This is a genomic window from Wocania ichthyoenteri Th78, from assembly GCF_000789235.1.
GTDB lineage: Bacteria > Bacteroidota > Bacteroidia > Flavobacteriales > Flavobacteriaceae > Wocania_A > Wocania_A ichthyoenteri.
Genome location: NZ_KN525716.1, coordinates 1934512 through 1992182 on the forward strand (window position 1 = coordinate 1934512; position 57671 = coordinate 1992182).

At 32.5% G+C, this 57671-nt stretch carries 52 protein-coding genes, 1 tRNA gene and 1 riboswitch; of the genes, 13 read left to right on the top strand and 40 right to left on the bottom strand.

Translation table 11 applies throughout. The annotated features are described in order from the left end of the window. Positions 1-514: 514 nt before the first annotated feature. From rpiB to RG22_RS08440, 3 genes are all read left to right on the top strand, one after another. The gene (rpiB, locus tag RG22_RS08430) at positions 515-949 is read left to right on the top strand and encodes a ribose 5-phosphate isomerase B (protein ID WP_034042424.1); all 435 of its coding nucleotides are present in this window, start codon (positions 515-517) and stop codon (positions 947-949) included. Further along, complete coding sequence (locus tag RG22_RS08435; protein WP_034042426.1) at positions 950-1867, top strand: cation diffusion facilitator family transporter; 918 nt, start codon at positions 950-952, stop codon at positions 1865-1867. It begins immediately after the preceding gene. Between the two features lie 128 nt (positions 1868-1995). Beyond that, a complete protein-coding gene (locus RG22_RS08440; protein ID WP_034042428.1) occupies positions 1996-2439 on the top strand; it encodes a GNAT family N-acetyltransferase in 444 nt (147 codons plus the stop codon). On the opposite strand, the gene RG22_RS08445 is transcribed toward RG22_RS08440, so the two are convergent. The 16 genes from RG22_RS08445 to RG22_RS08520 all read right to left on the bottom strand — a co-directional run bounded on the left by RG22_RS08445 (position 2440) and on the right by RG22_RS08520 (position 21412). Further along, positions 2440-3906 (bottom strand): T9SS type B sorting domain-containing protein, encoded by a 1467-nt coding sequence (locus RG22_RS08445; protein WP_034042430.1) that lies wholly within the window; start codon positions 3904-3906, stop codon positions 2440-2442. It abuts the gene before it with no gap. A gap of 6 nt (positions 3907-3912) precedes the next feature. After that, positions 3913-4767 (bottom strand): OmpA family protein, encoded by an 855-nt coding sequence (locus tag RG22_RS08450; protein WP_034042432.1) that lies wholly within the window; start codon positions 4765-4767, stop codon positions 3913-3915. Between the two features lie 129 nt (positions 4768-4896). Continuing rightward, positions 4897-6531, bottom strand: coding sequence for a S41 family peptidase (locus RG22_RS08455; protein ID WP_034042434.1), 1635 nt, complete (start codon positions 6529-6531; stop codon positions 4897-4899). A gap of 14 nt (positions 6532-6545) precedes the next feature. After that, positions 6546-6920: a ribonuclease P protein component gene (gene rnpA, locus RG22_RS08460; protein ID WP_034042435.1), complete on the bottom strand. Its 375-nt coding sequence runs from the start codon at positions 6918-6920 to the stop codon at positions 6546-6548. A gap of 259 nt (positions 6921-7179) precedes the next feature. Next, the gene (thiH, locus tag RG22_RS08465; protein ID WP_034042436.1) at positions 7180-8289 is read right to left on the bottom strand and encodes a 2-iminoacetate synthase ThiH; all 1110 of its coding nucleotides are present in this window, start codon (positions 8287-8289) and stop codon (positions 7180-7182) included. 47 nt (positions 8290-8336) lie between these two features. Continuing rightward, on the bottom strand, positions 8337-9107 hold the full coding sequence (locus RG22_RS08470) for a thiazole synthase (protein ID WP_034042437.1): 771 nt from the start codon (positions 9105-9107) through the stop codon (positions 8337-8339). Positions 9108-9127: 20 nt separating this feature from the next. After that, a complete protein-coding gene (gene thiE, locus RG22_RS08475) occupies positions 9128-9772 on the bottom strand; it encodes a thiamine phosphate synthase (protein ID WP_034042438.1) in 645 nt (214 codons plus the stop codon). A gap of 3 nt (positions 9773-9775) precedes the next feature. Next, positions 9776-10546, bottom strand: a complete 771-nt coding sequence (locus tag RG22_RS08480) for a hydroxymethylpyrimidine/phosphomethylpyrimidine kinase (RefSeq protein WP_034042440.1) — start codon at positions 10544-10546, stop codon at positions 9776-9778. Positions 10547-10630: 84 nt separating this feature from the next. Continuing rightward, positions 10631-11233 carry a thiamine phosphate synthase gene (locus tag RG22_RS08485; protein WP_034042442.1) on the bottom strand — a complete coding sequence of 201 codons (603 nt, stop codon included), beginning with the start codon at positions 11231-11233 and terminating at the stop codon, positions 10631-10633. A gap of 113 nt (positions 11234-11346) precedes the next feature. After that, positions 11347-13206 (bottom strand): phosphomethylpyrimidine synthase ThiC, encoded by a 1860-nt coding sequence (gene thiC / locus RG22_RS08490; RefSeq protein ID WP_034042444.1) that lies wholly within the window; start codon positions 13204-13206, stop codon positions 11347-11349. Between the two features lie 42 nt (positions 13207-13248). Continuing rightward, a complete protein-coding gene (gene thiS / locus RG22_RS08495; protein WP_034042445.1) occupies positions 13249-13452 on the bottom strand; it encodes a sulfur carrier protein ThiS in 204 nt (67 codons plus the stop codon). Between the two features lie 107 nt (positions 13453-13559). Next, positions 13560-13658: riboswitch (TPP riboswitch) on the bottom strand. A 243-nt stretch (positions 13659-13901) separates the two neighbouring features. After that, positions 13902-15710 (bottom strand): M1 family metallopeptidase, encoded by a 1809-nt coding sequence (locus tag RG22_RS08500; RefSeq protein WP_034042446.1) that lies wholly within the window; start codon positions 15708-15710, stop codon positions 13902-13904. A 51-nt stretch (positions 15711-15761) separates the two neighbouring features. Continuing rightward, the gene (locus RG22_RS08505; protein WP_034042447.1) at positions 15762-17375 is read right to left on the bottom strand and encodes a S8 family peptidase; all 1614 of its coding nucleotides are present in this window, start codon (positions 17373-17375) and stop codon (positions 15762-15764) included. Between the two features lie 16 nt (positions 17376-17391). Further along, the gene (locus RG22_RS08510; RefSeq protein ID WP_034042449.1) at positions 17392-18252 is read right to left on the bottom strand and encodes an MBL fold metallo-hydrolase; all 861 of its coding nucleotides are present in this window, start codon (positions 18250-18252) and stop codon (positions 17392-17394) included. A gap of 113 nt (positions 18253-18365) precedes the next feature. Then, positions 18366-20567, bottom strand: coding sequence for a SulP family inorganic anion transporter (locus RG22_RS08515; protein ID WP_052143684.1), 2202 nt, complete (start codon positions 20565-20567; stop codon positions 18366-18368). Further along, positions 20564-21412 carry a universal stress protein gene (locus RG22_RS08520; protein ID WP_034042451.1) on the bottom strand — a complete coding sequence of 283 codons (849 nt, stop codon included), beginning with the start codon at positions 21410-21412 and terminating at the stop codon, positions 20564-20566. The genes RG22_RS08515 and RG22_RS08520 overlap by 4 nt, the downstream gene beginning before the upstream one ends. A 95-nt stretch (positions 21413-21507) precedes the next feature. Here RG22_RS08520 and RG22_RS08525 point away from each other — a divergent pair, with 95 nt between their 5' ends. Then, positions 21508-23343, top strand: a complete 1836-nt coding sequence (locus tag RG22_RS08525) for a cation:proton antiporter (protein WP_034042453.1) — start codon at positions 21508-21510, stop codon at positions 23341-23343. Between the two features lie 58 nt (positions 23344-23401). Here the strand turns inward: RG22_RS08525 and RG22_RS08530 are convergent, their stop codons facing one another. The 5 genes from RG22_RS08530 to lepA all read right to left on the bottom strand — a co-directional run bounded on the left by RG22_RS08530 (position 23402) and on the right by lepA (position 32523). Next, entirely contained in the window at positions 23402-25801 is a 2400-nt protein-coding gene (locus RG22_RS08530; RefSeq protein ID WP_034042455.1) for a glycoside hydrolase family 31 protein, read from the bottom strand. Positions 25802-25941: 140 nt separating this feature from the next. Beyond that, positions 25942-27849, bottom strand: a complete 1908-nt coding sequence (gene glgB, locus RG22_RS08535) for a 1,4-alpha-glucan branching protein GlgB (protein WP_034042457.1) — start codon at positions 27847-27849, stop codon at positions 25942-25944. Between the two features lie 3 nt (positions 27850-27852). Beyond that, on the bottom strand, positions 27853-29115 hold the full coding sequence (locus RG22_RS08540) for a glucose-1-phosphate adenylyltransferase (protein ID WP_034042460.1): 1263 nt from the start codon (positions 29113-29115) through the stop codon (positions 27853-27855). 6 nt (positions 29116-29121) lie between these two features. Beyond that, positions 29122-30528 carry a glycogen synthase gene (locus tag RG22_RS08545; RefSeq protein ID WP_034042462.1) on the bottom strand — a complete coding sequence of 469 codons (1407 nt, stop codon included), beginning with the start codon at positions 30526-30528 and terminating at the stop codon, positions 29122-29124. A 198-nt stretch (positions 30529-30726) separates the two neighbouring features. Beyond that, a complete protein-coding gene (lepA, locus tag RG22_RS08550; protein WP_034042465.1) occupies positions 30727-32523 on the bottom strand; it encodes a translation elongation factor 4 in 1797 nt (598 codons plus the stop codon). Between the two features lie 137 nt (positions 32524-32660). Here lepA and dusB point away from each other — a divergent pair, with 137 nt between their 5' ends. Further along, complete coding sequence (dusB, locus tag RG22_RS08555) at positions 32661-33656, top strand: tRNA dihydrouridine synthase DusB (protein WP_034042467.1); 996 nt, start codon at positions 32661-32663, stop codon at positions 33654-33656. 27 nt (positions 33657-33683) lie between these two features. On the opposite strand, the gene RG22_RS08560 is transcribed toward dusB, so the two are convergent. The 4 genes from RG22_RS08560 to rbfA form a co-directional block, all read right to left on the bottom strand. After that, positions 33684-34211, bottom strand: coding sequence for a DUF4411 family protein (locus RG22_RS08560; RefSeq protein ID WP_034042469.1), 528 nt, complete (start codon positions 34209-34211; stop codon positions 33684-33686). Further along, a complete protein-coding gene (locus RG22_RS08565) occupies positions 34212-35363 on the bottom strand; it encodes an ImmA/IrrE family metallo-endopeptidase (protein WP_034042471.1) in 1152 nt (383 codons plus the stop codon). Between the two features lie 204 nt (positions 35364-35567). Then, positions 35568-36770 carry an ABC transporter permease gene (locus tag RG22_RS08570; RefSeq protein ID WP_034042473.1) on the bottom strand — a complete coding sequence of 401 codons (1203 nt, stop codon included), beginning with the start codon at positions 36768-36770 and terminating at the stop codon, positions 35568-35570. Positions 36771-36832: 62 nt separating this feature from the next. Continuing rightward, positions 36833-37231, bottom strand: a complete 399-nt coding sequence (rbfA, locus tag RG22_RS08575) for a 30S ribosome-binding factor RbfA (protein WP_034042475.1) — start codon at positions 37229-37231, stop codon at positions 36833-36835. A gap of 196 nt (positions 37232-37427) precedes the next feature. Here rbfA and mce point away from each other — a divergent pair, with 196 nt between their 5' ends. Together mce and RG22_RS08585 are read left to right on the top strand one after the other, a co-directional pair. Then, the gene (mce, locus tag RG22_RS08580) at positions 37428-37838 is read left to right on the top strand and encodes a methylmalonyl-CoA epimerase (protein WP_034042476.1); all 411 of its coding nucleotides are present in this window, start codon (positions 37428-37430) and stop codon (positions 37836-37838) included. 204 nt (positions 37839-38042) lie between these two features. Continuing rightward, a tRNA-Ile gene (locus RG22_RS08585) sits at positions 38043-38116 on the top strand. Between the two features lie 50 nt (positions 38117-38166). Here RG22_RS08585 and RG22_RS08590 read toward each other — a convergent pair. Then, positions 38167-39123 (bottom strand): M28 family metallopeptidase, encoded by a 957-nt coding sequence (locus RG22_RS08590; protein WP_034042477.1) that lies wholly within the window; start codon positions 39121-39123, stop codon positions 38167-38169. Positions 39124-39302: 179 nt separating this feature from the next. Between RG22_RS08590 and RG22_RS08595 the strand changes: the two genes are divergently transcribed. Next, entirely contained in the window at positions 39303-41462 is a 2160-nt protein-coding gene (locus tag RG22_RS08595) for a prolyl oligopeptidase family serine peptidase (RefSeq protein WP_034042478.1), read from the top strand. Positions 41463-41561: 99 nt separating this feature from the next. Next, positions 41562-42473 carry an ABC transporter ATP-binding protein gene (locus RG22_RS08600; protein WP_034042479.1) on the top strand — a complete coding sequence of 304 codons (912 nt, stop codon included), beginning with the start codon at positions 41562-41564 and terminating at the stop codon, positions 42471-42473. Here the strand turns inward: RG22_RS08600 and RG22_RS08605 are convergent. The 9 genes from RG22_RS08605 to pdxA all read right to left on the bottom strand — a co-directional run bounded on the left by RG22_RS08605 (position 42468) and on the right by pdxA (position 50677). Continuing rightward, positions 42468-42917, bottom strand: coding sequence for a GreA/GreB family elongation factor (locus tag RG22_RS08605; RefSeq protein WP_034042481.1), 450 nt, complete (start codon positions 42915-42917; stop codon positions 42468-42470). The two genes, RG22_RS08600 and RG22_RS08605, sit on opposite strands and share 6 nt — an antisense overlap. A gap of 63 nt (positions 42918-42980) precedes the next feature. Further along, positions 42981-44093 (bottom strand): NAD(P)/FAD-dependent oxidoreductase, encoded by a 1113-nt coding sequence (locus tag RG22_RS08610; protein WP_034042482.1) that lies wholly within the window; start codon positions 44091-44093, stop codon positions 42981-42983. A gap of 4 nt (positions 44094-44097) precedes the next feature. After that, entirely contained in the window at positions 44098-45621 is a 1524-nt protein-coding gene (locus RG22_RS08615) for a sulfatase family protein (protein ID WP_081997697.1), read from the bottom strand. 67 nt (positions 45622-45688) lie between these two features. Continuing rightward, positions 45689-47041, bottom strand: coding sequence for an acetyl-CoA carboxylase biotin carboxylase subunit (gene accC / locus RG22_RS08620; protein WP_034042484.1), 1353 nt, complete (start codon positions 47039-47041; stop codon positions 45689-45691). 75 nt (positions 47042-47116) lie between these two features. Further along, the gene (gene accB, locus RG22_RS08625) at positions 47117-47599 is read right to left on the bottom strand and encodes an acetyl-CoA carboxylase biotin carboxyl carrier protein (RefSeq protein ID WP_034042485.1); all 483 of its coding nucleotides are present in this window, start codon (positions 47597-47599) and stop codon (positions 47117-47119) included. 28 nt (positions 47600-47627) lie between these two features. Continuing rightward, entirely contained in the window at positions 47628-48623 is a 996-nt protein-coding gene (locus RG22_RS08630) for a beta-ketoacyl-ACP synthase III (protein WP_034042487.1), read from the bottom strand. Between the two features lie 180 nt (positions 48624-48803). Continuing rightward, the gene (gene rpmF, locus RG22_RS08635; protein WP_034042489.1) at positions 48804-49007 is read right to left on the bottom strand and encodes a 50S ribosomal protein L32; all 204 of its coding nucleotides are present in this window, start codon (positions 49005-49007) and stop codon (positions 48804-48806) included. Between the two features lie 9 nt (positions 49008-49016). Next, positions 49017-49556, bottom strand: a complete 540-nt coding sequence (locus tag RG22_RS08640; protein WP_034042491.1) for a YceD family protein — start codon at positions 49554-49556, stop codon at positions 49017-49019. Positions 49557-49630: 74 nt separating this feature from the next. Then, positions 49631-50677 carry a 4-hydroxythreonine-4-phosphate dehydrogenase PdxA gene (pdxA, locus tag RG22_RS08645; RefSeq protein ID WP_034042493.1) on the bottom strand — a complete coding sequence of 349 codons (1047 nt, stop codon included), beginning with the start codon at positions 50675-50677 and terminating at the stop codon, positions 49631-49633. Between the two features lie 65 nt (positions 50678-50742). Here pdxA and RG22_RS08650 point away from each other — a divergent pair, with 65 nt between their 5' ends. Further along, positions 50743-51345, top strand: a complete 603-nt coding sequence (locus RG22_RS08650; RefSeq protein ID WP_034042495.1) for a riboflavin synthase — start codon at positions 50743-50745, stop codon at positions 51343-51345. A gap of 9 nt (positions 51346-51354) precedes the next feature. On the opposite strand, the gene RG22_RS08655 is transcribed toward RG22_RS08650, so the two are convergent. The 5 genes from RG22_RS08655 to RG22_RS08675 form a co-directional block, all read right to left on the bottom strand. Continuing rightward, positions 51355-51549 carry a hypothetical protein gene (locus RG22_RS08655; RefSeq protein ID WP_034042497.1) on the bottom strand — a complete coding sequence of 65 codons (195 nt, stop codon included), beginning with the start codon at positions 51547-51549 and terminating at the stop codon, positions 51355-51357. Between the two features lie 317 nt (positions 51550-51866). After that, complete coding sequence (locus RG22_RS08660) at positions 51867-52856, bottom strand: aspartate-semialdehyde dehydrogenase (RefSeq protein WP_034042499.1); 990 nt, start codon at positions 52854-52856, stop codon at positions 51867-51869. A gap of 148 nt (positions 52857-53004) precedes the next feature. After that, the gene (mscL, locus tag RG22_RS08665; protein ID WP_034042500.1) at positions 53005-53406 is read right to left on the bottom strand and encodes a large-conductance mechanosensitive channel protein MscL; all 402 of its coding nucleotides are present in this window, start codon (positions 53404-53406) and stop codon (positions 53005-53007) included. A gap of 71 nt (positions 53407-53477) precedes the next feature. Continuing rightward, positions 53478-54584 (bottom strand): alanine racemase, encoded by a 1107-nt coding sequence (gene alr, locus RG22_RS08670; protein WP_034042501.1) that lies wholly within the window; start codon positions 54582-54584, stop codon positions 53478-53480. Between the two features lies 1 nt (position 54585). Then, positions 54586-55227 (bottom strand): thymidine kinase, encoded by a 642-nt coding sequence (locus tag RG22_RS08675; protein ID WP_034042502.1) that lies wholly within the window; start codon positions 55225-55227, stop codon positions 54586-54588. Between the two features lie 107 nt (positions 55228-55334). Here RG22_RS08675 and RG22_RS08680 point away from each other — a divergent pair, with 107 nt between their 5' ends. The 3 genes from RG22_RS08680 to RG22_RS08690 all read left to right on the top strand — a co-directional run bounded on the left by RG22_RS08680 (position 55335) and on the right by RG22_RS08690 (position 57609). Next, positions 55335-56072, top strand: coding sequence for a hypothetical protein (locus RG22_RS08680; RefSeq protein ID WP_034042503.1), 738 nt, complete (start codon positions 55335-55337; stop codon positions 56070-56072). 184 nt (positions 56073-56256) lie between these two features. Further along, complete coding sequence (rsmI, locus tag RG22_RS08685) at positions 56257-56928, top strand: 16S rRNA (cytidine(1402)-2'-O)-methyltransferase (protein ID WP_034042505.1); 672 nt, start codon at positions 56257-56259, stop codon at positions 56926-56928. A gap of 99 nt (positions 56929-57027) precedes the next feature. Further along, complete coding sequence (locus RG22_RS08690) at positions 57028-57609, top strand: uracil-DNA glycosylase family protein (RefSeq protein ID WP_034045903.1); 582 nt, start codon at positions 57028-57030, stop codon at positions 57607-57609. The last annotated feature ends 62 nt before the right edge of the window (positions 57610-57671 follow it).

Sequence of the window (57671 nt, forward strand, 5' to 3'; positions counted from 1 at the left end):
TTTAAAATTTAAAAAAATAAATAGTGGTTATTATAGTGTGTTAATATGTGGTATAACTTTTTTAAGTTTTATTTTGATTACAATTATTTTACATTCTATTAATAGTTAATTAACAAGTTATATTATTTTAATAGGTTCATTTTTAACTATTTTATGTTTTATATAAACAGCTGTTAATAATTAAAAAAAGATATTAATTACTAATAAGTATTTTAATCATTGTGTTTATATCTATCATTTTTAATCTCATAACATTGCTAAAAAAAGTGAGTTAAAATTTTGGTTAATTGATATGGATTTTTGATTGGAAAAATAAATGAATAATCAATATTTTTCTTTTAAAAACTAATGAACAGTTATTAACAAGTAATGAATATATTAATGCACATTGTTTATAATTGAAAAAGAATTCCTTTAATAAAATTAAAGGTTTCCGTTGAAGTAGTCATTCTCGCCTTCACGAGAATATAACTCTTAATTTATTACCTTTGTTTAATAAAATAAAAATATAAAAATGACAATTTCTATAGGTAACGATCACGCAGGAACAGATTATAAATTTGCTATTAAAAAGCATTTAGAAACTAAAGGATATATAGTATCTAATTATGGAACCAATGCTAGTGATAGCGTAGATTATCCAGATTTTGTACATCCGGTCGCTAAAGATGTTGTTGCTAAAAAAGCTAATTTTGGAATACTAATATGTGGTAGTGCTAATGGTGTTGCCATGACTGCTAATAAATATCAGGATATTCGTGCTGGTTTGTGTTGGAATAAAGAAATTGTTAGTTTAATTAGGCAACACAATAATGCTAATATTTTATGTATTCCTGCACGTTTTACAGCTATTCATCAAGCTATAGAAATGGTTGATACATTTTTAAATACTGAATTTGAAGGCGGACGACACCAAAATAGAATTGATAAAATTCCATTGTCTTGCTAAATGGGACATAACCATTCTCATAATCATACTCATGATCATCCAGATTTAAAAGGAAGAAATCTTTTTATATCTATCTTATTAAATATTGGTATTACAGTAGCTCAAGTAATAGGTGGTTTAATGTCTGGTAGTTTAGCACTTTTAAGTGATGCGTTGCATAATTTTAGCGATGTTATTTCGCTTATTATAAGTTATGTTGCTGATAAAATTTCAAAACGTAAGGCATCATTTCAAAAAACTTTTGGGTATAAACGTGCCGAAATATTAGCGGCTTTTATAAATGCTGCTACTTTAATAATTGTTGCTGTTTTATTAATTATTGAAGCTGTCGAGCGTTTTCAAAATCCACAAGAAATAGAATCTAATTTAGTTATTTGGTTGTCTTTAGTAGCTATTTTAGGAAATGGTTTAAGTGTGCTTTTATTAAAAAAAGATGCTGAAGCTAATATGAATATGAAAAGTGCATACCTGCATTTATTAACCGATATGATGGCTAGTGTAGCGGTTTTAATTGGCGGTTTATTAATGAAATATTATCAGTTATATTGGGTTGATAGTGTGCTTACTTTTGTAATTGCTTTATATTTAATTTGGATGGGTTTTGATTTATTAAAAGATTCAACCAAAGTACTTATGTTGTTTACACCAGATTCTACTCCTATAAATAAAATAGTAGCTGAAATTAATACATTTGAAAGTGTTAAAAATGTACACCATGTACATATTTGGCAATTAAATGAAGAGGAAATTCATTTAGAAGCGCATATCGATTTTAATGAAGATATTAGCATATCTCAATTCGATATTATTTTACATAAAATTGAAGATTTTTTATTGCATAAATACGATATTAACCATGTTAATATTCAACCAGAATTTAGAAAAGATGATGCTAAAGATGTAATTGTTCAAGATTGATTTGAAACGTCATTCCGAGGAGGTACGACGTGGGAATCTGTTTATGTTTAAAAACAGTTAAATGATATATTATAAGTTCAATTAAAAAGATTGTTACGCCTTAAAAAAGGCTCACAATGACGAATTTTATGTTAGAAATAAAAGTTAAAACATTTCAAGAACTAACTATACAAGAACTTTACGATTCACTCCAATTACGTAGTGAAATTTTTGTAGTTGAACAAGACTGCGTTTACCAAGACCTTGATGGTAAAGACCAAAAATCACTTCATGTTTTAGGTTTTAAAAATAATAAAATAATAGCTTATACACGTATTTTTAAACCAGGTGATTATTTTGAAGAAGCTAGCATTGGTAGAGTAGTGGTTAAAAAAAATGAACGTCAATATAAATATGGTTATGATATTATGAAAGCTTCAATTGAAGCTATAAAAAATCATTTTAACGAAACAAAAATTAAAATTTCAGCTCAGATTTATTTAAAACAATTTTATAATAATTTAGGTTTTAAAGAAATAGGAGATTTGTATCTTGAAGATGATATTCCGCATATTACTATGACACGAGAGTAGTTAGCGTTTTAAAGTAAAATAACCTGTTAAAATGGCTTTATTATTTAAAACTATTTTATACCAATAACTATCAACAGGTAAAAGCTTTCCATTTAAAGTACCGTCCCAACCTTTCGATGTGGGGAGTAAAAATTTTAGTAATTTTCCGTATCGGTTATAAATAACAATATTATTCACACTGTTGTTATTGTCAATAACATTCCAATAGTCGTGCTTTCCATCGTTATTCGGGGTAAAATATTTAGGAATAAAATAATCTTCGTTAGTAATAGTTACCGTAAAATTGGTTTCGTTACTATCGCAAATCGTTTCGTTATAAATAAAAATAGTTTGGGAACTGGTAATAACATCTCCAGCTTTTAATCGAGTGCCATTTCCACCAGATTGCGTAAAATAGTTACCATTATTAAGTGCTGGTAACGTATAGCTTTTTCCTATAAAATTAGCTAAAGTATCAACAGGAACAAAATTGCTACAATCATCTAAATCACTAACAAAGCTTGAATAAGGGTGTGGTCTCCAATTAATGTAATCTATCGAAGCATCATCAACTACAACACAGCTTAAATTTGGGTTAAATTCAAAATCTACAACACTTTCAGTTGTGCTATTTTTTATATCTAACCAACACAAATTATTATCACTACAATCTAAATTTATTAATGTTTTATTATTTGACATGTCTAGTTGAGTAAGTTGATTGAATTCACAGCTTAAATCGCTCAGTAATATGTTTTTGGTAACATCTAAACTTGTTAATAGGTTATTAAAGCATAACAATACTCGTAAATTAAGATTATTTGAAACATCTAAACTTGATATTTGATTTAAACCTACATCAAAAAAAGTTATGTTTGGATTTTGAGTTACATCAATACTCGTTAATAAATTATTTCTAGCAATTAAGGTATTTAAATTTGAGTGTTGAGTAACATCTAAATTAGGTATTTGATTATTATCGCATACCAAAACAGTTAGTCCTAGGTTTTGAGAGATATCTAAACTGGTTAAAAGATTGTTACCACATGTTAAAGAAATTAAATTAGTGTTGTTAACAACGTTTATATTGGCAATTTGATTAAAGTCAAACCAAAGAATTTTTAAAGCGTCAAGCGCAGAAACATTAAGTGATGACAACATGTTATTATTACAATATAATTCTGTAAGATTTAAATTAGATGAAATATCTAAACTTAGAAGATTATTATCAGAACAATTTAGAATAGATAATACTGTAAAATCTTGAATACCAGTTAAATCGGTAATATTTAACTTAGAAACATCTAATTCAGGTACAATATTAATATTAGCAGTGGGTACAAAATCATCTAAAGGACCAGAATCGTAACCTAAATCAATTAAAGCTTGTTCAAAATTATCATCAGGAACAAAGGTGTTGTTTTGAGCAACACAATAATTACTTATTAAAAATAAAAATAAAGTAAAAAAGTTGATTTTATTAACCATAAACCCTTAATTCTCATTACCTACATAAGTAATTAAAATTTCTACACGTCTATCTAATTTTGGGTCGCCACCAAGTGGAAATTTTCTACGCATACCCATATAGCGCATCCGTTTTTTGTTAACACCTTTCTTTACAAAATAATTATATACATACTTTGCTCTAGCTTCTGATAGATTACGTTTTTTAGTTTTTCTATCTACAGCATCTCGAGAAAATTGAGTACAACATACATGCCCTTGAATAGTAAAATAAATATCGTCACGCTCTACTAATGATTTTGCAATTTCCTGAAGTATTCTTTTAGAATCTGGAGTTACCGTGGCATATCCAGTTTTAAATAAAATATTTTCAAAAATTATTTTATCACCAACTTTAAGCTTGCCTTTTATTTTATCGGGAACATCTTTCTTTTTAACAGCTTCAACAATTGGTTTTTCTTCTTCAATAACCTCCGGTTTAGGCTTTACTATAATTTCTACTTTTCGATTTAAACCTCTAATTTTTAATATATTTTTTTCATTAACTATTTTTAGTAAAACTTCACCTTTTCCATCAACATTTGTGATTAAAGATTCGCTTATTTCGTTGTTTGAAAAAATGGCTTTTATAGCGTCGGCACGTTGTTGAGATAGTTTCAAGTTATAATCTACTGCGCCAATATCATCACAAAAACCGTAAATAGAAATAGATTCAATATCAACATCTGTTAACGTTGAAATAAAGAGTAGTAACCTATTTTCTTCGGTAGGGATAACATTAAATTTATCTGTATCAAAATAAACATCGTGTGTGAGTTTGCTTTGAGAAGAAGCAATATTAAAGCAAAGTATAATTAGTATAAGTCTAAATAATTTATTCATTACAGGGGAATAGAATATGCTATAAAGATACTCTTTTTAATTAAAAAATAACTCCTCAACGCTTGTGCTAAGGTTTCTTAATAAACTGTGGTGTCCTTAAAAAAGGAAATCTAATGATTAAAATAAGTTTTATCTTAAGTAATTTGAATAAGCTGACGGACTATTTAGTATTTCTGTAGCTTTCTTTATTTTAGGGTCGTTAATTTTGTAATAGTCGTACAAACCTTCTCTGTAAACATATCTTTTAACTATTTCTTCGGTTAAAAGCATTAATAAATAATCTTTGTTTTCATCAATAGCTTTTGTTTTTGAAATATTTAAGTTAGAAATTAAAGTATTGTAATCATTATTAATATCATCACTCAAATCTTCTTTTTTAGCAGCCTCAAAAGCTTTTGCAAGGGCTTTTTCAGTATTAGTTTCAAAAGAAAAATTATTAGCTTTTAAGTAGTTTTTAAAGTTAGAAAAATCTTGGGTAGATAGTTTAAAATTAACAATGTCTGTAATTTGATTGTTATAATAATAATCGGTAGCAAAATTAAAAATTAAGTTATCGTTTGCTATGGCATTTATAACTGCGGAGTTTTTTGAAGCTCCTAAATTTTCATCAGGTAAAACGCCTCCACCATCAAAAACCTGTCGTCCGTTTTTAGTTTTATATTCATTATAATTTTCTTGTTTTACTTTAACCGCTTCTCCTTTTTCATTTCTATTCCAATAATCTAAAGATTGAATACATCTACCAGAAGGTGTGTAATATCTCGAAATAGTTATTTTTACCTGAGTACCATAGGTTAGTAATTTAGGACGTTGTACTAAGCCTTTGCCAAAGCTTCTAGAGCCTACAATTACGGCACGATCTAAATCTTGTAATGCACCAGAAACAATTTCGCTTGCCGATGCACTACCACCATCTATTAAAACCACTAATGGGATTTCGGTATCAATAGGTTCTTTTTGAGTGTAATACGTTCGGTTATATTTTTTTACTTTAGATTTTGTGGTCACTACCAATTGTCCTTTTGGCACAAACAAGTTTACAATTTTAATGGCCTCGTTTAAAAGTCCGCCGGGGTTTCCGCGTAAATCTAAAATAATACGCTTTGCACCTTGAGCTTTTAAATCTCTTAGCGCATAATTAGTTTGAGATGCTGCTTTATTATTAAACTGAGACAAAACAATATAACCTGTCTTATCATTAACCATTGAAAAATGTGGTACTGCATTAATCTCAACTTCAGCTCTTTTAATAGTGGTGGTTTTGGTTTGGTTTTGGCGTTTGTAAGTCACTTCAACCGAAGTTCCTGGAGCGCCTTTTAGTAAATTTCCAGCATCATCTTTATAGCTCTCAATACTAGTATTTCCAACTTTTATAATTTCATCTCCAGCTTTTAAACCTGCTTTATCTGCAGGATAATCTTTATAAGGCTCAACAATTACTAGCTTGTCTTTAAGCGTTCTAACCTTAGCGCCAATGCCTATATAATCGCCAGTATTGTTAATTCTAGCAGCTTCAACATCTTGTTCGTTTAAAAAGTTAGTGTACGGGTCTAAATCTGCTAACATACTTTTTATGGCGGTATCCATTAAATCACCCGGATTGGTTTCATCAACATAATTCATGTTGAGTTCTTTAAACAAGGTGGTAAATATTTCAATTTGTTTAGCAATTTCAAAAAAATCATTTTTAAAAGCAGAGCCAGTAAAAAGAATGGTAAGTGCTAAAACAGGAATTAGTATTTTCTTTTTTAGGAGATTTTTCATTTTGTGGGCTTTTTTTATTCAGAAATCTTATCCAAAAACTTTTCAAATAAGTGTTTCATTTTGGTTTCAACTTGGGCAAATTTGGGTTTATCTTTGCCAATGTACAAAATCATAAACGCATGTTGTGTTGTTAAATTGTTAAAAAAATCAGCTTTATTAAGTCTGTAAGATTCTCTTAATAAACGCTTTATACGATTTCTATCTACAGCAGTTTTAAAATTTCGTTTACTTACAGAAATTCCTGTTTTAATTAACACATCGTCATCAAAAGTGATTTGTAAATAAACTAAACGCAAAGGATAGGACGAAACCGAATGTCCATCGGTAAATAACTGATCGATTAGTTTTTTGCTTTTAAGCTTTTCTTTTTTATTGTAGGTGAATTTCAAGTGCCCGATTTAATGGTTTCAAAGGTAACAAAATAAGAAAAGCTCTTAGCCTTTAATTCCTTTTTGAACATTTAGGTTGTTTTTTTCAATATACAGCGAATCAATCGCTAGATTATTCTGAACATGCCATCTTTAATATTTAAGTGTTCTTGTTTGAAAGAATTATGGGTTAATAGGAGGGCACTGAAATGGTATAAGATAATAAAAGCTGTAAAATATAGAGTCAATCTTCATTTTTACTGCTTTTTCGTATATTGATTTACTGCCAGTTGTTGGTCCAATCTTTCCAAACAACTTCGTAACCTTGCGATTTAATCATTTGGTGTATTTCTTCAGTATTTCTTTCGTCCGCAATTTCAAACTGTTCTAATGATTTTGGATCCACAGCATAACCACCTGGGTTTGTTTTAGATTCGGCACTTATAGAGTTAATCCCTAATTTAATAATGTTATTTCTAAAGTTTTCACTTTCTCTAGTAGATATGGATAATTCTACATCTTCATCTAATAATCGATAAGCACAAATTAACTGTACCAAATCAAAATCGGTAATTTCAACTTTTGGCTGTACTTCTCCTTGGTGTGGACGAAGGCGAGGAAACGAAATTGAGAATTTCGTTTTCCAATAGGTTTTTTGTAAATATTTTAAATGAAGTGCTGTATAAAAACTATCTACGCGCCAGTCTTCTAAACCAAATAAAGCCCCAAGACCTATTTTATGAATTCCAGCTTTTCCTAGTCTATCAGGTGTATCTAAACGATAATCAAAATTTGATTTTTTACCTTTTGGATGGTGAATTTTATAAGTGGCTTTATGATAGGTTTCCTGATACACTAATACAGCGTATAAACCAGCATCTATAAGCTGTTTGTATTCATCTTGATCTAGTGGTTGCACCTCAATACTAATATTAGAAAAATGTTCTCGAATTAATGCAATAGCATGTTTTATATAAGCGACACCAACGGTTTTATTAGCTTCGCCAGTAACCAATAAAATATGATCGTAACCTTTGGTTTTTAAGAATTCAACTTCTTTTAAAATCTCGTTATCTTTTAATGTTCTACGTGGTATTTTATTGGTCATACTAAATCCACAATAGGTACAAATATTTTGACATTCGTTAGACAAATACATAGGAACATACATTTGTATGGTATTTCCAAACCTCTTTTTTGTTAGGGCATGACTACGCTGTGCCATTTCTTCAAGAAAGGGTTTTGCAGCAGGAGAAATTAAAGCTTTAAAATCTTCCAAACCAATTTTTTCTTTATCAAGAATTTGCTTTACATCGCTTGTTGTATAGCTATAAATTTCTTTTTCTAAGGTATCCCAATCGTAGGTCTCAAAAGTGTTTTTAAAAGACATGTTTTTTTGCTTTTAGCCTCTAGCGTTTCGCTTTTGGTATATAAATTCTAATTAAGAAAAGATGTTAGCGGGCTACTTGCATCCGCATGTTTTTTTACCGAAGCTAATTTTGCATTAAATGCCATCCGGCCAGCTATTACTGCCATTTTAAATGCTTTTGCCATGTCTATTGGGTTTTTAGATACTGCAATGGCTGTATTTACTAAAACCGCATCGGCACCTAGTTCCATAGCATAAGCAGCATGCGACGGACTTCCAATACCGGCATCTACAATAACTGGCACATTACTTTGTTCTATAATAATTTCTAAAAAATCTATGGTTTTAATGCCTTTATTGGTTCCTATTGGAGCGCCTAATGGCATAACACATTGTGCACCCACATCTTCAAGTCTTTTACATAAAACAGGGTCTGCATGAATATATGGCATGACTACAAAACCTAATTTTACAAGTTCTTCAGCAGCTTTAAGTGTTTCAATGGGATCTGGTAATAAATACTTCGGGTCTGGATGAATTTCTAATTTAATCCAATTGGTTTCTAATGCCTCACGTGCAAGTTGAGCTGCAAAAACCGCTTCTTTAGCATCTCTAACTCCAGAAGTATTTGGCAGTAGGTTTACGCTTGGACGTAAAATACTTTGTAGCATTTTATCCTCTTCATTACCAAGGTCTACACGCTTAAGAGCAACTGTAATTAATTCACTTTCTGATGCTATTAAAGCTTTGGACATTAAGTTATTCGAGCTAAATTTTCCTGTTCCAGTAAACAGTCTTGAACTAAACTCTTTATCTGCTATTTTTAAAATATCGTTCATAAATTAAGGCTAATAAATGTTTATTTAAATGTATGGCGTTGCTCTTGTGTTGAAGATGCATTTAGCAATTCGTTAAATGTTCTTATTCTGTTAAAATTATAAGTAATATCTCCAGATACAGCAATTCCAGAAATACCAGCTTCTAATAAGCCTGTAACATCATTTAAAGTTATGCCTCCAATACCAATTATAGGAACTTCGGTGTTTAAGGCTTCTATAATTGCTGTGTACCCTTCTAAGCCTAAAACTGGGCTTAAATTATCTTTGGTTGTTGTAAATCTAAAGGGTCCTAATCCAATATAGTCGACTTCTTTACCTATTAATGATTCGCAATCTTGCAAGGTATTTGCTGTTCCGCCAATCATTTGCCAGGTGTATATATGTTTTCTAGCAATGGTAGGGCAGGTGTCTTGTTTTCCTAAATGCACGCCGTCTGCCTTAACGGCTTTGGCTATTTTATAATAATCATTTATAATTAATCTGGTTTGAAAATGAGACGTAATTTCTCTAGCTTCCGTAGCTAGTTTTAAAATCTTCTTTTCCGATACATTTTTTAAACGCAATTGGACTAATTCTGCTCCAGAAGTGCATGCTTTTTGAATGTTTTCTAAATGTTTTTTTGGAGAAGCACCTTGCGATATATAATGTAATTTAGGTATAGTCATGTCTTAGTTCTTTATTATTGGGTATTTGTGGTTGCCAAGTAAACTTGTGTTTGAATTTAAAAACGCCTCGATGTAATTTTTTGTAAAAATACAAGCATCTTCTAGCGGAATATCATGCATTATATTACACGCTAAAGCAGCAGATAACACACAACCACTTCCATGTTTTTCTGAAATTTTTTCTGCTTTTGGAGGGATATTTACCATTACAATTTTACGGTAATATAATGCATCCCATCCCTTTTTGTCTGTTCTATGTCCGCCTTTTAAATAGATATTTGTTAAACGACTAATGTGTTCTATGGTATCCAGAACATCTAAATTTGGATGTAAAAGTTTTATTTCATCATAATTAGGTGTAATAAGGAAACATTGCGTCCAGATTTTATCCAATAGATTTTGATTTTCAGTGGCATGAAAATCAAAACCAGTTGTTGCCTTTATAATAGGATCTAATATGATTTTAACTTCGGAATTTAAGATGTGTAATTTATCCAATACCACCGCTAATACCTCCCAAGATTTTATTATACCAATTTTAACTACTGAAATTTTAAAACGTTCGAAAAGTATTTCTATTTGAGAAAGAATAACTTCGGGAGACATCCATTCGCAGTGTTTAAAATCAATATCGTTTTGAACAGTAACAGCAGTACAAACAGATAATCCATATAAATTATGCGCTTCAAATGTTTTAATATCCGAAGTTATACCAGCGCCTCCCGAAGGATCATGACCGGCAATGGTTAGTATGTACTTTTTATCGTTTTGCATTATTCAAATTTGTAATCTTTAGCTTGTTAGTTATTGTCACCTTGAGCGCAGTCGAAACCTATTTTTAATACCTTTCGACTGCGCTCAAGGTGACAATAAATTTTTAAAGTGACTTTTCATTTTTTTGAAAACGGCAATAGGTTCATTACTATTCCAAATACCTCCCAAAACACCAACGCCTTTAAACCCTAATTTATCGAATTCTAATAAGTTATCTGATGAAACGCCTCCCATGCCAACAATGGTTTTATCAATATGATTAACATCGAAACCACGACCGTTATAGCTTTGTTTTGATATAGATGAAAACACTGGGCTTAGTAGATGATAATCAAATTCGAAATAGCATTTTTCTATATCTTCGGGTTCGTGAAATGATGAACTTATGGTTTTACCAAACATATTAAGACCTTTAAAATATTGGCCTGGGTTGTTTATATGATCTATTCGTTTTTGCTCTTGAAAGTGGATCCCTTTTAAATTATACTCATTTATTAACTCATGAAAATAATGTACTACTATTTTGTTGTGATATTGTTTATCTATCTGATTTAAGTAATTACAATGCCCCTCATAATTTTTATGTGGTTTTCTAAAATGATAGTATTGTAATCCTTCTTGAAATAACTGATTTAGTATTTCAATTTCATTTGGAACATCATTCTCCGGGGTTATTATGACTATCATTTTTATTGAGTTAGGGATTGCAGTAAAAATCCTTTTGCTTTTTCACAAAAGATTGTAACGGAAAGCCCGCCGTTGCTTTTCTAAAAAAGCGGTGGAACTTTCTAATCTTTATTTTACAAATATACTTCTGATCCTTTATCTTTAAATTCTTTAGATTTTTCGTCCATGCCTTTTTGGATGACTTCATTATCTACAATATCGTTGGCCGTTGCAAAATCTCTTACTTCTTGAGATATTTTCATAGAACAGAATTTTGGTCCGCACATAGAGCAAAAGTGCGCAATTTTTGCACCTGCTGCTGGTAGGGTCTCATCATGGTATTCTCTAGCACGTTCTGGATCTAGCCCCAAATTAAATTGATCTTCCCAACGGAATTCGAAACGTGCCATACTCAGTGCATTGTCTCTATGTTGAGCACCTGGGTGACCTTTTGCTAAATCGGCAGCATGGGCAGCTAGTTTATAGGTAATTACGCCTACACGTACATCTTCTTTATTTGGCAAACCTAGGTGTTCTTTAGGTGTTACATAACATAGCATGGCGCAACCGTACCATCCAATCATAGCGGCACCAATACCCGAAGTTATGTGATCGTATCCTGGAGCAATATCAGTCGTTAATGGCCCTAATGTATAAAACGGAGCTTCATCACAAACCTCAATTTGTCTTTCCATGTTTTCCTTAATCATGTGCATTGGCACGTGACCTGGTCCTTCTATAAAACATTGTACTTCGTGCTTACGTGCTATTTGTGTTAATTCTCCTAGAGTTTCTAATTCTGAAAACTGTGCTTCATCGTTTGCATCGGCAACAGAACCTGGACGTAATCCATCGCCTAAAGAGAAGGCCACATCGTATTGTTTTAAGATGTCACAAATATCCTCAAAGTGCGTGTACAAGAAACTTTCTTTATGATGGGCTAAACACCATTTTGCCATAATGGATCCTCCACGAGATACGATACCCGTTACACGTTTGGCCGTCATAGGTACATACCGTAATAAAACCCCAGCATGGATAGTAAAATAATCTACGCCTTGTTCTGCTTGTTCTATTAAGGTATCGCGGAAAATTTCCCAAGTTAAATCTTCTGCAACGCCATTTACTTTTTCTAGTGCTTGATAAATTGGCACGGTTCCAATTGGCACTGGAGCGTTACGTATAATCCATTCGCGTGTTTCATGAATGTTTTGACCTGTAGATAAATCCATAATATTATCTGCTCCCCAACGGCAGGCCCATACTGCTTTTTCTACTTCTTCTTCAATAGACGATGTGGTGGCAGAGTTTCCAATATTTGCATTTATTTTCACCAAGAAGTTTCGTCCTAAAATCATAGGTTCTGCTTCAGGATGGTTTATGTTTGATGGAATTACAGCACGACCTCTTGCTACCTCTTCTCGTACAAATTCTGGTGTAATTTTATTTGGAATAGACGCACCAAAGTGTTCGCCTTTGTGTTGCTTTTTAATTTCGGTCATTTCGTCTATACGTTGGTTTTCACGAATAGCGATATACTCCATTTCTGGAGTTATGATACCTTTTTTAGCGTAATGTAACTGGGTTACGTTGTGTCCTTTTTTTGCACGTAAAGGTTTTTTTAAATCAGCAAAACGTATGTGGTCTAAACTAGAATCATTTAAACGCTCATTACAATATTCAGATGAAAAACCATCTAATTCTTCTACATCTTCACGGTCTAAAATCCACTGCGCTCTAATTCTTTCAATGCCGCTATGTACATTAATGTTTTTATTAGGATCTGTATAAGGTCCAGAAGTATCATAAACCGTTACGGGTTCATTAGGCTTCAATTTACCTGTTAATGAATCTTTTGTGTCGCTCAAAGAAATTTCACGCATTGCTACTTTAATTTGCGGATGAATTTTTCCGTTTACATAAATCTTTTTAGAATTAGGAAATGGCTGTCTTGTAATTTGGTCTTTTTTAGGTGCTGTGTCTTTACTTTTCATATTGTTTAGGCTATTGGCTTTTTACTAATAACAAGGCTACTATTATCCGCCCTGAGTAGCTTGAATAATTAAAATTTGATCTTGATTTACTAATCGTTGCGTTGCCCAATTAGCATTTGGAATAATGTTTTGATTTATGGCTACAGCTATACCTTTTAATGGTGAATTTAAGAATTGTAATAATTGTAAAATGTTGGTGTTTGGCTTAAGCTCTACTTCTTTTTCGTTTACATAAATAGTTATCATATACAGTATATTAAATATGCTGTAAATAGTAGAGGCAAAAAACTTTGAAAAGTTATATTATCGTGATTACGATATATAAAATAGAAATGCTGTAAACACATATTGCAATGCGTATTTCAACTTTTCCCTTCGTCGGTACTAACCGTATCAGGTTCAAAGGGTTTTTCTCAGTTCTGAAATAAATTAGAACACCCCTAAAGTTTACGCTGCGAATATATTAAAAAATAGGAGTTCGGTATAATTATTTCGTTAAAAAAACGAAAACGGGATTGCATATCAAGAACGAATCTTTAGGAAAAAAGGAGGGGTTGAGCGTGGTTTATTCATTATCTGAGTAATATCATCAACACTTTGATTATCATATGGTTGTTTCATATAAGTTTTAACAATCTTAGGTGCTTGAAATTAGCTTTGCCAGATTTTAAATTTTTGTAAAAAATAACAAGCAGTTACTTTTTATTATTCTCTTTATCAATATCTGCCATCATTTCTTTTGGGTCTATTTGAACAGATTGTATCGCTTTTGAAGTTTTAAAAGTATAAGTAGGATATGCCCAAGCCCAATCTTTTATTAGAGTTGCGTTAGTTGGTTTTTCGCCACGCATCATTTGTAGTGGAATGTAAAAATCCTCTGTACTACCATCAGTATATGTTACCGTTAAATCTATAGGCATTGGCATTAAGCCAATACGCTCTAAAGTAATAGTACTCTCTTCAATAGATTTAATGCTATAATCAATAGTATTTGTTGTTTGAGCAAAATCGATTAAATACCAATCGAGTTCTAAACCAGTTATTTTTTCAGCTGTTCTTATAATATCTAGCGGTTTAGGATGTTTAAAAGCAAAATCGTTAAAATATTTTTTTATGGTTTCTTTTAAGTTTTCTTCACCAATTACATAGCCTAATTGAGCCAAAAATACGGCACCTTTGCTATAAGCTAAAGTTCCGTATACGCTATTTAATTGATACCTATCTGCGTGTGTGGTAAGCGGTTGTTCTAAACCAGATTTAGCTAAGCGTATATAGCTTGTATAGGCGTTTTCGAGAGGTTTTTTTTTACCTTGATTTAAAATATAATCCATAGCATGGTTACTAATGTATGTGGTAAAGCCTTCGTCCATCCATTCATGCTTAGCTTCGTTTGTTGCTAACAAAAACTGAAACCAAGTGTGTGCTAGTTCGTGTGCTGTAACACCTACTAAACTACCAAAGCTTCTTTTTCCCGTTATTAAAGTACTCATAGCATACTCCATACCACCATCTCCACCTTGAATTACAGAGTATTGCTTGTAAGGATATTTGCCAATATGTTCGCTAAAGTATTGCATAAGCTCCACCGTTTTTGGTTGTAGCTTTTTCCAGTTTTCCTTTTGCTCAGCACTTAAAGTACTCTTGTAGTAAAAATTGAGTGTTGGACCATTAGGGACCTGCATGGTATCGTGAATATAATCAGGATCTGCTGCCCAAGCAAAATCATGTACGTTAGGTGCTTTAAAATGTAGCGTTTTCTTATTTCCCTTTATAACAGGTTGGTCTTGTTTATAACCCGTGCCACCAACCACATAATTTTTATCAATGGAAAGTTTTACATCAAAATTACCCCAAACACTATGAAACTCTCTTCCTATGTAAGGATCTGCATGCCAACCTTCAAAATCGTATTCGGCTAATTTTGGATACCATTGTACCATAGAAAGGGCTACACCTTCCTTATTATTTCTTCCAGAACGCCGAATTTGAACTGGCACTTGCGCGTCAAAAAGCATATCAAATGTTACACGCTCTCCTGGTTGAATAGGCTTTGCTAAATCTACTTCTAATACTGTACCAACAGTTTCATGTTTTATAGTAACACCATTTTGTTTTAAAGAATTGACTTTTATATAGCCAATTTCGTTAGGCTTTAATTTACTAATTCTATCACCAACTCTAGAATCTGGATCTGCAATAGTTCTAGACCTTACATCCATTTCGCTACCGGGTTGAAAGGCATTAAAATATAAATGATAATACACACGGTTTAATACATCGGGTGAATTATTAGTATATATCAGTTGTTGTGTTCCTTTATATTGATAGGTGTTTACATCCATATCTATTTCCATTTTGTAATCTACATGTTGTTGCCAATATCCAGATTTTTGTGTTGAAGGTGGAATTGGAGTTGCAGGTGCTTGAGCAACGACTATATCCTTTTGACTGTTACAAGATAAAATTAAGAATAAGCCGAAAATTGAAAGAAGAACTCTTTTCATTGTTTTACAATTTTTAATACAGAATTATAATGCCTTCTGATAATAATAAAGTTATTTAGATAATTGAGCTGCCATAATTAAAGCGTTGTAGGCATTAACTATTTTTGAAGATTTCACTAAATCTCCTAAAGGTTTTACATTATTAGTGTCGCCACCAACAATTACTTTAGTTTTAACGGCAAGACCAGAATCCATAAGAATTTGCTTTACCTGTGCCGCACTTAATTTTGGATAATAAGAACGAATTAAAGCCGCAACTCCTGCAACTCCTGGAGCAGCCATAGATGTTCCTCCTTTAGTGTCATATTCGTTTTCTGGTATGGTTGAGTATATTTTTGCTCCTGGTGCTAAAACATCAACATTTATTTTACCGTAGTTAGAAAATCCAGCAATCATTCCGGAACCATATTTAGGCTCTAAAGCACCAACAGTTATAAAAGTATCTGAAACTTCTGGACCTACACCAACAGCATCATTAGGGTATACATTTTTGTTATCTAAATTTAGACCTTCATTTCCAGCCGCATTAACAAATAACACATCTTTTTTTCCTGCATAAACAATAGCATCACGTACCCAATCGCTATGTGGAGAATAGTATTTACCAAAGCTTCCATTAATTATCGATGCTCCATTATCAACAGCATAACGAATTGCTAAAGCAATATCTTTATCGTATTCATCGCCATTTGGTACTGCACGAATACTCATAATTTTCACGTTATTTGCTACACCATTTACCCCTTTACCATTGTTTCTTTCAGCAGCTATAATACCTGCTACATGTGTGCCGTGGCTTTCAGTTTTTTTAACGGGTTTTACATTACCATTTCCGTAACCTGGTTTATCGTTAATGTCGTCTGGATTATCACCAGTTTTGCGCCCTTTTAAGTCTTTATTAAAATGATAATTTAAACGCTCATTAATACTTACTAAACCCTCTTCTAACTCTTTTATAAAATCATTAACAGATTCCATATCTAAGCTATACACATACTTAACTATTCCAACATATTGCTGTAATGTTTGGTCTTCTGTTTTAATGGCATTAACATCGGCTTTAGTGTAATTGCTTTTTTTAAGATGTTTTTTAATGCCTTCATCAGCAATTTTTACCTGTTGTAATGTTTGTTCGTAATTAGATTTATAACCTGTGTATTTTTGATATTCTTTATTGTATTCAGCTTGGGCTCTATTATAATCTGGATTGTTTGTATCTCCGCTAGCAATTAATCGTACATATTCTAATTGCTCATCGTAGCCGTCTCCTAAAAAATTCCAACCATGAATATCATCAACATATCCATTTTTATCATCGTCTTTTCCATTATTAGGAATTTCTTTTGTGTTGGTCCAAATAACATCATTTAAATCTTCGTGGTCAATATCAATTCCAGAATCTATAACGGCTACAATTACAGATTTTCCTTTTTTATTTTTAATGATTTCAGCATAAGCTTTATCGACACTCATTCCAGGAATAGTATCTTTTACTAAATCTAAGTGTCCCCAATTATGTTTTTCAGTTTCTGTTAACTCTGAAACTTTTAAAGGAACAGTGTCTATGTTTTCAACTGGAGTAGATATTATGCTTGCTGTACTACCACAACCATATAATATTGAAGCTATTGAAACAGTTAGTATGAGTGATTTTGTTAAGTTCATTTTTATAATTTAGGTATTAATTGAATATATCGTTTGTTGATAAAATACTTGCTAATCGAACACCTTTTTCGGTGTGTTTTACAGTAATAATTTCGTTATGTGCATCGTGTTCTAAGAACAAGTAATAATTATTATCGGCTGCAAGGTTAAGGAATTTTTCTTTTTCATCTAAAGTTAAAAGCGGTCTAGTATCGTAACCCATTACATAAGGAATAGGAAGATGCCCAACAGTTGGTAGTAAATCGGCCATAAAGCAAATGGTTTTTCCTTTGTAATTAATCATAGGAATCATTTGTTTTTCGGTGTGTCCGTTAGCAAAAAAAATATCAAATCCAAGAGCTGAATTTTTTAGTAAATCGGTTTCAGGAAGTGCCGTAAATTTTAATTGTCCGCTTTCTTTAATTGGCAAAATATTCTCTTTTAAGAACGATGCTTTTTCACGTTTATTAGGTTGCGTTGCCCACTGCCAATGGTTTTTATTGCTCCAAAAATGGGCGTTTTTAAAAGCTGTTTCGTAAGCTGTTTTATCAGTATTCCATTTAATACTTCCCCCACAATGGTCAAAATGCAGATGCGTCATAAACACATCGGTAATATCATCTTTATTAAAACCCTGTTGTTTAAGAGAGTTGTCTAGAGTATCATTTCCCCAAGGGTGATAGTGTCCAAAAAATTTACTAGACTGTTTATCGCCCATGCCATTATCTATTAAAATAAGGCGATTTCCATCTTCAATAAGCAAACAACGAGCGGCAATATCTATCATGTTATTAGCATCGGCTGGATTGGTACGTTGCCATAACGATTTAGGAACCACACCAAACATGGCGCCTCCATCTAACTTAAAATTCCCGGCATTTATAGGATATAATTTCATAGGGATGTAAAATTAAGAAATCTATTGCGAATCATTGAGAAGGTTAAGAATATATTAAGAAAACCTCTTATAGGTATTTGTATGTGAAAGTTATAGTTTGAATGAAATAAATATTATTTAGGCACAATAACTTCTTTAAGCCGTTTTCCAAAATCGAATAAGGCTTTAATTTCTTTTAAGCTCGCTAATCGTTCTTTTCCAAAAATAAGCAAAGTATTACCTTTAGATTCTACATGATAGTATGGATTGCTTTCGAAAAAATGAGTCACATCATCATTAAAGAATTTACTAATTTCCATTTCATTATCACCTTGTAAATAAAAGCGATCAGAGAAGTCGTCGTGGTTTTCAATATCAATATCTTTAAAGCCAGCAAATGCCGATACTTTTTCTAAAAAGCCTTCTCTATCTAAAGTGAATTCTGGAATATTATGGTTTAATTCTATGTGAAGCATGGTTGAACGAATGACTTCTTTGGCGATAAATTCACCTTCAGAAAATTCAATATCAAATAAGCAAATAGCATCATCTTTATGTGATAACTTGTTATAAATATGATTGATATGCTTAGTACTAAAAAATCGAAAGTTATTTAAAAACGACACCTCTTTCTCTTTTTTAGAGCTATAATTAAAGTTATAATCTTTAGCCAAAATTTCCATATTGGTTTGGCGTCTTGTTAAATTATTTTTAATAATTTTTGGTACAGGAAGCATACGTCTTAATGCAAACGGGTGTTTTGAATCTGTGTCGTGCATGTCTAAACCAATAACATCAAAATGACCGCCACGTTTATTAAATAATTCTTGATAGCTATGCATGTTTTCCATAACAGTATGGTCTACAAATTCGCACATTGAAAAGTCCACAATAACATCTTCGTTTTCAGGTACAGCATCTAGTTGTTTTTTAAGTCTGTAGTAATTTAAAAAACTACAAAAATGTTTAACACTTACGTAAAAATTGTTTTCATCATTAGCTTCTTTAAACATTAAAACATTGGGTTTTAAAACGTTTCTAAAAAACAATCCAACACTTTTATTGATAATAAAATGAATAATTAAAGTGGTTATTACTCCAGCAATAATACCAGTAATTAATCCTATTTTTAGCGTCACAATTAAGGTGACAAAGAAGATAATAAGTTGCTCTTTACCTATTGAAAATATTTTGGTAATCACACTAGGAGACGCCAATTTATAACCTGTATATACTAATATTGCCATTAATGCAGGCAACGGAATCCGGGTAAGTTGCGTACTAAACAAAACAATAAATAGTACTAAAAAAACAGCATGAAAAAAATTTGAAGACCTATTACTAGCCCCATTATTTACATTTACAGAACTACGTGCAATAACCGTTACTACATTTAATCCGCCTAAAAACCCGCTACCAACAGTTGCTAAACCCAATGCTTTAAGGTCTTTATTAACATTAGAACGCCTTTTTTCTGGGTCTAACTTATCAACGGCTTTAATACTTAAAAGTGATTCTATACCAGAAATAAGTGTTAATGCTAAAACGCTTCCCAAAAAGGAAAACGACCAAATATTACTAAAATTAGGAGTTGGTATATCGGCAATTATATTTTGAATGGATGGAATACCAGAAATCATATATTCCTTTGCTATAGGGTTTGGTTCGTGTAAACCCAACTCAAAATAATAACTAAACCCAATGGATAAAATAACAATCCACATAGGCGCAGGAATAAGCTGTAAATATTTATTTCTAATTTTTGAATAAAATAGCATAATAGCTAAACTTAAAACACCAGCCAATGCAGCAAAAATTAAGCCTTTGTTTTCGTAATGAATAGCATCGTTAATTGAAAAAGGAATCTCAAAAAGATAATCAACCGTATCCTCTCTTTTTATTTTATGCGCAAGCATAATATGAAACTGCTTTCCTAAAATAATAAGCCCAATTGCGGCAAGCATACCTTGAATGGCAGACGATGGAAAAAAATCGGCAAGTGTCCCCATTCTAAAAAAGCCAAGGCTCATTAAAAGTACGCCAGAAAAAATAATAGCAACGTAAGCATTTTCTAAACCTAAAGTAGAAATCGCTACTAAAAGCACACCAACTAAACCATTTCCTGGCCCAGCAATAGTAACATGGCTTCCGCCTAAAATAGATACCATAATACCACCAACTATGGCGGCTATAATACCTGCAATTGGAGGTGCATCGCTAGCCATAGCAAGCCCCAAACCTAACGGTAATGCTATAAGGCTTACCACGAAACCAGAAAATATATTTTTAGGTAAGGCTTTAAAAAAATCTTTTATGTTGTTTTTTTTCGGACTCATTGCAGGATTAAAACATCGGTTGGTAATTCGGTTAAAATATGTTCGATATCATGTGGAAATAACCTGTCCCAAAACGTCATTTTTGATGGTGCATTCATTACTAATAAATCGGCACGAGATATTTGCGCATAATGCCCAATAGAATAGCCTTTTTTACCAAAAATGGGCTGTAATTTTATGATCTTATTTTTAGTATAGGTTTCAGGAATATGACTAATAATTTCTTTAATTCTAGAGTTTTCTCTTAGTTTAATACGTTCTTTAATGATGTTAGCACGCCTTAAAGATTTATCATCATCTACTTTTAAAGAAATTTGATCTTGTTTAATTTCTTCAACAATTGTTATTTTTTCAGAACTTAACTTTTTTGCTACATAAAAAGCCACTTTTATAGTTTGCTCTGTTTTTGGATCTTTTAAACCATTAACCACAATATGTTCACAAGGCACTCGCTCTACCGAAGGTTTAATCAATAATAAAACAGAGCATTTTGCTTCGCGTGTAATTTTTCTAGCAATTGAGCCTACATAGTATTTTAAAAACCGCTCACGCTGTAGGGCACCAAGAATTAAAAGGTCTATTTTTTTTTCTTCCGTAGTCGATAAAATCACATCAACAGGGTTGCCTGTTTTAAAAACTACCTCGTAATCTAAATTATCTCTTTCAAAACTTTTAAGAACAACTTTAAGCATTGCTATTTTATCCTCTGAATTTTCGCCAACATGAATTAAAAATAATTTCGAGCCAAAAAACACAGATAATCTAGCAGCCTCAAAGAGGTTTGCTTTTAAATTAGGTGAGTAAGCTACACCAATACCAATACTTTTAAATGGTTTTAAAGACACGTTAAATATTATTTTTTAGTCAAAGCTGAAAGATAACATTTTTTAAAAACTTTAAATCATCGGTTTTACTTAAATTAGTGCTTTAAAAAAAAATTATGTTAGAATTAGCAGGTATTATTATCTTAGGAATATTAGCACAATGGGTGGCGTGGAAACTTAAAATCCCTGCCATTTTACCTTTAATTTTAATAGGATTGTTGGTTGGTCCAATAGCTGCTGAATATTTAAGTGAAGATGGCAGTAAATGGATTGAACCTATTTGGAATGGCGAAAAGGGGCTTTTCCCGGGTGAAGGATTGTATTATTTTGTATCACTTGCTATAAGTATTATTCTTTTTGAAGGCGGTTTAACCTTAAAGCGTTCAGAAATAAAAAATGTAGGTCCAGTAATTACTAAACTAATTACTTTAGGTTCTGCTATTACATTTTTTGGAGCAGGCCTATTAGCTCATTTTATTTTTAATTTAAGTTGGGAGCTTTCCTTTTTATTTTCTGGACTTATTATTGTTACAGGACCAACTGTAATCACACCAATTTTGAGAAATATTCCGTTAAAAAAAGATATTTCGGCGGTATTAAAATGGGAAGGTATTTTAATTGACCCTATAGGAGCTTTAGTAGCGGTTTTGGTATTTGAATTTATTAGCGTTGGTGGTGACAGTGGTTTTACTAAAACGGCCTTAATGGAGTTTGGTAAAATTATTCTTTTTGGTACAACCTTTGGCTTTACTTTTGCACACGCCCTAGCTTTTGCGGTTAATAAAAAGCTAATTCCTCATTATTTATTGAATGTTGTATCGCTCTCAACAGTACTATTGGTTTTTGTTGAATCTGAAATTTTTGCTCACGAATCAGGACTTTTAGCTGTTGTAGTTATGGGCATGGTTTTAGGGAATAGTAAATTAGAAAACTTAAAAGAGCTCCTTTATTTTAAAGAATCTTTAAGTGTTTTATTAATTTCTATTTTATTCATTCTGTTGGCAGCAAACATTAATATTGAAGATTTAATGCTGCTTTACACATGGAAAACAGTTATTCTTTTTGCTATTATAGTATTTGTAATAAGACCACTAGCAGTATTTTTAAGCACACTTGGGTCTAATTTAAAAATTAACGAAAAACTATTTATTAGTTGGGTTGGACCACGAGGAATTGTTGCAGCTGGAATTGCATCATTATTTGGTAGTAAATTATTAAAAGAAGGTGTTGAAGGTGCTGAATATATTACGCCTTTGGTGTTTATGATTGTTCTAGGAACCGTTTTATTAAATGCAACCACTGCGCGTTTATTTGCTAAAGTGGTAGGTGTGTTTTTAACAAAATCTGAAGGTATTTTAATAATTGGAGCATCAAAAGTTTCTCGATTATTGGGTCATTATCTTGAAACAAATGGGAGGCATGTAGTGCTTATTGATAGTAATGAAAAAAATATAGAAAAAGCGAAAGAATTAGGATTAGAGGCGATGACTACCAATATCTATTCGGACACTTTAATGGATAATATAGAATTAAGCGATGTGGGTTATTTAATGGCTTTAACAGGAAATTCTGATATTAATAAATATGCTATAAATAAATTCACTAAGCAATTTGGTGAAAATGGCTCTTTTAGGTTGGTGACTACAAGTGAAATATTGGATGAAAATAATACTCCTAAAGAGGGTTTGTTTTCTCACACTGATGACTTTAATGCTTTAACTGAATTAACAAGAAAACACCCGTCCATACAAGAGATTGATTTAGAGGATAAAGCGCATTATGAAAGTCTTATTAAAATAACTAATGCTGATAAAGATATTATTCCACTATTTATAAAAGATAATGAAGGTGAATTGCATATTATTTCATCTTACAATTTAGAGGTTGATACGATTGAAGAAGGGTTTCAGTTGGTGTATTTAGGAAAACCTTTTGATGTTGAAAAGGTATAAAAAAAGCCCTTTCAAGATAATTTGAAAAGAGCTTTTTAATTAAAATTTCAAGAATTTATTAACCTTTAATTTGAAGGTTTGTAAATTCTTTAGAGATAACAAGCGAGTTATCACCATTAAATTTAACATCCTTTAAATCAATATATTCATTATCAACTTTTATAGATTTTACCTTAAACGGTAATCCTATTAAATTAATTTTAAAAGAATTATAAGATGTTACAAATTGCCCAGTTTTATGAATTCTGATAATTAATTTGTTATCATTTCCAGACAGATTAAATTTTCTCAAGCTGTAACGCCCTTTAGTGTAATCGTATCCATCATTAGCGTCTTCAAACAATTCTGAATCTTCTTTACCATGTTTATAATAAACATCAAGGGTTAATTCTTCAATTACTTTTTCTCCAACATATTGTTGTATTGGGTATTTAGGTATAATAGCACCTGCTTTTACAAAAATTGGCATGCTATCTATATCGGCATCTACCCAAGTTTCTTTTCCGCCAGAAATCATATTGTTTGTCCAGAAATTATACCATTCGCCTCTAGGAATATACATGCGCCTTCCTTTCGCGTTTGGTTCATTAATTGGGCAAATTAAAAGTTGGTTACCACAAATAAATTCATCAGTTCTGTAATGCGTTTGAGCATCGTCTTGATCAAACAACACCAACGATTTTAGCATTGGCATATTATTTTGCGAATATTGATAGAATGAAGTATATAAATATGGTAATAACTGGTATCTAATTTCAATAAACTTACGGACTATATTTGTTATTTCATCATCAAAAGCCCAAGGTTCTTGGTCGCCATGATCGCCAGAAGAGTGCGTTCTACAAAACGGATGAAAAGCACCTAGTTGAATCCAGCGTGCATATAATTCGCCATTAGGTTGTTCTGCAAACCCACCAATATCTGATCCTGCAAAAGAGAATCCAGACAATGCTAAACGCTGCGCTTGAATGTTGGCTATTTTTAAGTGCTCCCAAGAAGCCACATTGTCTCCCATCCAAGTTGAGGTATAACGTTGCGTACCAGAATATGCAGATCGTGTAATTACAAATGGACGTTTAGGGTAATTAAACTTTTTTAAACCATGATAAGTAGCGCGTGCCATTTGCATTCCATAAATATTATGTGCTTTACGGTGACTACATGGGTTTCCGTCGTAATCGTGCCTCACATCATTTGGAAATGTTTTTCCGGGAACGTCCATTACTGCAGGTTCGTTCATGTCGTTCCAAACGCCTTTAACACCAATATCTTCAATAAGTTCTTTAAATAATCCTGCCCACCATTTTCGTACTTCAGGTCTTGTGAAGTCTGGAAAATAACATTCCCCAGGCCAAACCTTACCTTTCATGTAAGGTCCATCGGCACGTTTACAGAAATAATCTTTATCTAAAGCTTCTTTAAAAACACTATATTCATTATCAATTTTAATTCCTGGGTCGATAATAACTACTGTTTTAAACCCATCGTCGGCAAGTTCTTTAACCATGCGTTTTGGGTCTGGAAAGTAATCTTTACTCCATGTGAAACAGCGAAATCCTTCCATGTAATCTATGTCTAAATAAATAGCATCACAAGGAATTTTTAATGCTCTAAATTTTGCGGTTACTTCTTTTACATTTGATTCTGGATAATAACTCCATTTACACTGGTGGTAACCTAAAGCCCATAATGGTGGTAATTCTGGAGTTCCTGTTAAATCTGTGTAACTACCAACAACATCTTGCATTTTAGGGCCGTAAATGAAGTAATAATTCATTTCGCCACCTTGTGCCCAAAAGCTAGTTACATTTCTTCTTTCATGACAAAAATCGAAATAGGTTTTAAAGGTGTTATCAAAAAACACACCGTAAGATTTTCCATTATGTAGCCCTGTGTAGAAAGGAATTGCTTTATAAATTGGGTCGGTGTTTTTTCCAAAGGCATAAGAATCTGTTGCCCAGTTTTCAAATCGTTTTCCTTTTAAATTTAAATCATTGGGTTTGTCTCCTAAACCATAATAACTTTCGCCGTTTTGAGCAACTTTGCTCATTTTAACAATATCGCCACCTAGCTCATAACTTTCTTCCCAATGAAAACCTAATTCATCTTCACAAATAACACTATTATTTTTAGCATCATAGATCGATTTTCTTAAATCTGATTTATGTATATGGCAGATTAATTTTGAGGTGGTAATAATATATTTATGGTCGTCACTAGTAATTTCTAAATGGTTATATCCTCTGCTTGCGTTAACATCGATAGCATAAGAAAAATCATTTTCAAATTTTCCAACGGTTGTATATCTAAACCTTAACACACTATCTCTTAAAACTGTAAGTTGAAGAATAACGTTATTTGAGGTTGAAAAATGTAGAACGTCTACATCTTTTTTATAGTCTGTTATATTAGCAGGAAACAAGTTTCCTTTATATTCTAATTCTGTATTTAAAATCATAAATAATGAGCAATTTATTAATTGACGAAAATACTAAAACAATTAATTTTCGGTTAATTTTATTTATTAAAAAAAGACCAATTTAATTACATAAAATACAACTAACGAGGTGTTTAATTATACTTTATGTAATCAAACGGTTATTTGAACTTAAACATAGTTATTGCAAGAGGAGATAAGGTAATTTCTGCTGAATAATCTTTTCCGTTCCAAGATTGTTTTTTAACTGTTATTTCTTTTTTATTTAAAATGCCACTGCCTCCAAATTCTTTCGAGTCACTATTAAAAATCTCAGCAAGTTTTCCTTTTTTGGTTACACCAATACGATATTTTTCTTTTACAGCAGGTGTTAAATTACAGACTACAACAATATCGTTTTCTGAATTTTCTCCTTTTCTAATAAAAGATAATACACAGTTTTCATGGTCATCATAACTAATCCATTCAAACCCTTCGTTACTAAACCCTTTTTCAAATAAAGCTGGCGTGGTTTTATATAGTTTATTTAGTGTTTTATAGAAATTTTGAAAGTTTTTATGTGAGTCGTACTCTAATAAATTCCAATCTAAACTCCCTTGAAAATCCCATTCGGATTGCTGACCAAATTCGCCACCCATAAACAGTAATTTTGTTCCAGGATGGGTAAACATATAACCGTATAATAGGCGAAGATTAGCAAAACGTTGCCATTCATCACCTGGCATTCTTCCTAAAATAGATTTTTTACCGTATACAACTTCGTCATGAGACAGCGGTAGCATAAAATTCTCTGTAAATGCATAGGCTAAACTAAACGTAATATCATTTTGATGGTATTTTCTATAAATAGGGTCTTTACCAAAATATTCTAAAGTATCGTGCATCCAACCCATCATCCATTTCATTCCAAAACCTAAGCCACCTAAAAATACAGGTTTTGAAACCCCTGGAAATGCGGTAGATTCTTCGGCTATAGTTTGTACATCTGGGAAGGATTTATAGACTTCTTCATTTAATTCTTTTAGAAAAGCAATGGCGTCAAGGTTTTCTCTTCCACCAAATTCATTAGGCTCCCATTCGCCATCTTTACGCGAATAGTCTAAAAACAACATAGACGCTACTGCATCTACTCGTAAGCCATCTGCATGATATTGTTCTAACCAAAATACAGCATTGCTTATTAAAAACGATTTTACTTCGTTTCTGCCATAATTAAAAATTAAGCTTTTCCAATCTTGGTGATAACCTTTTCTTTTATCAGGGTGCTCATATAAGCATGAACCATCAAAGAAACCTAATCCGTGAGCATCTTCAGGGAAATGAGACGGTACCCAATCGAGAATAATTCCAATATCGTTTTGATGTAATTTATCAACTAAATATTTGAATTCTTCTGGATAGCCAAATCGTGATGATGGCGCAAAGTACCCTGTTAATTGATAACCCCAAGAAGGATCGTAAGGATATTCCATAATAGGCATCAATTCTACATGTGTAAAATTCATGTCTTTTACATAATTCACCAAATCATCAGCAAGCTCGAAATATGATAGAAACCTATCTTCTTCAATTTGTTTTTTCCAAGAACCTAAATGAACTTCGTAAACCGAATAAGGCGCATCTAAAGCATTATTCTTTTTACGTTTTTTCATCCATTTAGTGTCTTTCCATTTATAGGAATCGTCCCAAACTACAGAGGCTGTTTTAGGTGGATGCTCGCAACGTCTTGCATAAGGATCTGCTTTTTCAGAAATATAACCGTTTTGGTTTGAATAAATTTTGTATTTATATAAGTTGCCTTTACCAACATGTGGTATAAAACCTTCCCAAATTCCAGAGGAATCCCATCGTACATTTAGGTTGTAGTTTTCGCCATTCCAATAATTAAAGTCTCCAATTACAGAAACTTGTTTTGCGCTTGGTGCCCAAACAGCAAAATAAGTACCTTCTATACCATTAAGTGTTAAGGTGTGCGACCCGAATTTTTCGTATAAGCGGTAGTGTTTACCAGCTTTGAAAAGATTTATATCGAAGTCGGTAAAAAGACTATGATGTATTGTGTTAGACATATATTATATTACTGTACCATTAGGAATTATTGCACCTTTTTTTATCACAACTATGCCTTCTTTTATAGCATATGTACTTGTTTCGGTGTCTTCTAAATGCTTTCCTCCATTTATTCTCACATCATCACCAATGCAACAATTCTTATCTAATATGGTGTTTTTTATAAAGCATCTCGCACCAATACCAAGTGTGTTTATTTTTGGGTCTTCTACATCACTTAATGGTTGATAGTAATCGTTACCCATCATGTAGGTGTTAATTACTGTAGATTCATTACCAATTCTAGAACGTATACCTATTACAGATTTTTCAATTTTCCCCGCATTAATTATACACCCTTCGGCAATTACGGTTTCGTCCAATATAGTTCCTGCAATTTTTGTAGTTGGTAACATCCTTGCTCTGGTATATATACGCTTAGCTTTATCATATAAATCGAAATCTGGAATGCTCTTAGTTAATCCAATATTAGCTTCAAAGAAAGAGTCAATGTTTCCAATATCTGTCCAATAACCTTCATACTGATAACTTAATGTTTTGTGTTTATCTATGTTTTGAGGAATAATTTCTTTACCAAAATCTATAGTAGAATCATCGTCCATTAACTCAACTAATAATTCTCTACTAAAAATATAAATTCCCATTGAAGCTAAGTAATTTCTATTTTGAGATTTCATATCATCACTTACATCAGAGGTCCAATCTGGCAATAAACTAGCATCAGGTTTTTCTATAAACGAAGTAATAACATTATTTTCATCAGATTTTAATATTCCAAAAGAGGTGGCGTCTTTTGCGTTTACTGGTATGGTAGCTATAGATATTTTAGCACCACTTTCTTCGTGGGCTTTAATCATTTTGTCGTAATCCATTTGGTATAATTGATCACCAGAAAGAATTAATGCATATTTAAAATCATGTCTTAAAAAGTGATGCATGCTTTGGCGAACGGCATCGGCAGTACCTTGAAACCAGCCTTTATTATCAGGTGTTTGTTCTGCAGCAAGTACATCAACAAAGGCTGAACTAAAAAAACTAAAGTGATACGTATTTTTTATATGCCTATTTAACGACGCCGAATTAAACTGTGTTAATACAAACATGCGTTTTATATCTGCATTAATACAATTTGAAATAGGAATATCGACCAATCTATACTTTCCTGCAATTGGAACTGCTGGTTTTGATCTTTTCTCTGTTAGTGGATATAATCTTGAGCCTTGACCGCCTCCTAATATTATAGCTAATACGTCGTTGTTAATCATAGTTAATTAGTTTATAGAGTTATATAAATTGATGTATTGTTTTGCTGAAGCATCCCAAGAATGGTCTATCTTCATAATTTGTATTCTAGTTTTTTTGAATTTGGTTTGATTTTTATAAAGAGCTATGCCTCTTTCAATAGCATTAGTCATTTCTAAAACCGTAACGTTATCATGACAAATACCAAAACCGTTTTCTTCAGAAATATCTGTAACGGTGTCTTTTAAACCACCAATACTGCGTACAATAGGAATAGTACCGTAGCGTAAAGCATACATTTGGTTTAATCCGCAAGGTTCGACTCGCGAAGGCATTAGGAGGAAATCTGCTCCAGCATAAATAATGTGAGATAGTTTTTCATCGTAACCAATAAAAGCATTATACTGCCCTTTATATTCTTCTTTAAGGGTTTCTAATTGATTTTCAACATCCTTATTACCTGAGCCTAAAAGGAGTATAGAAATATTAGGATTTTTTAAAGCTATTTTAAAAGTTTCAGGAAATAAGTCAGATCCTTTTTCTTCTACCAATCTGCCTATAAAAGCAAATAGCGGTTTATTAATATCTAAATTAAATCGATCGCACAATTCTTTTTTATTTGCTTTTTTACCTGTTACAATAGTTTTTTGATTATAGTTTTTAATAATATAATTATCGGTTTCTGGATTCCAAACATTCCAATCTATACCGTTTAAAATACCAGAGCATTTTGCGCTTTCGTCGCTTAATAAACTTTCTAAACCATTTGCCGCTGTTTTTAATTCTTCCATATAACTAGGCGATACAGTAGTAACTCTCCAAGCACATTTTATAGCTGCTGCTAGTGGGTTAATATTACCACCCCAATCTAATAAACCAACATGATCAAAATTAAAAGTAGGTATTAAATTTACGTTATTATGCGAAAACCAACCTTGGTATTGAGCATTATGAATGGTTAAAATATTAGGTATTTTTCTAAAAGGCTCATATTTATAACTTTCTTGAAGCATAAAAGGAATGAGTCCTGTGTGGTGGTCATGGCAATGAATTATGTCTGGCAATGTTTTCCAAGTTAGCATCCAGTCTAAAGTTGCTATTTGAAAAGCTAAAAACCTATTCGTATCGTCAGAGGAATACACATAATCTTTAAACAATAGGTTTGGTACATCAACAAAAAACACATCAAAATCTAAAACATCCTTTTCTAGCTTTAAAATATTGAATTTATAAGTAGAATCGCCTAAGCTTAATTTAGATTTGAATACAGAAGTAAAAGTATTTTCTTTAGTAAATTTAACATCATAAAAGGGCATAATAACCTGAGAAGAAACTTCAGAATTGTTTTGATACTTTGGTAACGCACCAACAACATCTGCAAGTCCACCAACTTTGGCAACTGGGTAGCATTCTGCGCTTACATGAATAATATTCATTTAATAAATTTTGCGTATTTATAAACATACAAAATTATTACAAACTTTCTTTGTCTAAGCTAAATTTTTGAGGAAAATAGGGGTTTTTAAGTAATTAGCTATTAATATCTGTAAATTTTTAATGTTAACAATAAAATACATGCATTAATCGTAAATTTATAATAAATAAAAGGTAGTTTTTTACTTATTAACCAAAGATTAATCATTCAACTTCAAAACGGCCATAAATGCCTGCTGAGGTATTTCTACATTACCCACTTGACGCATACGTTTTTTTCCTTTTTTCTGTTTTTCAAGAAGTTTACGTTTACGTGAAATATCACCACCATAACATTTTGCTGTTACATCTTTACGAAGTGCTTTTATCGTTTCTCTTGAAATAATTTTAGCACCAATGGCAGCTTGAATAGGAATATCGAATTGTTGACGTGGAATAAGTTCTTTTAACTTCTCACACATTTTTTTGCCAATGTTTTGAGCGTTATCGGCATGTATTAAAGCAGAAAGCGCATCCACAGGTAGTGCGTTTAATAAAATATCTAAACGAACCAACTTAGAGGTTTTCATGCCTATTGGATGATAATCGAAAGAAGCATAGCCTTTAGACACCGTTTTTAAGCGATCGTAAAAATCGAATACAATTTCTGCTAAAGGCATTTCAAAGGTCAACTCAACACGTTCTGTTGTTAAATAGGTTTGATTTAATACTATACCTCTTTTTTCAATACAAAGCGACATCACATTACCAACAAAATCTGCTTTAGTAATAATTGTTGCTTTAATATAAGGCTCTTCCACGCGGTTTACAGTAGAAGGGTCAGGTAAATCTGAAGGGTTGTTTACTATAAAAGCTTCATCAGGATTTTTATTGGTAAACGCGTGGTACGATACATTGGGAACTGTAGTAATTACAGTCATGTCAAACTCGCGCTCTAAACGTTCTTGAATAATTTCCATGTGAAGCATGCCTAAGAACCCACAACGGAAACCAAAACCTAAAGCCGCAGAACTTTCTGGAGCAAATACTAAGGATGCATCGTTTAATTGTAATTTCTCCATCGAGTTTCTAAGCTCTTCATAATCTTCTGTGTCCACAGGGTAAATACCTGCAAAAACCATGGGTTTTACATCTTCAAAACCTTCAACAATGTTAGTGGTTGGGTTAGCAAAATCGGTGATAGTATCACCAACTTTTACTTCTTTAGCTGTTTTAATACCAGTTATTAAATAACCAACATCACCTGTTTTTACAGATTGTTTTGCTACTTGAGTTAATTTTAAAGTTCCAACTTCATCCGCATAATATTCTTTATCGGTGGCAACAAATTTAATTTTTTGTCCTTTTTTAATTTCACCATTAAATACTCTAAAATAGGTTTCTATACCTCTAAACGTATTGTAAACCGAGTCAAAAATTAAAGCTTGAAGCGGTGCATTTGGATCACCTTTTGGAGCAGGAACACGATCGATTATAGCTGCTAAAATATTTTCGACACCAAAACCTGTTTTTCCACTGGCATGAATGACTTCTTCTGGGTCGCAACCTAAAAGATCAACAATATCATCAGTTACTTCTTCTGGATTGGCGCTTGGTAAATCGACTTTATTAAGGACTGGAATAATTTCCAAATCGTTTTCTAATGCTAAATATAAGTTAGAAATGGTTTGCGCCTGTATGCTTTGTGCGGCATCTACAATAAGTAAAGCACCTTCGCAAGCAGCGATAGATCGAGAAACCTCATAAGAGAAATCGACGTGACCTGGTGTGTCAATTAAGTTTAAAACGTATTTTTCACCATTAAGTTCATAATCCATTTGTATGGCGTGCGATTTGATGGTAATACCTCGTTCACGCTCCAAATCCATGCTATCCAATAACTGAGCCTGTTGCTCTCTGGCGGTTACAGAACCCGTAAAATCTAATAAACGGTCTGCAAGCGTACTTTTACCGTGATCTATGTGTGCAATGATGCAAAAATTTCTGATGTTCTTCATAGTCAATAATCTTCATAAAAAGATTTTGCAAATATAGATGTTTTTATCTGGATATATTTATTGTTTTTAGTGTATAGATAGGCGTTTTCATAAATATTTAATTCATTTTCAATACTTTTGCAATCCAAAATATAATAGTGGTAAAAATAGATAACATAGAACTCCCTGATTTTCCATTGCTTTTAGCACCTATGGAAGATGTTAGCGATCCGCCATTTCGTGCCTTATGTAAAGAACAGGGTGCCGATGTGGTGTATACCGAGTTTGTATCGAGTGAAGGCTTAATTCGTAATGCTGCAAAAAGCGTTATGAAGCTCGATATTTACGAAAAAGAACGACCTGTTGGTATTCAAATATTTGGAGCGAATTTAGATAGCATGTTGCAAACCATAGATATTGTTTCGGCATCAAATCCCGATATTATCGATATTAATTTTGGTTGCCCCGTTAAAAAAGTAGTGAGTAAAGGTGCTGGCGCAGGTATTTTAAAAGACATCTGTTTAATGGAGCAACTGACTGCCGAAATGGTAAAACGCACCAATATTCCTATTACAGTAAAAACACGTTTGGGTTGGGATCACGACTCCATAAAAATTGTTGAGGTTGCCGAACGTTTGCAAGATGTGGGCTGTAAAGCCATCGCTATTCATGGGAGAACGCGTGCTCAAATGTATAAAGGCGATGCCGATTGGAAACCGATTGCCGCCGTTAAAAATAATCCACGAATGCATATCCCTGTGTTTGGAAATGGTGATATTACGTCGCCAGAAAAAGCCATGGAAATGCGTGATAGTTACGGGCTTGATGGCGCTATGATTGGGCGGGCATCTATTGGAAATCCTTGGTTTTTTAAACAAGTAAAGCACTTTTTTAAAACAGGCGAACATTTAGCGCCGATTAGTTTAGAAGAGCGTGTTGAAGCGGCACGCCGTCATTTACAAATGGCGATTGATTGGAAAGGTGAAATTTTAGGTGTTTTTGAAACTAGACGACATTACACCAACTACTTTAAAGGGATTCCGCATTTTAAAGAATACCGTATGAAAATGGTAACTAGCGACGACTCTAAAGATGTATTTGCTGCTTTTGATGAGGTGTTGGAAAAGTTTTCGGATTATGAGTTTACGGAGTAGTTTAATGTAAACTGTTAGTATATGATTTTATTCCGATTTTTTACGTTGCATTCTCAACCCTCTTTCTTTCAAGAAATCATTTATGTCAATGCACCTAATTCCGTTCTTTTTAGCAATTGCAGGGATCTTATTCAGTTTAATTTTACTTTCGTTTGTAATTAGAACGTAATTATGAGTTTTACAATAACCTAGTAAATAAGGGTCAGCTTCTTCTTTTCCTTGAGCTTGTTTCTTGGAATCTAAAAAACCTGTATTAAATTCTTCGTTAATTATTGGAATTGAGGCTGTAATGCTTGCTGTATCAGTTTTGTGGACTAAATGTTTCTTCCATTTACGAATCCACTTCTTAAGAAAATCTTCCTTTCCCTCATAATTATTTATCTCGTCTTCAACAAAATCAATTGTTCGAAAACATCCAATTGGAATTAAATCTTCTATTTCTTCCCAAATTGCTTTAAAAACAGGATTATCATACTTATAGGTATATTCAAGCATAATCAAAGCACTTGTATCTACAACGTAAATAGTTTCATTCTCATAAAAGTTTAACTCCATTTATCGAGAATTTAAAAGTTCGCGAGTTTTTGGAATATAAGAAAGTTTAATACCTAAAAAATCGGATAAGTCTTTGATGTCAATTCGGTTTTTGTCATATGCTGAAAATGCAAGAGAAATGTAACTTCTTCCTTTTTCTTTTATTGTTTCTTTTGCAATATTTCTGCCTTCTGGGTTTTTTGAACGACCAAAAGTTGGTTTGTTCCAAACTTCGTGTTTTTCATTATAATATTTCGATGTTGTCAATTTGTTTGTTAGAAGAGAACGCAAAATTGCCAAAGGACCAACATGGAAAAAATTTGATAATTCAATCAAATCTTTTTTTGCCCAAATCTTATTCTTTGATAATATATAATTTTGAACTATTTGACTGGAAAGTAAATCAGAAGCTGGAACTAATATTTCTGCAGCAAAAGCATTACACCATTTTTCAATTTCACTAACAGTTTTTATCGATAAGTCACAAAGTCCACCAGTATTTAATATTACGTGTCCTAACTCATGAAAAAGGGTAAATATTTTTGAAGTTGCTTTTTCTCCACCTCTTTTAATTCCTATGATTGGTATTTCTTCATCTACAATTGAAAACCCTCTTAATTTATCTTGAGTTAAACTCATTTGAAAAACTGCTACACCAAGTGATTCCACTTTTTCAATATAAGTATCAAGAATATCATTCATGTTGTCCAATTCTCTAACCTCATTCAAGTTTAAATCAAATCTTATTTTTTGAGCTATTTCTTCAATATCTGTCTCTAGGGTTGCAGAATAAGGGAATTTAGCAATCGATATTCCTGCCTCTGTTTTTAGTTCAATTAAAGATTGAGTAAAAGCTCTTGCTTTACGGACAGCCAAAATTGTCTTTTCATGAAAGTTTCCAATTTCTTTAGAATCAATTGTTCTTCTGTCTTTAGGAAGTGGTTTTTCTTTTGGGGGTTCTAACAACAGTAAAATTGCCAAAGTTCTTTTGTAAGCTTTTGCTAAAAGCTTAAGTTCATCCAAATTGGGGTGTTTTTCTCCACTTTCTAGTTGATTCAAGCGACGTAAGTTAATTCCAGTTTTTTCTACAACGTAATTTTTTGTTTGAGCAATAGATTCTCTTGCCCAAATCAAAACTTTACTATTTACTGGTATTTTATCTTTTTCCACCATTTAGTCAAATCTACAAATTTCGATTTAAACGATAAGATTTTTTTTTCGCATTAACCACAAAAAATAAAAATTAAGAAAGAGTTAAAGAATGAAGTCTGCATATTTGCCCGCGAGAAGGATTGATGCGGCATCCTTTTTGTTTTTTCACAAAAAGATATAGCGGAAAGCCTGTTTGCCATTTTTATGGCAACTCGCCCAAATAATTTAAGATTGTATTAGTTTTTTTGTCACTCGATTTGATGCTACTTTAGAGGCGATAATTCCTAAAACGGTGATTGTAAAAAACACAATCATAAAATTTTCTAGCAAGATGCTCATGGGGTAAGCCAAAGATGGCGTGATGGGCACGAGACCGAATGTTTTTTGGATTACGACAACCAATAGCGCGATTAATAAACCAATTATAGAGCCAATAATGGTCATGACCGAGCCGTGAATAAAGAAGATATTTCGGATTTTTTTTATGGTAAAACCTAAATTAAAAAGTGTTTTTAAGGATTGTTTTTTTTCTAAAATCATCATTATTATAGAGCCAATAACATTGAAAATCAATAACCCAGATACCAAGGTTAGCAGTAAATAAACCAGCAGGTTTTCGCTATTTAGCATTTTATATAAGGCATCGTTAAGTTGCGCTCGGTTTTTTATAACCACTTTATCGCCTAAAATGGCTTGAATGTTTTCTTTTGCTTTAAGCTCGTCTGCGCCTTTTTTAAGTTTAAATTCTATAGACGATATTTGATTGGGTTTGTAGTTTAAAAGGTTTTGCACCAAACCGATTGAAGCAAAAACGTAAGTATCGTTTAGGTTTTCGTTAATATCGAAAATACCAACATTATTCGCGTTAACGGTATTAAAGATATTTTCGATAGATGTAATTTGTCCTTTTCCGGGTTTGGGTACATATAAATTTATGGTTTTGGCATAATCTAAAACGCCAAAAGATAGGTTGTTAGAGATGCCCCAACCAACCACAATTTGGTTCGTTTTTTGATCGAGCCAACTACCTTGCGAGATTACAGAATCTATCGTAACTACGTTTTTAAAATTAACATCTACACCCTTTATGGTTGCTAAATAATTTTTGTCGTTTGAGGCTATAATAACACGTTCTTCAATAATTTTAGAGAATACTGCAATAGCATCTAAATCGTTTAATTTATTTAGGTCTTCGTCAGTAATAAAAAATGATTTTCCAACAGCAGTTTCAGCTTTTAAATCGGGGTCGACAACAGTAGAAAATTGTAGTGTAAAATCTTTTAAACCTGCAAAACCAGAAAGCACTATAAATAAAGATGCTGCACCCAAAATAATACCCAAAATAGCTATTTTGCTTATAATATTAATAGCATTATTACTACTTTTTGATCGTAGATAACGTTGTGCGATATAGAGTGAAACATTCATGCTTTAAATATAAATATAAGTTTTAATTTAAAGCATTTTGCTTTTAAGGGTTTTAAAAAAGATTATGATTTTTTTCGTTTGTCGAGAAAAGAAGGATTTTTTATTGGATTTTCTTCTCCTTTTAAGGATTTGTCGATTTGATCGATATACTCTAAAGAGTCATCAATAAAAAACTCCAATTTTGGCATGCGTCTTAATTGATGTTTGGTGCGTTGGGCTAATTCGTGCTTAATTAATGGTGCGTTAGATTTTATGCCTTCAATAAGTTCTTTGGCTTTATTATTCGGGAAAATACTTAAATACACTTTAGCAAACGATAAGTCGACAGTTACTTTTACCTTAGATACCGAAATTAAAATACCCTGCATACCGCCTTGTGTTGCAGCACGTTGTAAAACATCAACTAAATCACGTTGTAAAACAGATCCTATTTTTTTTTGTCTTTGACTTTCTTCTTCCAATTAATTAATTTTATAAGTCATTTATCTATTTATAAATGACTGTGTTATAAAAAACATCTAAAAAGATGTTCTGCTGCAAAAATAACGGTTATTTAAAGATTATCTTACTTTTTTATTTACGAAATTTGTATAATAGGTTAAATCGTAATCGAATAGCATCGATATAACCTTATTATAAAATGAAAAATATTTTTTTATGAATAAAATTGAACATATTGGTATAGCTGTAAAAAATCTTGATGATTCTAATAAATTGTTCGCCAAATTATTTGGAGAAACGCATTATAAAATGGAAGAAGTAGCTAACGAAGGGGTGAACACCTCTTTTTTTAAAGTGGGAGAAAATAAGATTGAATTGTTAGAAGGCACAAATGGAGATAGCCCAATTGCAAAATTTATTGCAAAAAAAGGCGAAGGCATACACCATATTGCTTTTGATGTGGATGATATTAATGCTGAAATTAAAAGGCTTAAAAACGAGGGTTTTAATGTTTTAAATGAAACACCAAAAAAAGGAGCCGATAATAAGTTGGTGGCTTTTTTACATCCAAAATTTTCAAACGGTGTTTTAATCGAGTTGTGCCAAGAAATACCAAATAAACATTAAAATAATCGATTAAATTCGTTTCTATTCCCTTTATATTTCAATATAAAATAAAAGTATAACTATTACTATGCTTATATTTTCTGTTTTATCTAAAGAAAATATAATTCAAATTTACTATCAATCATTTTAAAATTCATTTGGTATAAAAGGAATAATTTTTCTTGCTAACAATTAAAATAAGTAGTAATATTGCACTCCAATTTCGGTCCTATAGCTCAGTTGGTTAGAGCACCTGACTCATAATCAGGTGGTCCATGGTTCGAGTCCATGTGGGACCACTTTTAGAAATTGTAAAGCCTTGCAGAAATGTGAGGCTTTTTTTATGAGTTTAATCTTGCTTGATAAACGTCATTTTATAATCCGTTGAAGCTAGCTTCATAATCGTTTTAAAAATATATTCGCACACCTGTTTTTGTCCATTAATATTTATTAAATCAACCGTATCTTCTGGTGTATGGTATTGCGGATGTCCGCCTGTATGCATTCCTAAAACCGAAATGTCTTTTTTGTAAAACGATACATGATCCGATCCGCCAACAGAACCAGCATGCACAATTGGTGTTAAGTTTAACGATTCGCCTAAAGCTTGCATAAAATTTACGCCATCAGGAAATGTGCCTGCTCCTCCCATGTACACATGCTTATCCTTATTCATTCTTCCAACCATATCCATATTAATCATTAATTTTATTTGAGATAATGGTACTAGAGGGTTTTCAACAAAATATTTACTTCCTAATAACCCTTGTTCTTCGGCACCAAAAGCGATAAAAATAATACTGCGTTTTAATAAATGTTTTTGACTTTCTATTTTTTCGGCTATTTCTAATAACGCTGCTGTTCCGCTAGCATTATCATCGGCACCATAATGAATGGTATTCTTTTTGTCAGATTTTGATGATGGTCCACCCAAACCTAAATGATCGTAATGTGCACCCAAAACAATATATTCGTTTTTAAGTACAGTATCATTACCTTCAATAAAACCAACCACATTACAGGTTTTTACAACAGGTTTTTTAGCAATGCCTTTACTAACTCTTAATCTTGCTTTAAAGGGTTGCTTATATCCTAAATCAAAAGGCATAATGCTTATCTTTTTAAATTCCTTTTTTAAATATTTAACAACACGTTTGTTTGCTTTTCCTCCAGAATATCGACCTGCATTTTTTTCTGAAGTTAAAAACAAAAGGTGTTCTTTTAGTTCATTTTCTGTGATTTCAGATTGAGAAAACACATTAAAGTTAATACTTCCTAACAATAAAAATAAAAAGACCTTATTCATAAACCATTCTTTTTTAGAATCTCAAATATATAATATGTTACCTACAACTTTCATCCGTTTTGTTTATTTTTGAGGAATAAATTTATCGATCATGAAATAAGTATAACTAAAATTTTAAAGATCAAAACCGTTTTACTATGCGAATTACATTTGACAAATGAATTAAAATCAGATAAAAAATGAAAAAAATAATGCTTAATCTTTTAGTGCTTACCATCATTATGGCGTGCAAAAATGATAAGGAAGAAAAAAATGTTGTAGTTGTGAATTATCCTGAAACAAAAAAGGTAGATACTGTAGATACGTATTTTGATGTAGAAGTTAAAGATCCATATCGTTGGTTAGAGGATGATAGAAGTGAAGAAACCGAAGCTTGGGTAAAATCTCAAAATAAAAGTACTTATGCGTATTTAGATAATATCCCGTTTAGAGATGAGTTAAAAGACCGTCTGTCTAAACTATGGAATTACGAAAAAGTAGGTGCGCCTTTTATTGAAGGTGACTACACCTATTTTTCAAAAAATGATGGTCTGCAAAACCAAAATGTGTATTACAGGAAGAAAGGAGACGGTGAAGCCGAAATCTTTTTAGATCCGAATACATTTTCTAAAGATGGCACTGTTTCTTTAGGCGGAGGATTAAGCTTTTCAAAAGACAGTAACATGTTGGCATATTCTATTTCTGAAGGCGGAAGCGATTGGAGAAAAATTATTGTAATGAATCCTGAAACGCGAGACATTGTTGAAGACACGCTTAAAGATGTGAAATTCAGCGGTATTTCTTGGTATAAAAATGAAGGGTTTTATTACTCAAGTTACGATAAGCCTGAAGGTAGCGAGCTTTCTGCTAAAACCGATCAGCACAAAGTATATTATCATAAATTAGGTACACCTCAAAAAGAAGATGTTTTAATTTTTGGCGGAACACCAGATGAAAAACACCGTTATATATATGGCTCTGTAACCGAAGATGATAAATATCTAGTTATTACGCCACGTGTATCTACATCTGGTAACAAGCTTTATATAAAAGATTTATCTAATCCAGACAGTAAACTTGTAACCATTTTAGACCATACAGATAGCGACACTTATATTATTGAAAATGAGGGTGGCAAGCTCTTCTTGGTTACAAATCTAAATGCGCCAAACAAAAAAATAGTAACGGTTGATGCTTCAAATCCTGCCCCAGAACATTGGGAAGATTTTATTCCAGAAACCGAAAATGTTTTAAACCCTTCAACCGGAGGTGGATTTTTCTTTGCTAAATATATGGTTGATGCTATTTCTAAAGTAAAACAATATAATTATAAAGGTGAGCTAATACGAGATATTGAGCTACCAGGTTTAGGTACAGTAGGTGGTTTTGGTGGTAAAAAGAAAGATGCCGTTTTATATTTTTCATTTACTAATTACAATACACCTTCAAGTATTTATACATTCAATCCAGAAACGGGTAAAACCCAATCGTATTGGAAACCAAGTATCAACTTTAATAGTGATGATTTTGAAAGTAATCAAGTGTTTTATAAATCAAAAGATGGTACTAAAATACCAATGATGATTACTCATAAAAAAGGTTTAGAACTTAATGGTAAAAACCCAACTATTTTATATGGCTATGGTGGATTTAATATCAGTTTAACACCTTCATTTAGCATTACAAATGCCGTTTGGATGGAGCAAGGAGGCATTCTTGCTGTGCCTAATTTACGTGGTGGTGGTGAATATGGTAAAATATGGCACGATGCAGGAACACAAATGAAAAAGCAAAATGTATTTGACGATTTTATTGCTGCTGGTGAATATTTAATAGAAAATAAATACACGTCTTCAGATTTTCTAGCTATCCGAGGTGGATCAAATGGAGGCTTGTTAGTGGGAGCAGTTATGACACAGCGTCCAGACTTAGCAAAAGTAGCATTGCCCGCTGTAGGTGTTTTAGATATGCTCCGTTATCATACGTTTACTGCTGGAGCAGGTTGGGCTTACGATTATGGTACTGCCGAACAAAGCAAAGACATGTTTGAATATCTTAAAGGATATTCTCCTGTACATAATGTAAAAGAAGGTGTTGAATATCCAGCAACTTTAGTAACTACTGGTGACCATGACGATAGAGTGGTGCCAGCGCATAGTTTTAAATTTGCAGCTGAATTACAAAGCAAACAAACAGGAACAAATCCAACTTTAATACGTATTGAAACTGATGCTGGACATGGTGCAGGAACACCTGTTAGTAAAACCATTGAACAGTATGCCGATATTTTTGGTTTCACGTTTTACAATATGGGATTTGATGTGTTACCAAGTAAAACTAAAGAAAAGATAAAAGGATAACTTTGTGTCACACTGAGCGCAGTCGAAGTGTCTCATTATAAAGTAAATCAAAAAACCGTTCTTCTAAAAAGAGGAATGGTTTTTTATTATTTTTGCTCTATGCTTCAAGTTAAAAATATATCATTTTCATATAAAAAAACATCGGTTTTAAAAGATATTTCTTTTAAAGTAAATCAAGGCGAACATGTTTCAATAATAGGAGAAAGTGGCTCTGGAAAAAGTACACTCTTAAAATTATTATACGGTACTTATGATTTAAACGATGGTCAAATATTTTGGAAGGACGAAGAAATTCTCGGACCAAAACACAATCTTGTTATTGGTCCGGAATACATGAAATATGTCGCACAAGAATTCGAGTTAATGCCTTTTATTACCGTTGCTGAAAATATTGGTGCTTTCCTATCCAACTTTTATCCTGAAGAAAAGCAAAATCGCATTGATGAACTTTTAGAAGTTGTAGAACTATCCCATTTTAAAAACACCAAGGTTAAAGAATTAAGTGGCGGACAAAAACAGCGCGTAGCTTTGATAAGAGCTATTGCAAAGCAACCAGAAATCATTTTGTTGGATGAGCCATTTAGCCATATCGATAATTTTAAAAAACAATCTTTACGTCGAAGTTTGTTTAAACATCTAAAAGAAAAAAACATTACTTGTGTTGTAGCTACGCACGATAAACATGATGTATTACCTTTTTCAGATAATATGATTGTTTTACACGAGACTAAAATTATTGCAAACGATACACCACAACAATTATACGAAGAACCTCAAAACAAATTAATTGCTTCTTTTTTTGGTGAGTTTAATGTTATAGAAGGTGTCTTTGTTTACGCGCATCAACTTAAGGTAGTTAATAAATCTGATTTAAAAGTTATTATAAAACAAAGTTATTTTAAAGGTCATTATTATTTAATTGAAGCCGATTTGGATGGAGAAAAAATGTTTTTTGAAAGTGAATCTCTATATGATAAAAATAAAGAAGTATTTCTGGAGAAAGTATTATGAAACCTCTATTATCTCAAAACTACTTTCTCTAAAAACAATTGTATCTCCAACAGTTTTTCCTATTAATAATTTTCCAATTGGTGTGCTTGGTGAAATTGCATAAATTTTTTCAGAATTAATTTGAAATTCTCCTGCACTAATAGCAATGTAGTAATTAGCTTGTGTTGTGTAAACCACGCTTCCTAAACCAATAATTTTTGAAGATTTTGAAGTATCAATTTTAGAAAGTGCTTCTTTAACTTTTACAATTTCAGAGAGTTGCTTGCCCGCTTTTTCACGTTCTAATTGTAACATGGCGCGTCCGGTTTCGTGCTTATCGCCTGCACTACTTTTGGTTTCGCTAGTTAATGATTCTTGAATTTCGTTTATAGTTTTTTGAATCGTTTGAAAACGATTGTCAACAAACTCAAGACATTGGTTATATAATTTTTCTTTTATACTCAATTTTTAATTTTTAAAAGTGGACTCCTTCCCAATAGCTATCGCGATTCTAAGGAATAACAACCCTCACACTAAATCTGATAATTCTTTACCAACCAAACTACCAATGGCTACTCCCATGCCTCCAAGCCTAACACCGCAAAATACATGATTACTAAGTTGTTTTACAATAGCTTTTTTTTGTTTACCAACACCCATAATGCCGCTCCACCTATAATCAATATCAAAAGGGGTTTCTGGTAAAATGGTGATTTTTAAAAGTGCTTCTAATTTGTTTTGAATTAGTTCGGTTTGTTTTAATTCGGTGGTTTCTTCTGCTTTAAAATCAAGGTTTCGTCCGCCTCCCAATAAAATTCTGTCATCAATGTTTCTAAAATAATAATAGCCTTTATCTAAATGAAATGTGCCTTTAATCTGCAGATTTTTTATTGGTTTTGTTATTAATACTTGTGCCCGTGCTGGTTTTACATGTTCATTAAGTAACTGAGATGCAAAACCATTTGTTGCAATGAGTAGTTTTGAAGTTGAAAATTCAAATAGTTTTGTTTTTATTTTTACTGAATTATTATCTTCTAAAAACGCCTTAACTGTAACGTTGTTTAATATTTTAATATCTCTTGACAATGCTTTTTGAAGTAACGACTTCATCATTTTTCCAGTATCAATTTGCCCTTCAAACTGATTAAAAATGTACTGGTTTTGTATGTTTTTAAAATTGAAAATATTGCTTTTTAAACTGTACACTTCATCTTTAAAAATAGGTTTTAGCAAATTGTTGATACTTTCTTTTTTTGAAAGACAATCTTCAAATAATTCTGAATCTGCTTTTGTAAATAGCTCAAATCCTCCAAACTGTTTATAATTAATATTTGCATCACCCAAAGTCTGTCGTAAAAGTTGTAACCCATCAACTCGCTTTTTAACCAATGAGAATACCTCACATTCAGAGTGGATTTTTAAATCATCTAATATTTCGCTTAAGCTCCCAAAACAAGCAAAACCTGCATTTTTTGTGCTCGCGCCTTGAGGCAAAATGCCCTTTTCTAAAACAAGAATATTGGCTTTTGGGAAACGCTGTTTTAGTTGTAGCGCACAATTTAACCCCACAATGCCACTGCCAACAATAGTATAGTCTACATTAGTGAACCACGATTTAATTTCCCAATAGGATAATTTCAAAATATTATTTCTTTTCTAACTCTAAAGCTAGTTTTAAAGCTTCTAATTTTTCTGGGTGCGTTTCTGCTAAATTATATTGCTGCGCTCTATCTTCTTTTAAATTATACAGTTGATAAATGGTGTCTCTGCCAGTTTCTATATTTACCCATTTATTAACAATTTTACCTCCTTTATGTGGCGGTATTAAAACCCAACCGCCTTGTCTGTAAGCCATAATATTATTCTGACCTAAAATAAGTCCTTGCCGTCCTTTTGAAGATTTTCCTAAAAAGGCATCTAATATATTTTTACTGTCTGGTGTGGTGTTATCCTGCCCTGTTAAAGCCGCAAGCGATGCTGTAAAATCCATCTGCGAAACTAATGCATCTGATACTCCTGGTTTAATAGTGCCTTTCCATCTAATCATAAATGGAACATGTGTTCCAGCATCAAAAAGACTATATTTTCCGCCCCTAAGTCCGCCATGTGGAGTGTGTTTTCCTATTTTAGTAACAGCATCGTCTTTATAGCCATCATCTAATACAGGACCATTATCACTTGAAAATATGACTATCGTATTTTCAGAAAGCCCTAATTTATCTAATTCGTCTAAAAATTGACCAACAGCCCAATCTGCCTCAATAATTACATCACCTCTTGGCCCTAATCCAGAAGCTCCAACAAAACGAGGGTTGGGTACTCTAGGGACATGCGGTTGGTGCAGTGAATAGAACAAGAAAAAGGGGCTGTTTTTGTTTTTATTGATGTATTTGATAGATTCTTTTAAAAAATCATCGCCCATATTTTCATCAGTAAATAATGCTGATTTTCCGCCTTTCATATAACCAATTCTTGATATACCATTATGAATACTCATATCATGTCCATGACTTGGGTGCACTTTTAATAACTCTGGGTTTTCTCTTCCAGTAGGCTCACCCTCAAAGTTTTCTTGATAACTTACATAAATAGGGTCTTGAGTAGTTAAACCAACAACTTTATGATTTTCCACATAAACACTCGGCACCCTATCATTAGTAGATGCCATAATATAGGCGTAATCGAAGCCAATTTCTAACGGACCTGGTGCAATCTTTTTATTCCAATCCATATTAGCATCTCCTAACCCTAAATGCCATTTCCCTACAACTCCTGTTTTATAGCCTGCTTGCTGTAACATTGAGGGTAATGTTTGCTTTCCTAACTCGAAAAGCAAAGGCGCATTTCCTGGTAAAACTTGTGCTTTTTTTGTTCTAAAGGGATATGTGCCAGATAATAATGAGTATCTGCTTGGGGTACAAGTGGGTGAGGTTGCGTATCCGTTATTAAAACGAATCCCTTCGTTTGCAATTCGATCAATATTTGGTGTTAACAATTCTGTAGAACCATAACAACTTACATCTCCAAAACCTAAATCGTCGGCATAAATGATTACAATATTTGGATGATTTTGTTTTCTGTTTTCTATTAATTTTTTATTTGCTTCTTTCTTACAACTTAAAGAAATAAGTAATGTAAGTAAACTTAAAATATAACTGTGTGTTTTCATAAGGCATTAACTTTTGATTAAAATCAAAGATAAAAAAACTCCGAAATTACTTTCGGAGTTTTACTTTTTATTCTTCTATTTGCTTTTCCATTACGAAATCTTCCATAAACTTAGTGGTATAATTTCCTGCTAAATAATCTGGATGATCCATAAGCTGTCTGTGGAACGGAATGGTGGTTTTAATACCTTCTATAACAAACTCATCTAAAGCGCGTTTCATTTTACTAATAGCTTCTTCTCTAGTTTGTGCTGTTGTAATTAACTTAGCAATCATAGAGTCGTAGTTTGGCGGAATAGTATATCCTGCATAAACATGGGTATCTAAACGTATACCGTGACCACCTGGAGCATGTAACGTTGTTATTTTTCCTGGTGAAGGGCGGAAATCGTTGAACGGATCTTCTGCATTTATTCTACATTCTATAGAGTGTAATTTTGGTGTATAATTTTTACCAGAAATTGGCACTTTTGCTGCCACAAGAATTTGTTCTCGTATTAAATCGAAATCAATTACTTGTTCTGTAATGGGATGCTCTACTTGAATACGCGTATTCATTTCCATAAAGTAGAAATTACGATGCTTATCTACCAAAAATTCTACAGTTCCTGCTCCTTCATATTTAATATATTCTGAGGCTTTTACTGCTGCATCCCCCATTTTTTTACGAAGCGCAGTCGTCATGAATGGTGATGGTACTTCTTCTGTTAATTTTTGATGACGACGTTGAATTGAGCAATCTCTTTCAGATAAATGACAGGCTCTTCCTGTTGAATCGCCTACAACTTGAATTTCGATATGACGAGGCTCTTCAATAAGTTTTTCCATGTACATGTCGTCATTCCCAAATGCTGCTTTAGATTCTGTTCTAGCAGACTCCCAAGCATTTTGAAGGTCTTCTGGTTTCCAAACAGCACGCATACCTTTTCCGCCACCGCCAGCAGATGCCTTAAGCATAACTGGGTAACCCGTTTCTTTAGCTACTTTTTTACAGTCTTCAAAATCTTTTATAACACCTTCGCTTCCTGGTACACAAGGCACCCCTGCAGCCAACATAGTTGCTTTTGCATTGGCTTTGTCTCCCATTCTATCAATCATTTCTGGCGAAGCACCAATAAACTTGATATCATGCTCTTCACAAATTTTTGAAAACTTAGCATTTTCTGATAAAAACCCGTATCCTGGGTGAATGGCATCAGCATTTGTAATTTCTGCTGCTGCTATTATATTAGACATTTTTAAATAAGACTCGCTACTAGCTGGTGGACCAATGCAAACCGCTTCATCAGCAAATTTTACATGTAAACTCTCAGCATCGGCAGTAGAATACACCGCTACGGTTTTAATGCCCATTTCTTTACAGGTTCTAATAACACGTAATGCTATTTCTCCTCTATTGGCAATCAGTATTTTTTTAAACATAACTTTTAAATATTTAAAATATCAAATTCCAAATTCCAACAAATTGGGATTTGTTTCTTGGAATTTTAAATTTGGTTATGACGGATCTACTAAAAATAAAGGTTGATCGAATTCTACAGGCGAAGAATCGTCAACTAATACCTTAACTATCTTTCCTGAGACTTCAGATTCAATTTCATTGAAAAGTTTCATGGCTTCAATAACGCACAGTACATCTCCTTCAGCTATGGTTTGTCCAACTTCAACAAATAATGGTTTATCTGGTGATGGTTTTCTATAAAACGTTCCTATTATTGGTGATTTTATAGTTATATATTTAGAGTCTTCCGAAGTAGCTGATACTGGAGGTTGAGGAGCTGCTGGAGCACTAGCTTCTGCTATTACTGGAGCCACTGCTACTTGTGGAATTTGAGCAGCAGGTGCTTGATGTACAATAGTGGTATCTGATTCTGATCCTGTTTTGATAGTGATTTTTATATCATCCATCTCCAATTTAACCTCGCTAGCACCAGACTTGGCTACAAACTTAATTAAATTTTGAATTTCTTTAATATCCATAATTTTGCTTATTAGTTAGTGGTTATTTTTATGAATTATATGCCCATTTTAAATAAATTGAGCCCCAATTAAATCCGCCTCCAAAAGCGGCAAATATTAAATTATCTCCTTTTTTTAATTGCGATTCGTAATCGTTTAAAAGTAAAGGTAATGTAGCTGATGTTGTATTACCATACTTATGTATATTCATCATTACCTTTTCTTGTTCCAATTCTATTCTATTGGCAGTAGCATCAATAATACGTTTATTAGCTTGGTGTGCTACTAACCAGTTAACATCATCTTTACTTAAATTATTTCGCTCTAAAATTTTTACAGTAGCATCTGCCATATTAAATACCGCGTTTTTAAACACGGTTCTTCCTTCTTGAAAGGCACAATGCCCACCATTTTCTAATACTTCAGGTGTTATTGGGTAAGAAGAACCGCCGTATGTGGCTTGCAAAAACTCTCTGCCTGTACCATCACTTCTTAAGTATTCATCTTGTAATCCAAGGTTTTCTTGTGTTGGTTCAAACAAAACCGCTCCTGCTCCATCTCCAAAAATAATACAAGTTGCTCTATCTTTATAATTTATAATAGAAGACATTTTATCTGCTCCAATAAGTAGAACATTTTTATATCGACCAGATTCTATATAACTGGCAGCTACAGACATTCCAAATAAGAAACTTGAACATGCAGCATCCATATCAAATGTAAATGCATTAGTTGCTCCAATTTCAGAAGCTGTAAAAGCTGCAGTTGAGGCTGCTTTCATGTCTGGAGTTGCAGTGGCTACTATAACAAGTTCTATATCTTTAGGGTCTATACCTCTCTTTTTAATAAGATCTTTAGCTGCATTAATAGCTAAAAAAGAGGTGCCTTTGCCTTCGCCTTTAAGAATGCGGCGTTCTTTTATTCCTGTTCTGGTAGTTATCCATTCATCATTAGTATCAACCATAGTCTCAAGAATTTGATTGGTTAATACGTATTCCGGCACATATGCGCCTACAGCTGTAATCGCCGCTGAGGTTTTACTCATAACTTTATAGTTAATTCGACCAAAAAAACATTAAAATTGGACAAAAACGTTCAAAATTTCGTGAAAACTACTAAATTTTAGCTAAACAACACACAAATAATTTGTTTTTGTCTTTAAGAAAATACATATCATAAAAAAAACGCTCACATGTGAGCGTTTTATAATATGCATGCATAATTTTTATGCTACGTTTTCTACTTCTTCTGAGTTGTCAATTAAAACTTGACCTCTGTAGTATAATTTTCCTTCGTGCCAATGCGCTCTGTGATATAAATGAGCCTCACCTGTTGTTGGGCATGTAGCAATCTGTGGCGCAGTTGCTTTGTAATGTGTTCTTCTTTTATCTCTTCTTGTTTTCGAGATTTTTCTTTTAGGATGTGCCATTTTCTATATTTATTTATCCGTTAATAGTTTTTTTAATGTATTCCATCGAGGGTCAATTTCCTCGTTAGTGTCTTTTTTTTCTTTAAGCTTTGGACTTAATTCTTCTAGTTTTTCAAGTATTTCTGAATTTAACGTACCGTCTTCAATTCCAGGGTGTATACGTTTAACTGGTACCGCAAGTACAATTAATTCGTAAATATATTGTTGGATATTAACCTCGTAAGTTCCATGAGGAACGATAAGAATATCGATATTTTCATCGTTATACTCTTCACCAAATTTAACCACCAAATCAAATTCATTTTTAATAGCTTGATTAAATGGTTCGTTTGTTAAATCGCAATTAATATTAACATATCCTGAAGCTTTAAAATGTAATTCTAGTAATGTTGTTTTCTTTTCTAATTCAACATCAACTTGAATGTTTACATTGTTAAACTCTGCATACTCAAAATGCTCAAAGAACGCTTGTTCTATTTTATACTCAAAATGATGTTTCGCTACCTTTAACCCTACAAATGGAATTGTAAACTCTTTCAATGGCTTCATTATCACATCTATTTTGAGCCTGCAAATATATAACTTTTTTATTTACACAACTCTACTTATAAACATTTTTTTGTTTATATCTTTTTTGGTGCTTTTTTTAACGGATTTGAGGTAATTTCCTCATAATCAAATCTGTTTTTAAAAATCTGTATTGCAGTAAAAATAGCTTCTTTAAACGAGTTCTCATCTGCCTGTCCTTTTCCTGCAATTTCGTAAGCTGTACCGTGGTCTGGAGATGTTCTGACTTTGTTTAAACCTGCTGTATAATTAACACCCTGTCTAAAAGATAATGTTTTAAAAGGGATTAAACCTTGATCGTGATAGGATGCAATTATGGCATCAAAATTTTTATAGTTATTTGAACCAAAAAAGCTATCAGCTGCATATGGTCCATAAACAAGTTTCCCTTCCTCTTTAATTTTTTTAAGAGTTGGTCTTAAAATGGCATCGTCTTCATTTCCTATAACTCCATTATCACCCGTATGTGGGTTAATACCTAAAACGGCAATTTTTGGTCTTCTTATTTTAAAATCTTTCTCAAGAGATTTATAAACGGTGTTTATTTTTTTTACGATTAATTCTTCTGATATATGATTAACGATGTCTTTTACAGGAACATGGTCTGTTAATAAGCCTACTCTTAAAGTATTGTTTACCATAAACATTAAGCTTTCACCCTCTAATTCTTTGGCTAAATAATCGGTATGCCCTGGAAAATTAAATGTTTCAGATTGTATATTGTGCTTATTTATTGGTGCTGTTACTAAAACATCTATAGTATTATTTTTTAATGCCTCAGTTGCAGCTTGTAGCGATTTTATTGCAAATTCTCCAATCTTTGTATCTTCTTTTCCAAATTCAATTTTCACAGGTTCGTTCCAACAATTAAATACATTAACCTTTCCAATAGCTAATTGTTCTATATTATTAATGTTATTAAAATTTATTGTCGATTTAAAATGTGTTTTTAAAAAAACCATTGTTTTAGCCGAAGCAAAAATTACTGGCGTGCAGAAATCTAAAATTCTATTATCTTCAAATGTTTTTAAAACTATTTCGCCACCAATACCATTTAAGTCACCTATAGATATACCTACTATTATATTTTCTGCTTTCTTCATAAAAAATGACAACTTTTGTTCGTAATTTTGATGTTGCAAATTTAACCAAATAAACAGATAATATTATGTTTACAGGAATTATTGAAGATGTAGGTGTTATTACCAATTTAAATAAAGAATTAAATAATCTTCACATTTCAATAAAAAGTGCCATGTCATCTGAATTAAAAATTGACCAAAGCGTTGCTCATAATGGGGTTTGCTTAACAGTTGTTAGAATTAAGGATGATGAATACACGGTTACTGCAATTAAAGAAACATTAGACAAAACAAATTTAGAGACTTTAAAGATTAGTGATAAAGTAAACCTTGAGCGCGCCATGAAACTTGGTGACAGGCTTGATGGACACATCGTACAAGGTCACGTTGACCAAACAGCGGTTTGCACTGACATTAAGGAAGAAAATGGAAGCTGGATATTTACTTTTAATTATAATTCTAACCTCAACAATATAACTATTGAAAAAGGTTCCATAACTATTAACGGCACGAGTTTAACCGTTGTAAATTCTAAAGAGGATAGTTTTAGTGTAGCTATTATACCATATACCTATAAGCATACTAACTTTAATACTTTTAAAATTGGTACCGTTGTAAATTTGGAATTTGACGTTTTAGGAAAATACGTTACAAAACTTTTAGAATTGAACTTGCTCAATAATAAATAATTAGTCTTTTTAAAGGAGTTTTTTAGCACCATAAAATAGTGCAAAACAGGCACCAACAAATAAACCTCCATTAATTGGTAGACCTGGTGCTGGTGGTGGTAATGGCGGTGGTGGTGCAGGTGTGCCACTTCCTTGGGCAACACATACATAACTTATTAATACAAATAAGATTGAGGCAAATGTTCTTTTATTTTGTATCGTCATTGGTACGCAAATGTATGAAAAAAAGTGAGTTAGCAAAATAAATATGCAAATTTTCATAAAAAAACTATCTATGAAGTGTTTAAAATCATCGACAAAATACATCTTTTATATACAACTAACTAGTTGAAAAACGCACTTTTTTCTATAAAATTATATGAATTAAAAATGATCCCTCAATTTTTTTCCATAAAACAAATATATATATTTTAGAAAGAATAAAAAATTAAAATATAGGTTTGGTTTTTGTGTATTAAAATAAAAACAGTCCTTGTGAAATTACAAGGACTGTTTAATAATTATAATTTTTAGGTTAAAAACTAAACCAATTCATTTTCAATTAAATATTCTCCAATTTGTATAGCATTTGTTGCTGCGCCTTTTCGTAAGTTATCTGCAACAATCCACATATTTAATGTGTTTGGTTGTGTTTCGTCTCTTCTAAGTCTACCAACAAAAACATCATCTTTATCATGTGCATAAATTGGCATTGGGTAGGTGTTGGTATCTGGGTTGTCTTGTAAAACAATTCCAGGGGTTTCATGTAGCATTTTACGAACATCAGACAAATTGAAATCATTTTCAAACTCCACATTTACAGATTCTGAGTGTCCGCCAGATGTTGGAATTCTAACCGCAGTTGCCGTTATAGAAAAAGTTTTATCGTTAAATATTTTTTGAGGCTCGCGAGCCAATTTCATTTCTTCTTTAGTATAGCCATTGTTTTCAAAAACATCGCAATGTGGTAATGCGTTTCTTCCAATAGGGTAAGGATAAGCCATTTCACCTTTAATTCCAGTAATTTCGTTTTCTAATTGTTTAACTGCTTTAACACCTGTACCAGAAACCGATTGATAAGTTGAAACAACTACACGTTTCATTTTATATTTTTTATGAAGAGGTGCTAATGCCATAACCATTTGAATGGTTGAGCAATTTGGATTAGCAATAATTTTATCGTGTTTAGTTAATTCGTTGGCATTAATTTCTGGAACCACTAATTTTTTAGTAGGATCCATTCTCCAAGCTGAAGAATTATCAATAACCGTTGTGCCGACTTCTGCAAACTTTGGCGCCCATTCTAAAGAGGTGTCGCCACCAGCAGAAAAAATAGCAATTTCTGGTTTTGCAGCAACTGCATCTGCTAAGCTAACAATAGTATGTTCTTTATTTTCATAGGTTAGTTTTTTCCCCACAGAGCGTTCTGAGGCGACTAACAATAATTCGGTAATAGGAAAATTACGTTCTGCTAATACTTTTAGCATTACTTCGCCAACCATTCCTGTGGCGCCTACAACAGCTACTTTCATGTGTTTGTTTTTTAATTTGTTTTAAACAATTTTTAAGCTGTAAAATTAGTTAATAATTCTAATGTAGATACCAAAAAAAGACCTCTATTTATAGAAAACAAGGTCTTTTTGACAACAAGTAACAAATTGTTATATATTTAACAATCGGTTATTTTTTAAGCAAATCTCTAATTTCAGCTAATAAATCTTCTTGCGATGGTCCTGCAGGAGCTTCTGGAGCAGGTTCTTCTTTCTTCTTCATTTTATTAACACCTTTTACTACCATAAACATTACGAATGCTACAATAATAAAATCGATAACATTGGTTAAAAAAGTACCATGTTCTAAAAATACTTCGCCTACCATTTCTCCTGCGTCGTTTAGTGTGCCATCTTTTAATTTGTATTTTAAAGCTTTAAAGTCTGAATCGAAAATCAAACCAATTAAAGGCGATACAATGCCTCCAGTAAATGCGGTAACGACTTCTTTAAAAGCAGCACCCATTACAAAACCTACTGCAATGTCTATAAGGTTGCCCTTCATTGCAAATTCTTTAAACTCTTTTAACATAATTCTTAAATTTTTAGTTAGTAGGTTACTAATTTAGTCAAAAAAGTTAAATGTTAACATTTGTTAAAAAACTATTTTGAAAGTACACGTTTTACACGCTGAGAAATTGCGGTAATTAATTCGTAAGAAATGGAGTTTGTGTTTTTTGCTAAATTTTCAGCTGTGTGGTTTGCATCAAAAATAATAACCTCATCACCTTCTTTACAATCAATATTTGTGATGTTTACCATAATCATATCCATACAAACATTACCAACAATATCAGCTTTTTGTCCATTTATCGTTACAAAACCATTTCCATTGCCATATTGTCTCCCAATTCCATCAGCATGACCAATAGGTAGTGTTGCTGTTTTTAGAAACGCATCACTTTTAAAGGCACGATTGTAACCCACAGATTCGCCTTTTTCAATGTTGTGAATTTGAGAAATAATGGTTTTTAAAGTTGCAATGGGTTTTAAATGTTTGTTTTCTTTATCTGAATTACCAAAACCATATAACCCAATACCACTACGAACCATATCGAAATGTGCTTCAGGATAATTTAATATACCCGAAGTGTTACATATATGAAGTATCGGTTTGTAACCAATAGCTTTTGTAAAGTTTTCAGAAATAGATTTGAAGCTTGCGATTTGACTTAAAGTAAATTCCTTTTCATCTAAATCTTCACTCGCTGCTAAATGTGAAAAGGTAGATTTCACTTTTACAGCATTGGTATTTTTCAATTTTGATGCAATATATTCTACATCATTTTCCCAAAACCCCAATCGATTTAAACCTGTATTAAATTTAATATGAATAGGGTAGTTGGTTTGTTTTTCCGCGGAAGCGATACTAATAAAATCATTTAAAACTTTAGCATTGTATAAACTAGGCTCTAAACAATATTCAATTAAAGTTTTGAAATTTACAGCCTGTGGATGCAAGACTAAAATGGGTTTTGTAATGCCAGCATGCCGTAAAGCAACACCTTCGTTTGCGTAAGCTACGGCAAAATAATCTGCATTAAGTTCTTGTAAACAATTGGCAATTTCACAAGCATCACTACCATAGCCAAAAGCTTTAACAACCGCTAAAAATTTAGTATTGTTTTTAAGTTTAGATTTTAAATACTTAAAGTTATGTTTAAGTGCTTTTAAATCAATTTCAAGTACAGTTTCTTGCGCTTTAGGCATCTTAAGTATTGTTCGGTTTAGAAGTAATTTCTTCAGCATCATTAACCTTCATACTACGAACTTTATCACGCATCATAGCTTTATAATAAGCAGCTCTACTTAGAGGCTCATACTCATCAACCTCACCCAAAAGCACAAGGTTATCATTTTTTCCTTTACGGTAACTGTATTGTGCTAAATTTCCTGTTCGTGTACAAACCGCGTGCACTTTAGTAACATATTCGGCAGTTGCCATTAAATTGGGCATGGGTCCAAAAGGGTTGCCTTTAAAATCCATATCTAGTCCAGCTACAATTACGCGAACGCCTTTATTTGCTAAATCGTTACAAACACGTACAATTTCGTCATCAAAAAACTGAGCTTCATCAATACCAACCACATCGCAACCATCAGCTAAAATAGGAATGTTAGCGGCAGCAGGAACAGGCGTAGAGCGAATTTCGTTAGCATCATGAGATACTACCATATCCTCATCATAACGCACATCAATGGCAGGTTTAAAAATCTCAACTTTTTGTCGCGCAAATTGCGCACGTTTGAGTCTTCGGATGAGTTCTTCGGTTTTTCCAGAAAACATGGAGCCACAAATAACTTCAATCCAACCAAATTGTTCTTTATGATTTACTGTATTTTCAAGAAACATTTCGTAATTTTAACACTAAAACAAAGGAATTTTTCGTTTGTATAAAGGTGGCGCAAATTTATTAAAAATCAAAAGCCTAAATAGCAATAATTTTAAAAATATAAATAATGAAGAAGAAGTTAGAGTCGGAACTCATTAGTATAGCACATAGAATTCTTAAATTAAAAGGAAAAGAAGACGTAATAAAAATGCATGCAGAAGCCTCTGCGCTTTACGAAAAACTATCGGTACTTAAGTTTGCTCATGAAAATTTTGAAGATGATATTCCATCCATTGGAAACGATTCTTCTTTTTTCGGCATGTTAGACGTTGCTTTTAACAATAAAGTAAGTGATAATATAGAGATTGAAGACAAAGTATATATTAATCTTGATGATTATGAAAACGACGTTATTACAGAGCCGTTAATGGAAACCATTAAAGATATGGTCGCACAAATGCCACAAGAAACCTTGCAAGTCGATTCGGTTTTTGAAGAAGCCATTCCAAAACAAAAACAGCATAAAAACGATTTAGAAACCATTACTTCTGGGTTTGAAGAAATACCTGTTTTCGAGCCTATTTCAAAATCGCAAAACGGCAGTGAAAAAAAGTCACTAAACGATAAACTAAAAACTGGCGGATTCAACATCGGGCTAAACGATAAAATAGCGTTTATCAAGCATTTGTTTAATGGCAAAAGTGAAGATTATGATCGTGTATTGTCGCAATTAAACACATCTGTGTCCTTTAACGATGCCAAACGATTTATAGAAGATATTGTAAAACCAGATTATAACGATTGGAAAGACAAAGAAGAGTTTGAAGAACGTTTCATTCAAATAATAGAAAGTAAGTTTCTTTAAAATTTGGGTGTTACCACGCTAAAAAAAGTGTGGTCGTGCTTTAGGTAGTCGCTTTTTTGTGTTGCATAGGTGCAGCAACACAAAAAGAGCTTCAACAATACCTTAAATGCTTTGCATTCACGATTTCATTACTTTAAAATAAAAACCAATGAGTAATCCCTAACAAAGTAGTAACGATTATTACATGAGTAAACTTTATATAGTACCAACACCCATCGGAAATTTAAAAGATATTACTTTTCGAGCTATCGAGGTTTTAAAAGAAGTAGATTTAATTCTAGCAGAAGACACCCGTACTTCAGGAAAACTTCTAAAACATTACGAGATACCAACCCACATGCAATCGCATCACATGCATAATGAGCATAAAACGGTTGAAAACATTATTCAAAAATTAAAAAGCGGAACCATGGTAGCGTTAATTAGCGATGCCGGAACGCCAGCTATTTCAGACCCTGGTTTTTTACTCACTCGTGCCTGTGTTGAAAATAATATAGAAGTAGATTGTTTGCCAGGAGCTACTGCATTTGTACCAGCTTTAGTAAATTCTGGTTTACCAAACGACAAGTTTGTGTTTGAAGGATTTTTGCCAGTAAAGAAAGGACGACAAACTCGACTACTACTTTTAGCCGAAGAAACTAGAACCATTATTTTTTACGAAAGCCCACATAAATTGGTAAAAACCTTAGGTCATTTTTGCGAGTATTTTGGAGAAGACAGAGAAGTATCGGTATCGCGAGAACTCACTAAACTTTACGAAGAAACTATTCGTGGAACAGCCAAAGAAGTTTTAGAATATTATACCAATAAACCACCAAAAGGCGAAATTGTTGTTGTGGTTGGTGGTAAAAAGTAGAAACGTCGTCATTCTGAATTTTATTTCAGAATCACATTATTTATGGATGAGAAACTGAAACGAGTTCAGTTTGACGGAAAAATTAGTTTTGATAATCATTTGGAAGACTTATTACACAATATTAGACAATGTACCATTTGTAAAGAACATTTAATTTTAGGTCCACGACCAGTAGTTTCTGCACATCCAAATTCTAAAATCGTCATTATTGGGCAAGCACCAGGAACTAAAGTGCATGCTTCTGGTGTTCCGTGGGATGATGCTAGTGGCAAGCAATTGCGTAAATGGCTTAATGTAACTGATGAAGATTTTTATGATGAAGAGAAATTCGCCATAATCCCCATGGGATTTTGTTACCCAGGAAAAGGAAAAACAGGCGATTTACCACCACGACCAGAATGTGCACCGCAATGGCATAAACCACTTTTTGATGAACTTAAAAATGTAGAGTTGGTTATTTTAATTGGCATGTATGCTCAAAAATATTATTTACAAAAAGAAGCGAAGAAAACATTAACAGAAACGGTAGCTAATTTTCAAGAATACTTGCCTAAGCATTTGCCTTTGCCGCATCCATCACCACGAAATCGATTTTGGTTAACTAAGAATCCTTGGTTTTACAAGGAGGTTCTTCCAGTATTAAGTCAAAAAGTAAAAAGCATTTTAAAGCTCAATAAGTAATCCACCTGTTCCAGAAAAGAACTCTATTAAATTATAAAGCTTTAACTAACTGAGTTAACTTA

Coding starts and splice junctions, on each gene's coding strand:
- rpiB (WP_034042424.1), top strand. CDS start 515: ATGACAATTTCTATAGGTAACGATCACGCAGGAACAGATTATAAATTT.
- RG22_RS08435 (WP_034042426.1), top strand. CDS start 950: ATGGGACATAACCATTCTCATAATCATACTCATGATCATCCAGATTTA.
- RG22_RS08440 (WP_034042428.1), top strand. CDS start 1,996: ATGTTAGAAATAAAAGTTAAAACATTTCAAGAACTAACTATACAAGAA.
- RG22_RS08445 (WP_034042430.1), bottom strand. CDS start 3,906: ATGGTTAATAAAATCAACTTTTTTACTTTATTTTTATTTTTAATAAGT.
- RG22_RS08450 (WP_034042432.1), bottom strand. CDS start 4,767: ATGAATAAATTATTTAGACTTATACTAATTATACTTTGCTTTAATATT.
- RG22_RS08455 (WP_034042434.1), bottom strand. CDS start 6,531: ATGAAAAATCTCCTAAAAAAGAAAATACTAATTCCTGTTTTAGCACTT.
- thiH (WP_034042436.1), bottom strand. CDS start 8,289: ATGTCTTTTAAAAACACTTTTGAGACCTACGATTGGGATACCTTAGAA.
- RG22_RS08470 (WP_034042437.1), bottom strand. CDS start 9,107: ATGAACGATATTTTAAAAATAGCAGATAAAGAGTTTAGTTCAAGACTG.
- thiE (WP_034042438.1), bottom strand. CDS start 9,772: ATGACTATACCTAAATTACATTATATATCGCAAGGTGCTTCTCCAAAA.
- RG22_RS08480 (WP_034042440.1), bottom strand. CDS start 10,546: ATGCAAAACGATAAAAAGTACATACTAACCATTGCCGGTCATGATCCT.
- RG22_RS08485 (WP_034042442.1), bottom strand. CDS start 11,233: ATGATAGTCATAATAACCCCGGAGAATGATGTTCCAAATGAAATTGAA.
- thiC (WP_034042444.1), bottom strand. CDS start 13,206: ATGAAAAGTAAAGACACAGCACCTAAAAAAGACCAAATTACAAGACAG.
- thiS (WP_034042445.1), bottom strand. CDS start 13,452: ATGATAACTATTTATGTAAACGAAAAAGAAGTAGAGCTTAAGCCAAAC.
- RG22_RS08500 (WP_034042446.1), bottom strand. CDS start 15,710: ATGAAAAGAGTTCTTCTTTCAATTTTCGGCTTATTCTTAATTTTATCT.
- RG22_RS08505 (WP_034042447.1), bottom strand. CDS start 17,375: ATGAACTTAACAAAATCACTCATACTAACTGTTTCAATAGCTTCAATA.
- RG22_RS08510 (WP_034042449.1), bottom strand. CDS start 18,252: ATGAAATTATATCCTATAAATGCCGGGAATTTTAAGTTAGATGGAGGC.
- RG22_RS08515 (WP_052143684.1), bottom strand. CDS start 20,567: ATGAGTCCGAAAAAAAACAACATAAAAGATTTTTTTAAAGCCTTACCT.
- RG22_RS08525 (WP_034042453.1), top strand. CDS start 21,508: ATGTTAGAATTAGCAGGTATTATTATCTTAGGAATATTAGCACAATGG.
- RG22_RS08530 (WP_034042455.1), bottom strand. CDS start 25,801: ATGATTTTAAATACAGAATTAGAATATAAAGGAAACTTGTTTCCTGCT.
- glgB (WP_034042457.1), bottom strand. CDS start 27,849: ATGTCTAACACAATACATCATAGTCTTTTTACCGACTTCGATATAAAT.
- RG22_RS08540 (WP_034042460.1), bottom strand. CDS start 29,115: ATGATTAACAACGACGTATTAGCTATAATATTAGGAGGCGGTCAAGGC.
- RG22_RS08545 (WP_034042462.1), bottom strand. CDS start 30,528: ATGAATATTATTCATGTAAGCGCAGAATGCTACCCAGTTGCCAAAGTT.
- lepA (WP_034042465.1), bottom strand. CDS start 32,523: ATGAAGAACATCAGAAATTTTTGCATCATTGCACACATAGATCACGGT.
- RG22_RS08560 (WP_034042469.1), bottom strand. CDS start 34,211: ATGGAGTTAAACTTTTATGAGAATGAAACTATTTACGTTGTAGATACA.
- RG22_RS08565 (WP_034042471.1), bottom strand. CDS start 35,363: ATGGTGGAAAAAGATAAAATACCAGTAAATAGTAAAGTTTTGATTTGG.
- RG22_RS08570 (WP_034042473.1), bottom strand. CDS start 36,770: ATGAATGTTTCACTCTATATCGCACAACGTTATCTACGATCAAAAAGT.
- mce (WP_034042476.1), top strand. CDS start 37,428: ATGAATAAAATTGAACATATTGGTATAGCTGTAAAAAATCTTGATGAT.
- RG22_RS08590 (WP_034042477.1), bottom strand. CDS start 39,123: ATGAATAAGGTCTTTTTATTTTTATTGTTAGGAAGTATTAACTTTAAT.
- RG22_RS08595 (WP_034042478.1), top strand. CDS start 39,303: ATGAAAAAAATAATGCTTAATCTTTTAGTGCTTACCATCATTATGGCG.
- RG22_RS08600 (WP_034042479.1), top strand. CDS start 41,562: ATGCTTCAAGTTAAAAATATATCATTTTCATATAAAAAAACATCGGTT.
- RG22_RS08615 (WP_081997697.1), bottom strand. CDS start 45,621: ATGAAAACACACAGTTATATTTTAAGTTTACTTACATTACTTATTTCT.
- accC (WP_034042484.1), bottom strand. CDS start 47,041: ATGTTTAAAAAAATACTGATTGCCAATAGAGGAGAAATAGCATTACGT.
- accB (WP_034042485.1), bottom strand. CDS start 47,599: ATGGATATTAAAGAAATTCAAAATTTAATTAAGTTTGTAGCCAAGTCT.
- RG22_RS08630 (WP_034042487.1), bottom strand. CDS start 48,623: ATGAGTAAAACCTCAGCGGCGATTACAGCTGTAGGCGCATATGTGCCG.
- rpmF (WP_034042489.1), bottom strand. CDS start 49,007: ATGGCACATCCTAAAAGAAAAATCTCGAAAACAAGAAGAGATAAAAGA.
- RG22_RS08640 (WP_034042491.1), bottom strand. CDS start 49,556: ATGAAGCCATTGAAAGAGTTTACAATTCCATTTGTAGGGTTAAAGGTA.
- pdxA (WP_034042493.1), bottom strand. CDS start 50,677: ATGAAGAAAGCAGAAAATATAATAGTAGGTATATCTATAGGTGACTTA.
- RG22_RS08650 (WP_034042495.1), top strand. CDS start 50,743: ATGTTTACAGGAATTATTGAAGATGTAGGTGTTATTACCAATTTAAAT.
- RG22_RS08655 (WP_034042497.1), bottom strand. CDS start 51,549: ATGACGATACAAAATAAAAGAACATTTGCCTCAATCTTATTTGTATTA.
- RG22_RS08660 (WP_034042499.1), bottom strand. CDS start 52,856: ATGAAAGTAGCTGTTGTAGGCGCCACAGGAATGGTTGGCGAAGTAATG.
- mscL (WP_034042500.1), bottom strand. CDS start 53,406: ATGTTAAAAGAGTTTAAAGAATTTGCAATGAAGGGCAACCTTATAGAC.
- alr (WP_034042501.1), bottom strand. CDS start 54,584: ATGCCTAAAGCGCAAGAAACTGTACTTGAAATTGATTTAAAAGCACTT.
- RG22_RS08675 (WP_034042502.1), bottom strand. CDS start 55,227: ATGTTTCTTGAAAATACAGTAAATCATAAAGAACAATTTGGTTGGATT.
- RG22_RS08680 (WP_034042503.1), top strand. CDS start 55,335: ATGAAGAAGAAGTTAGAGTCGGAACTCATTAGTATAGCACATAGAATT.
- rsmI (WP_034042505.1), top strand. CDS start 56,257: ATGAGTAAACTTTATATAGTACCAACACCCATCGGAAATTTAAAAGAT.